At 39.4% G+C, this 57671-nt stretch carries 55 protein-coding genes and 1 pseudogene (1 of these 56 running past the window's edge); 13 read left to right on the forward strand and 43 right to left on the reverse strand.

Going from position 1 to position 57671, the window contains the following annotated elements:
* Positions 1 to 151 precede the first annotated feature (151 nt).
* From M3226_RS24705 to M3226_RS24715, 3 genes are all read right to left on the reverse strand, one after another.
* A complete protein-coding gene (locus tag M3226_RS24705) occupies positions 152 to 712 on the reverse strand; it encodes a class I SAM-dependent methyltransferase (RefSeq protein ID WP_251571298.1) in 561 nt (186 codons plus the stop codon).
* Positions 713 to 735: 23 nt separating this feature from the next.
* Complete coding sequence (locus M3226_RS24710) at positions 736 to 1527, reverse strand: hypothetical protein (protein WP_251571299.1); 792 nt, start codon at positions 1525 to 1527, stop codon at positions 736 to 738.
* A gap of 597 nt (positions 1528 to 2124) precedes the next feature.
* Positions 2125 to 2580, reverse strand: a complete 456-nt coding sequence (locus M3226_RS24715) for an N-acetyltransferase (RefSeq protein ID WP_251571300.1) — start codon at positions 2578 to 2580, stop codon at positions 2125 to 2127.
* Positions 2581 to 2972: 392 nt separating this feature from the next.
* On the opposite strand from M3226_RS24715, the gene M3226_RS24720 reads away from it, so the two are divergent.
* Complete coding sequence (locus M3226_RS24720; RefSeq protein WP_251571301.1) at positions 2973 to 3152, forward strand: aspartyl-phosphate phosphatase Spo0E family protein; 180 nt, start codon at positions 2973 to 2975, stop codon at positions 3150 to 3152.
* Between the two features lie 102 nt (positions 3153 to 3254).
* On the opposite strand, the gene M3226_RS24725 is transcribed toward M3226_RS24720, so the two are convergent.
* The 3 genes from M3226_RS24725 to M3226_RS24735 all read right to left on the reverse strand — a co-directional run bounded on the left by M3226_RS24725 (position 3255) and on the right by M3226_RS24735 (position 5253).
* Complete coding sequence (locus tag M3226_RS24725) at positions 3255 to 3485, reverse strand: hypothetical protein (RefSeq protein WP_251571302.1); 231 nt, start codon at positions 3483 to 3485, stop codon at positions 3255 to 3257.
* Between the two features lie 576 nt (positions 3486 to 4061).
* A complete protein-coding gene (locus tag M3226_RS24730) occupies positions 4062 to 4898 on the reverse strand; it encodes a squalene/phytoene synthase family protein (RefSeq protein ID WP_251571303.1) in 837 nt (278 codons plus the stop codon).
* 115 nt (positions 4899 to 5013) lie between these two features.
* Positions 5014 to 5253: a hypothetical protein gene (locus tag M3226_RS24735; protein WP_251571304.1), complete on the reverse strand. Its 240-nt coding sequence runs from the start codon at positions 5251 to 5253 to the stop codon at positions 5014 to 5016.
* On the opposite strand from M3226_RS24735, the gene M3226_RS24740 reads away from it, so the two are divergent.
* Positions 5198 to 5350 (forward strand): hypothetical protein, encoded by a 153-nt coding sequence (locus M3226_RS24740; RefSeq protein WP_251571358.1) that lies wholly within the window; start codon positions 5198 to 5200, stop codon positions 5348 to 5350. The genes M3226_RS24735 and M3226_RS24740 overlap by 56 nt on opposite strands.
* Positions 5351 to 5885: 535 nt before the next feature.
* Here M3226_RS24740 and M3226_RS24745 read toward each other — a convergent pair.
* The 6 genes from M3226_RS24745 to M3226_RS24770 all read right to left on the reverse strand — a co-directional run bounded on the left by M3226_RS24745 (position 5886) and on the right by M3226_RS24770 (position 11564).
* A complete protein-coding gene (locus M3226_RS24745; protein WP_251571305.1) occupies positions 5886 to 6053 on the reverse strand; it encodes a Gfo/Idh/MocA family protein in 168 nt (55 codons plus the stop codon).
* A gap of 94 nt (positions 6054 to 6147) precedes the next feature.
* Positions 6148 to 7110: a sugar phosphate isomerase/epimerase family protein gene (locus M3226_RS24750; protein ID WP_251571306.1), complete on the reverse strand. Its 963-nt coding sequence runs from the start codon at positions 7108 to 7110 to the stop codon at positions 6148 to 6150.
* Positions 7107 to 8123: a Gfo/Idh/MocA family protein gene (locus M3226_RS24755; protein WP_251571307.1), complete on the reverse strand. Its 1017-nt coding sequence runs from the start codon at positions 8121 to 8123 to the stop codon at positions 7107 to 7109. Before M3226_RS24755 ends, M3226_RS24750 begins: the two co-directional genes overlap by 4 nt.
* 383 nt (positions 8124 to 8506) lie before the next feature.
* Entirely contained in the window at positions 8507 to 9601 is a 1095-nt protein-coding gene (locus tag M3226_RS24760; RefSeq protein ID WP_251571308.1) for a Gfo/Idh/MocA family protein, read from the reverse strand.
* Positions 9602 to 9638: 37 nt separating this feature from the next.
* Positions 9639 to 10376, reverse strand: coding sequence for a ThuA domain-containing protein (locus tag M3226_RS24765; protein ID WP_251571309.1), 738 nt, complete (start codon positions 10374 to 10376; stop codon positions 9639 to 9641).
* Between the two features lie 27 nt (positions 10377 to 10403).
* A complete protein-coding gene (locus tag M3226_RS24770) occupies positions 10404 to 11564 on the reverse strand; it encodes a Gfo/Idh/MocA family protein (RefSeq protein ID WP_251571310.1) in 1161 nt (386 codons plus the stop codon).
* Positions 11565 to 11785: 221 nt separating this feature from the next.
* On the opposite strand from M3226_RS24770, the gene M3226_RS24775 reads away from it, so the two are divergent.
* The gene (locus tag M3226_RS24775) at positions 11786 to 12568 is read left to right on the forward strand and encodes a helix-turn-helix domain-containing protein (RefSeq protein WP_251571311.1); all 783 of its coding nucleotides are present in this window, start codon (positions 11786 to 11788) and stop codon (positions 12566 to 12568) included.
* 136 nt (positions 12569 to 12704) lie between these two features.
* On the opposite strand, the gene M3226_RS24780 is transcribed toward M3226_RS24775, so the two are convergent.
* From M3226_RS24780 to purK, 8 genes are all read right to left on the reverse strand, one after another.
* Positions 12705 to 14648: a bifunctional 2',3'-cyclic-nucleotide 2'-phosphodiesterase/3'-nucleotidase gene (locus M3226_RS24780; RefSeq protein ID WP_374110686.1), complete on the reverse strand. Its 1944-nt coding sequence runs from the start codon at positions 14646 to 14648 to the stop codon at positions 12705 to 12707.
* A 170-nt stretch (positions 14649 to 14818) separates the two neighbouring features.
* Complete coding sequence (gene purN / locus M3226_RS24785) at positions 14819 to 15394, reverse strand: phosphoribosylglycinamide formyltransferase (RefSeq protein WP_251571312.1); 576 nt, start codon at positions 15392 to 15394, stop codon at positions 14819 to 14821.
* Between the two features lie 2 nt (positions 15395 to 15396).
* Positions 15397 to 16431: a phosphoribosylformylglycinamidine cyclo-ligase gene (gene purM / locus M3226_RS24790; RefSeq protein WP_251571313.1), complete on the reverse strand. Its 1035-nt coding sequence runs from the start codon at positions 16429 to 16431 to the stop codon at positions 15397 to 15399.
* 13 nt (positions 16432 to 16444) lie between these two features.
* Positions 16445 to 18733 carry a phosphoribosylformylglycinamidine synthase subunit PurL gene (gene purL, locus M3226_RS24795; protein ID WP_251571314.1) on the reverse strand — a complete coding sequence of 763 codons (2289 nt, stop codon included), beginning with the start codon at positions 18731 to 18733 and terminating at the stop codon, positions 16445 to 16447.
* Positions 18720 to 19403, reverse strand: coding sequence for a phosphoribosylformylglycinamidine synthase subunit PurQ (gene purQ / locus M3226_RS24800; RefSeq protein ID WP_251571315.1), 684 nt, complete (start codon positions 19401 to 19403; stop codon positions 18720 to 18722). The genes purL and purQ overlap by 14 nt, the downstream gene beginning before the upstream one ends.
* Before the next feature lie 11 nt (positions 19404 to 19414).
* Complete coding sequence (purS, locus tag M3226_RS24805; protein WP_251571316.1) at positions 19415 to 19669, reverse strand: phosphoribosylformylglycinamidine synthase subunit PurS; 255 nt, start codon at positions 19667 to 19669, stop codon at positions 19415 to 19417.
* A complete protein-coding gene (gene purC / locus M3226_RS24810; protein ID WP_251571317.1) occupies positions 19662 to 20381 on the reverse strand; it encodes a phosphoribosylaminoimidazolesuccinocarboxamide synthase in 720 nt (239 codons plus the stop codon). Before purC ends, purS begins: the two co-directional genes overlap by 8 nt.
* 72 nt (positions 20382 to 20453) lie before the next feature.
* On the reverse strand, positions 20454 to 21581 hold the full coding sequence (gene purK, locus M3226_RS24815) for a 5-(carboxyamino)imidazole ribonucleotide synthase (RefSeq protein WP_308211986.1): 1128 nt from the start codon (positions 21579 to 21581) through the stop codon (positions 20454 to 20456).
* Positions 21582 to 21790: 209 nt separating this feature from the next.
* On the opposite strand from purK, the gene purF reads away from it, so the two are divergent.
* On the forward strand, positions 21791 to 23170 hold the full coding sequence (gene purF, locus M3226_RS24820) for an amidophosphoribosyltransferase (protein ID WP_251571319.1): 1380 nt from the start codon (positions 21791 to 21793) through the stop codon (positions 23168 to 23170).
* A gap of 223 nt (positions 23171 to 23393) precedes the next feature.
* On the opposite strand, the gene M3226_RS24825 is transcribed toward purF, so the two are convergent.
* From M3226_RS24825 to M3226_RS24840, 4 genes are all read right to left on the reverse strand, one after another.
* Positions 23394 to 23918, reverse strand: a complete 525-nt coding sequence (locus M3226_RS24825; RefSeq protein ID WP_251571320.1) for a 3-phenylpropionate/cinnamic acid dioxygenase subunit beta — start codon at positions 23916 to 23918, stop codon at positions 23394 to 23396.
* On the reverse strand, positions 23919 to 25268 hold the full coding sequence (locus M3226_RS24830) for an aromatic ring-hydroxylating oxygenase subunit alpha (protein WP_374110687.1): 1350 nt from the start codon (positions 25266 to 25268) through the stop codon (positions 23919 to 23921).
* Positions 25269 to 25471: 203 nt separating this feature from the next.
* The gene (locus tag M3226_RS24835; RefSeq protein WP_251571322.1) at positions 25472 to 26932 is read right to left on the reverse strand and encodes an MFS transporter; all 1461 of its coding nucleotides are present in this window, start codon (positions 26930 to 26932) and stop codon (positions 25472 to 25474) included.
* A gap of 136 nt (positions 26933 to 27068) precedes the next feature.
* Positions 27069 to 28853 carry a thiamine pyrophosphate-requiring protein gene (locus M3226_RS24840; RefSeq protein ID WP_251571323.1) on the reverse strand — a complete coding sequence of 595 codons (1785 nt, stop codon included), beginning with the start codon at positions 28851 to 28853 and terminating at the stop codon, positions 27069 to 27071.
* A gap of 163 nt (positions 28854 to 29016) precedes the next feature.
* On the opposite strand from M3226_RS24840, the gene M3226_RS24845 reads away from it, so the two are divergent.
* Positions 29017 to 29895 (forward strand): LysR family transcriptional regulator, encoded by an 879-nt coding sequence (locus M3226_RS24845; RefSeq protein WP_251571324.1) that lies wholly within the window; start codon positions 29017 to 29019, stop codon positions 29893 to 29895.
* Positions 29896 to 30123: 228 nt separating this feature from the next.
* Positions 30124 to 31584 carry an aldehyde dehydrogenase family protein gene (locus M3226_RS24850; protein WP_251571325.1) on the forward strand — a complete coding sequence of 487 codons (1461 nt, stop codon included), beginning with the start codon at positions 30124 to 30126 and terminating at the stop codon, positions 31582 to 31584.
* 400 nt (positions 31585 to 31984) lie between these two features.
* Here the strand turns inward: M3226_RS24850 and M3226_RS24855 are convergent, their stop codons facing one another.
* A complete protein-coding gene (locus M3226_RS24855) occupies positions 31985 to 32269 on the reverse strand; it encodes a hypothetical protein (protein ID WP_251571326.1) in 285 nt (94 codons plus the stop codon).
* Positions 32270 to 32487: 218 nt separating this feature from the next.
* Between M3226_RS24855 and M3226_RS24860 the strand changes: the two genes are divergently transcribed.
* The 4 genes and pseudogenes from M3226_RS24860 to M3226_RS32555 form a co-directional block, all read left to right on the forward strand.
* On the forward strand, positions 32488 to 33408 hold the full coding sequence (locus M3226_RS24860; protein WP_251571327.1) for a hypothetical protein: 921 nt from the start codon (positions 32488 to 32490) through the stop codon (positions 33406 to 33408).
* A gap of 5 nt (positions 33409 to 33413) precedes the next feature.
* Positions 33414 to 34148: an SH3 domain-containing protein gene (locus tag M3226_RS32545; RefSeq protein ID WP_251571328.1), complete on the forward strand. Its 735-nt coding sequence runs from the start codon at positions 33414 to 33416 to the stop codon at positions 34146 to 34148.
* Positions 34149 to 34479: 331 nt separating this feature from the next.
* On the forward strand, positions 34480 to 34968 hold the full coding sequence (locus M3226_RS32845; RefSeq protein ID WP_251571329.1) for a helix-hairpin-helix domain-containing protein: 489 nt from the start codon (positions 34480 to 34482) through the stop codon (positions 34966 to 34968).
* Positions 34938 to 35198: pseudogene (locus M3226_RS32555) on the forward strand (aldehyde dehydrogenase family protein); the annotation flags it as partial. The gene M3226_RS32845 and the pseudogene M3226_RS32555, both read left to right, overlap by 31 nt.
* Positions 35199 to 35609: 411 nt before the next feature.
* On the opposite strand, the gene M3226_RS24880 reads toward M3226_RS32555, so the two are convergent.
* Positions 35610 to 37118, reverse strand: coding sequence for an aldehyde dehydrogenase family protein (locus M3226_RS24880; RefSeq protein ID WP_251571330.1), 1509 nt, complete (start codon positions 37116 to 37118; stop codon positions 35610 to 35612).
* Positions 37119 to 37372: 254 nt separating this feature from the next.
* Between M3226_RS24880 and M3226_RS24885 the strand changes: the two genes are divergently transcribed.
* Positions 37373 to 38302, forward strand: a complete 930-nt coding sequence (locus tag M3226_RS24885; RefSeq protein WP_251571361.1) for a LysR family transcriptional regulator — start codon at positions 37373 to 37375, stop codon at positions 38300 to 38302.
* A gap of 16 nt (positions 38303 to 38318) precedes the next feature.
* On the opposite strand, the gene M3226_RS24890 is transcribed toward M3226_RS24885, so the two are convergent.
* The 16 genes from M3226_RS24890 to M3226_RS24965 all read right to left on the reverse strand — a co-directional run bounded on the left by M3226_RS24890 (position 38319) and on the right by M3226_RS24965 (position 55673).
* Positions 38319 to 39263: a DMT family transporter gene (locus M3226_RS24890; protein WP_251571331.1), complete on the reverse strand. Its 945-nt coding sequence runs from the start codon at positions 39261 to 39263 to the stop codon at positions 38319 to 38321.
* A gap of 242 nt (positions 39264 to 39505) precedes the next feature.
* Positions 39506 to 41152 (reverse strand): thiamine pyrophosphate-binding protein, encoded by a 1647-nt coding sequence (locus M3226_RS24895; RefSeq protein WP_251571332.1) that lies wholly within the window; start codon positions 41150 to 41152, stop codon positions 39506 to 39508.
* Between the two features lie 72 nt (positions 41153 to 41224).
* Entirely contained in the window at positions 41225 to 42244 is a 1020-nt protein-coding gene (locus M3226_RS24900; protein WP_176541273.1) for a TAXI family TRAP transporter solute-binding subunit, read from the reverse strand.
* 45 nt (positions 42245 to 42289) lie between these two features.
* Positions 42290 to 44251 (reverse strand): TRAP transporter permease, encoded by a 1962-nt coding sequence (locus M3226_RS24905; protein WP_251571333.1) that lies wholly within the window; start codon positions 44249 to 44251, stop codon positions 42290 to 42292.
* A 60-nt stretch (positions 44252 to 44311) separates the two neighbouring features.
* Positions 44312 to 45523, reverse strand: a complete 1212-nt coding sequence (locus M3226_RS24910) for a Gfo/Idh/MocA family protein (RefSeq protein WP_251571334.1) — start codon at positions 45521 to 45523, stop codon at positions 44312 to 44314.
* Positions 45524 to 46267: a class II aldolase/adducin family protein gene (locus tag M3226_RS24915; protein ID WP_251571335.1), complete on the reverse strand. Its 744-nt coding sequence runs from the start codon at positions 46265 to 46267 to the stop codon at positions 45524 to 45526.
* A 14-nt stretch (positions 46268 to 46281) separates the two neighbouring features.
* Positions 46282 to 46419 (reverse strand): hypothetical protein, encoded by a 138-nt coding sequence (locus M3226_RS24920; RefSeq protein ID WP_251571336.1) that lies wholly within the window; start codon positions 46417 to 46419, stop codon positions 46282 to 46284.
* 129 nt (positions 46420 to 46548) lie between these two features.
* Positions 46549 to 47805 (reverse strand): aromatic ring-hydroxylating dioxygenase subunit alpha, encoded by a 1257-nt coding sequence (locus M3226_RS24925; protein ID WP_251571337.1) that lies wholly within the window; start codon positions 47803 to 47805, stop codon positions 46549 to 46551.
* A 499-nt stretch (positions 47806 to 48304) separates the two neighbouring features.
* A complete protein-coding gene (locus tag M3226_RS24930; RefSeq protein ID WP_251571338.1) occupies positions 48305 to 48514 on the reverse strand; it encodes a hypothetical protein in 210 nt (69 codons plus the stop codon).
* A gap of 315 nt (positions 48515 to 48829) precedes the next feature.
* Positions 48830 to 49462, reverse strand: a complete 633-nt coding sequence (locus tag M3226_RS24935) for a malonate decarboxylase holo-ACP synthase (protein WP_251571339.1) — start codon at positions 49460 to 49462, stop codon at positions 48830 to 48832.
* A complete protein-coding gene (locus M3226_RS24940) occupies positions 49453 to 51144 on the reverse strand; it encodes a biotin-independent malonate decarboxylase subunit beta (protein WP_251571340.1) in 1692 nt (563 codons plus the stop codon). Before M3226_RS24940 ends, M3226_RS24935 begins: the two co-directional genes overlap by 10 nt.
* Positions 51122 to 51433 carry a malonate decarboxylase subunit delta gene (locus M3226_RS24945; protein WP_251571341.1) on the reverse strand — a complete coding sequence of 104 codons (312 nt, stop codon included), beginning with the start codon at positions 51431 to 51433 and terminating at the stop codon, positions 51122 to 51124. Before M3226_RS24945 ends, M3226_RS24940 begins: the two co-directional genes overlap by 23 nt.
* Positions 51434 to 51446: 13 nt before the next feature.
* Positions 51447 to 52325 (reverse strand): triphosphoribosyl-dephospho-CoA synthase, encoded by an 879-nt coding sequence (locus M3226_RS24950; protein WP_251571342.1) that lies wholly within the window; start codon positions 52323 to 52325, stop codon positions 51447 to 51449.
* Positions 52326 to 52338: 13 nt separating this feature from the next.
* Positions 52339 to 53985, reverse strand: a complete 1647-nt coding sequence (gene mdcA, locus M3226_RS24955; protein ID WP_251571343.1) for a malonate decarboxylase subunit alpha — start codon at positions 53983 to 53985, stop codon at positions 52339 to 52341.
* A gap of 37 nt (positions 53986 to 54022) precedes the next feature.
* A complete protein-coding gene (gene mdcH / locus M3226_RS24960) occupies positions 54023 to 54958 on the reverse strand; it encodes a malonate decarboxylase subunit epsilon (RefSeq protein ID WP_251571344.1) in 936 nt (311 codons plus the stop codon).
* Positions 54959 to 55013: 55 nt separating this feature from the next.
* Complete coding sequence (locus M3226_RS24965; RefSeq protein ID WP_251571345.1) at positions 55014 to 55673, reverse strand: GntR family transcriptional regulator; 660 nt, start codon at positions 55671 to 55673, stop codon at positions 55014 to 55016.
* A 280-nt stretch (positions 55674 to 55953) separates the two neighbouring features.
* Here M3226_RS24965 and madL point away from each other — a divergent pair, with 280 nt between their 5' ends.
* The gene (gene madL / locus M3226_RS24970) at positions 55954 to 56364 is read left to right on the forward strand and encodes a malonate transporter subunit MadL (protein WP_251571346.1); all 411 of its coding nucleotides are present in this window, start codon (positions 55954 to 55956) and stop codon (positions 56362 to 56364) included.
* Complete coding sequence (gene madM / locus M3226_RS24975; RefSeq protein WP_251571347.1) at positions 56345 to 57109, forward strand: malonate transporter subunit MadM; 765 nt, start codon at positions 56345 to 56347, stop codon at positions 57107 to 57109. Before madL ends, madM begins: the two co-directional genes overlap by 20 nt.
* 244 nt (positions 57110 to 57353) lie before the next feature.
* Here madM and M3226_RS24980 read toward each other — a convergent pair whose 3' ends face one another.
* Positions 57354 to 57671: the final stretch of an AEC family transporter gene (locus M3226_RS24980; protein ID WP_251571348.1), read on the reverse strand. The gene runs 606 nt beyond the window's last position; 318 of the gene's 924 nt are visible here — the last part of the coding sequence; its start codon lies beyond the right edge, outside the window; it ends in the stop codon at positions 57354 to 57356.

Consider the following 57671-nt stretch of genomic DNA (forward strand, 5'->3'; position numbering starts at 1 on the left):
GGACTATAATAGATAGACTCAATTGGATTTAATCGGTTTTTAGTACGCATAAATAAACACCAACTTTAATGATTTATAAGTCTATTATAACTCATTATTACCGTTGGTGTTATTTATTCCGTGTAAGTTTTTTTTTGAACCGTTCCAATTGCTAACATTTCCTGCAAAAGATGGTTTGCCTTCTCTCGTGTTCGTTTTCTTCATAATAAAGAACTTGCCAATCTCCGAACTCATTTAACAACTCTTTAGGCTTCAGCTTGTACTGATCAGATACTCCCTGTTTCGCAGTGGTGGGTGCCTGATAATAGGTCTCCATAAAAAAGTAACCACCCGCTTTAAGGATCTTTTTTATCAATGGAAAAACCCTGCGATCAAGGTAATAGGTGACAACAATCATGTCAAAGGATTGGTTGTCCCAGCTGTGTTGGTCCAGTGAAGTAAGATCTGCCATCCTGGCATCGATAGAGAGATTATTTTTTAATGCCAGGTCCTTAATATAATCGATCGCTACATCTGAAATATCGATAGCTTGTACGTTATAGCCCTTTCGAGAAAGAAACAAACTGTTACCTCCTAGACCGCAGGCAAAATCAAGGGCATTGCCCCCATTTAGATAAGACGCAAGCCTCATTAATCTAGGATTCGACGCAGGTTCGGTGAGTTGTTTCATCCGTTCCCGATGTTTATTGTTCCATTTTGATTGAAAGTCCATATTTAACCTCATCTTATAGGCCATTATTCTTGCAAACTATTTTTAAATTGATCATAATCTGTTTTGACATAGTGAAAGACTACTGCGTTGCCGCCTTGATCTGGGTGAGTGATTTTTAAAAGTTTTTTATATCTTGTTAAAACTTCCTTTTCACTCGCCGTTTTTGATAGCCCTAATTTTTTGCGAAAATCAAGTCTTTGTGCTGGTGGTATGGTCTGGGCTCTTTCAGGAACTTTCATCCCTTGTTTAGAAAGTTTTTCTTTTAGGTATAACAATTCGCTATTCAGCTCAATATTCTCTTTTAGTATCTTTCTCATTTCCTTTTGTAATTCATTTTTTTCAAGCTCTAAGTTGAGGATTTCTTTTTGTAATTTGTTTCTTTGCTGTATAATCGTCTTGACTGACGATTTATGGAGCTCCTCTAACTCTTTTATATGATCATCCTGAACTTTTACTTTAGCTCTTAATTCCCGGATTAGTTTATCTTGCTCTGAAGGTGGCTTGATTAACTGCTTAGGATTTTTTACATTTGATATGTATTCGGTTAGTTGATTCCCGTTTCCCACTTTTTGAATCTTACCCTCATATAGCCAGCGTTGAACGACTTGTATACCCATCCTTGCAGCAACACCTGCATCATTTAATAGGTTTATCGCTTGGTCTGTATCTTTAAGTATATAGTCTGTTTGTTGAAATGTACCTTTAGCCTCGTATTTAATTTTACGCTCACGCAGCCATCGTCTTACCGTTTCAACACAAATATCTTCTGAAACTCCCGCGGCTTTTAAAAAATCAAAAGCTTGATCTGTGTTCACAAAGATCTCCTTTCCCTCACTGAGTTAAAGAATTTACTCAATCGTGCTTGAATTTTTTATAATATTTATCTTATCGGAGTTAATGGTTAAAGTGAATGGCTCAAAAAGACTATTAGTACATGCATTATCCGGTTTATATAAAACGTGTTTGAATCAACGAATCAATTTAAAGTTCCTCTTTACTTTATTGAGGATTTATTTATCTGTTTACATAATTATATTATCATTACAATATTCTTAATTTAGTTTAATAAACATACGAAAAGCACCCAAAAAGGATGCCTTATCAGCCATATGCTTTCAGTTTCGTATCTAATTCATCTTAACTTTTCTTCAACCTCATGGGGCTTGGCGCTGGACAATGCTCAAAGTCGAAGTTTTATGCTTTCTTATTTTGAACAAAATAGTTATCCCGACTTAAATCACCACCCAGTTGCGATTAATTACTTGGGTTTTTTCTCGCACGCTTGAAACATTAAATAACTGGAATTTATCATTTCCTAAAACAAAGAAGAAAATGGCATCACATAATGCGCCATTCCTCTTACTCTTGTAAACTTTAAAGTTAATATCATTTTATGCAACCTATCTGACTTCTTACCCAACATATTTAATCATTGCAATTTCATCACAGCAATTAAACTTAGGACAATTCATACAATCGACCCACACCTTTTCTGGCAAAGTCTCCTTTTCTACGATTTTAAAACCACATTTTTTGAAAAATTCTGTTTCGTATGTAAAGGACATTACTCGGCTAATTCCAAGTTTCGGTGCATCACTTATAATACGACTAACCAACCTGCGACCAATACCTTTTCCAGCATAATCGGGAGAAACAACCAAAGATCGTATCTCTGCCAGGTCCTGTCCCAAAACATGTAATCCGGCAACCCCTAGTATATTATTATCCTCTTTCATAATATACAAACATTGTAAATGTTGATAGAGTGATAAATACGTACGAGGCAATACGATTCCTTTTTCAGCATAATATTGGATTAAATGATAAATATCTTTAACATCACTTGTCACTGCATGATAAATATCCATTCTGTTTCTCCTTTAGCAATATTTATTTACAAATATACAACAATACGTATTTTTATTCAATAGTTCTCAAGGACAAAAAAATTTTTTATACCTTATGAAAATAGCTTGAATCAGCCATCCCAAGCTACATTACCATTAACAACTCCCTTTATTTATGTTCAATCGCTCCTTCTCCTCCGACTTCAACTTCAACTTCTGTTAACCCTTGTATTGCTTCTTCCCCTTTTGCTATTTTCTCTTTAGTCCTTAGTTCGTCTATTTATACAATTTTTTGTAATGTTTTAGGGGGTTTTGTCAGATGTATTCCAATTTTTTAGAATTTTTCGCATAATAATAATTGCGATGAAAACCAATTTATCGAATTCAACAGTTAAAGAGAATCAGGGGAATGTATGATGGTTACCGAGATTAAGGAACTAGAGGACCAGATTAATCAGATGAGAAAGATTTTGATCCTAATTGCAGAAAAAACTGGATTAAATAGCAATGACACCCTTTGTTGCAGTCAGAAATTAGACGAGCTCATCACAATGTATCAAAAAAGTAAAAATCAACAACATTCAGAAGTTTGATTAAAAGTCCTGTATTTTCACAAATGAATACGGGACTTTTTTTTAATTCTTTTTGATTGGTACACAGTAAAAGTTCACAAGATGGTTCCGAACCATCCCTTATTATGTTACATTGTGTGTAAATTGAATAAAATCATCCAGATCCTTCTGATCCATTATCTGTGCAAAATCGCATGGTTGTTCTAATGTAATCCCCCTATTACTTGCAACTGAAATCAGTAAACCTAATTCATAATACATATTTTTCGTTAATAATCCTTTTTCAATGTTTTTTATCATTTCATCATAAAAAGCAATTAAAAAATCAGTAGGTAACTTTTCATAAAAATCCATATTTATATCCCCCTAAAAAAATGTAGGAAAACCTTTTTGGATAAACAAGAATCACCTTCCCCCATTATAAATAAGTAATTGTAAAATGTTTGTCGATTTAACAGAATATTTACAATAATCTAATATTTTTTATCTTTTATTAGTGTTAAAAAATCACTTAACGCACATTTTGGGTTTTTTCTATTAAAACCTCATTAAAATTTTTGAATTGAGATTCTGGAACAGTACAGTTTAAGACAAGACTTTTTAATTGTCCTTATGCTTCATCCATGTGCAAAAAGGTTGAAGCCGTCTTGTTGGGGGCTCGCTGCCTCCACTCAAAATGCAATCACCCAAAATAATGTGTTAAAAGTACATAATAAAATCAATTTATTCACATTGATTTCTTGTATTCAAGGAGTCCAATATATCTACCTAAGTAGTTTAAAAATAAATCTGCATACACAAAAAAATACCGTTCATAAAATTTTGAACGGTGTAAAAATAGTTATTAGAGTATCACAATGATTCTCTTTCCTTCGATGGCAGCAAGGTCAAAATCTTACGGCACTCGTGAAGAGATGATAAAATTTATTACTAAATTGCGGAATCTTCTTTTCCATCTATTACTCGACTAACTATTTCAGTTACGGTAGCTCTACTCATTTTTTCCTTGCCTTCTGTCAAAGCATCAAGTGTACCATGAGCAAGAGCTACCGGAATTTTACAAAAATTAAGGATCGGACCGGGTTTAATATCCTCCATATAGGCGTCAGCCAATGCTAGGTTTTGTCGTGCGTACATAAACATATCTTCTTGCTCCCATCCCTCGGGAAAGAAATCCACACCTCGTTCTAAATCCTCAGCACGATTGCGAAGAAAATTGACGGACTGCAGGCCACGACCAAAGGCTATAGCTAGGTCCTTGTCTGTTTCAACATCATCGTACCACTTCCAAATATCTGAGAGCATTACTCCTACCAAACCTGCAACGTAGAATGTGTATTCATTCAAACCTTCTTCATCCTGAACCCGCCACTCTTTTAAAGCCCAATCCGCCATTCCCTTCGCCATAGTAGATGTGGCATTTGAAATGTTTTCTACAATTGCAGGTGGACAAAGCTTTATCCAATCGCCAAATCGTAAGGTAACTTCCGGCAAAAGGGAGTTGTATGGGTGAAATAAAGCCATCAACTCCTTATTATTGAAGGGTTTTTTCAAGAGGACGCTGATTGAATGTAATAGATTATGTTTGGATTCCAATCGGAGTTGGGGATGATCTTCAATCTCGTCAATAGCTCTCATGCATAAGTAGGCGGATGTAACAGCTTCTTGTAATCCCGATGGCAGGTGACTAATAGGAATAAAGAAGGTCCGGCTTGTCGCCATCAACATGTCCATCGCATTTCTATGTAAATGGATTGCTTCACTCATCTTGTATTGTCCCCTTTTTTGTTAATAATCTAAATTGTATTATCCCCACTATAACAAATATCTAATAATAGTTCTAATATAAAATATAAACCCAAGTTACTCATAAACGTGCCTTTTAACTGATTTTAGTCAAGAAAAAAATGGACTGCTGAAACAGTCCATCGTTGTTCAAACAAAACAAAGCGCCCTTTAATGGAAGATTGTTCAACATATTCCTTGTTATATAGCCACTCTGGATTGACAGAAAATCTTCATTTAACGGCACTCCGAGATCAGGAAAATCCAGCATTGCCACTGAAATACAGAATACGTTTGAAGAAGGTGTATGGATGAATTTAGGGGTCGATCGTTTCATGCAGATGACTCCCCAACTCTATCAGCCAGGGATTCGAGAATCACGATTTGTCCGGGCTTATTTATATGAAACATACAGTACTCTCCTACAAATGTAGTTTTCACATTATTGACCTTCCTGTTCAAAATTTAATCATTTTTAATACATAATCAAAAAAAGACAACTATTTATTAGCAGAATCGCCCAATTCATAAATAAGAGCGCAATATTCTTATAAATTGAAAGAGGCTGCATGCTAGAGATTTAAAATAACTCCAACATCCAGCCTCTTTGCGAAATTGCAACTAGAAACTAAGTTAGTGTTTTCACCGTTGCTTCAACACTTCTTGGTCAATAAATTGATCAATTCTTTCCCACCTCTTGTAATCTGAAGACTTCTCAACATCTTCCATAATGGCTTGAGCAATCTATCCATTAACAAAATTTGGAGAAGATATACCCCTATTTCCATTCCATTCATCAATATAACATTAAATTGATAAAGATATGATCGTATCCAATAATATGAACTGCAGGCCAATAGGCCCCCGCAAAAGGATGTGGTTCCTCTGTACTAATTGATTTTCCGAAAACCTTGTAATCCATCTTCATCAGAGGCAAGATAAATCTCTAATTCGTTTAAGTTCTCGCATTCAATTTAATGGAGCTCTTCTGCCACTAATTTCAAATTTATTTACATTTTTATTTCCACCTGCAAAGCGAGTGGCTTTTAATGTTCCCAGAGCCCTATTTTTAAATCGCGTCATAAAAATACTAGCATCATCCACATCTACTTTTTTGAACTCAGTAGTGGAAGCCACACCACTTCAACCTGAACTGTCCGCTACCGCTGGGCTTTCCTTAATAAAGGAGTCCCACGAGCTTATAACCAACCATCCCAATTCGAACTTCTTTTTAGGCCCACCATAATTCCTTCGCCTGCTCTAGAATTACCATACCTTTTAAGAACGACACCGCCTTACTAAATCCTTCTTCAACGCTCATGAGGCCATCCTCATGTTCAATGCTAATGGTACCTTGATACCCAATCACTTGGAGAGCACTTATAATATCTCTCCACACATCTTCTCCGTGACCATATCCGACGGTTCTAAATACCCAAGACCGATTCGCAATATCTCGGTATGATTTAGTATCAAGGACCCCATTCAGTAAACAATTCTGATGATCAATCTTCGTATCTTTCGCATGGAAATGGACAATAGCATCTCCTAATGCCTTAATACTAGCGACTGGATCCATACCTTGCCAGAAATAGTGACTTGGATCAAAGTTAATGCCAATTCGATCACCGCACTCATTTCGCAGGCGTAATGCCGTTTCTGTATTATAAACTACAAATCCTGGGTGTGGTTCAATGGCCACGCGAACATTACACTCTTCTAATAGTTCAGCCTGTTTCTTCCAGTAAGGAATGACTTTATTTTCCCATTGCCACTGAACCACCTTTGAAAAGTCATCCGGCCAAGGGTTCGTGATCCAGACAGGATATTGTGAATACTCGGATTCTCCCGGACAACCCGCGAAGGTAACCACATTTTCTACACCCAAAATAGAAGCGAGCTTCACTGTATCGACAAAAGCATCATGGTGTTCATAGCCAATTTCCGTATTTGGATGGAGCGGATTTCCATGGCAGCTTAAGGCACTAATCTTGATCCCTCTTGATTCAAATGCTTGTTTAAATTGTTCCAATTTAGATTGATCTACTAATAATTCACTAGGATTACAATGGGCATTACCCACATATCCTCCTGTACCAATTTCAACGGTGTCCAAGCCGCTTTCTTTAATGTAATCTAACATTTCTGCTAAAGACATTTTTGAAAATAATACTGCAAATACACCTAGTTTCATAGTTTCACACTCCTCATTTCAATAATATCTTGAACATCAATTTCCTTGTTTTGTTTAATCGATAGTAAAGCTGCTCCCACAACGGCGAAACTTTGGATGTTATCAGAAAGATCCGTTATCGGGTTTCTTCCTTGTTTAATGGCTGATACCATTTCGTAGATGGAGTACTCCCGATCCTCATATTGCATTGGTTCTATTTCTAATTTTTTAGTTTGGCCATTTTCACACGTAATGGTCGGACAATTATCAATTAGTTCAATGATACCTTTTTCCCCCACTAGCTTAAAATCACCATTCCATGGTGTTTCTTTCCCTCTTGTTACCCAACTACCAAAATAGTTTATTAGAATCCCTTCAAAATCCATTACCAGACTAGCCGCACTATTGCCGTTAAACCAACTCCAGGAGGGCTTGATACTTTTGGCAAAAACTGCTGAAGAATTGACATCTAGCAGGTATCTCATTAAATCAAAGTGATGAATGCTCATATCCTCGATAAGAATCTCGGAATATTGATCCCTCCATCCTCCGAATTTGGTAGCTCGGCGGAAGTTCCATTCCACGTATTCTACTTTGCCAATGACCTCTTCTTCTAGTGCCTTTTTAACCGCTTGTATCTCCGGTCTCCAGCGATAATTTTGACTGATCATAATAAATTTCTCGTAGATTTTGGATTTTTCCAGCAGCTCTTTCGCATCTTCAAAGGTTTGCGCGATTGGTTTCTCCATGAAAACATGTAAGTCATTGGCTAATGCATCAAGCGCAAGCTTTTTATGTGTTTGTGGTGGTGTGATAATCACCGCAATATCCGCCTTACTTTTTGCAAAGGCCTCTAAATGGTCAGTGTAGTATTCAACTAAAGGATTCTTAACAAACTTTTTCGCATTTTCAAGATTTTCTTGATTGACATCGACTACCGCTACTAACTCTAGTTCTTGAAAATTATCCAATATTTCAAGCCAAGAGGTTCCGAATCCCCCTGTTCCAACTTGTATCGCCTTTAATTTACTCATTCTAAGCCTCCTATTTTGATTTATCTAAAATATGAGAACAGCAATGGGGTTTAAAAATTGGCTCTGTTAAATTTTCCGCTCCAGGCGCTCGCTTTCCGCGGGCGTGCCCGGGGAGCCTCCTCGGCGCTTTAGCGCCTGTGGGGTCTCCCCTGCCCCGTACTCCCGCAGGAGTCGAGCGCCTTCCGCTCCAATCAACAGAGTATAAAAACAACAATGTCGTTTAACAGAGCCTAAAAATTAATAAAAACCTACTCATTTCAAAATGAAACGAGTAGATTTTTTCAAGTTAGTCCCACCATCATCTATACTAAAGACGGATTTGATAGATTTATTTAAAAAATATTTTCAGAGAAGCTTCTGAAGTTTACCAAAAAATTCCAGACCTACTTTGCCTGTAATTCAAAAGGAACTGATTCAGGGCGGCTACATGTACTTTCCATTAGATAGTGTTTACCATTATCCGAGGAATCATGGAAGCCATGCATCGCTTCTAAAACATGATACGCTAAATCGCCATTAGCCCGATAATTTCGGCCTTCGAGAATCGCTTTGGCCATATCAGCGACACCAAGTCCTCTACTGTTTTGGGCGTTCCCGTAAGCAAGAGGAACCTCTTTAAATTCATTTTCATCACGTTTTCTTATTTTGACAGGACCACCGAACGTATTTGGATCAGGAACAAGTAAAGTCCCTTCACTTCCATAAATTTCAATCGGAGGCAAGGATGTACCACCAAAGGCATCAAAGCTTGTTGTAATGCTTCCAATTACCCCCGATGCGAAATCAATTACACCTGAGATATGCGTTGGGGTTGATACTTCAATTTTAGTACCTGCTTTTGGCTGGCTAAGCACCGTTCTTTCAGGATAACTAATCCGAACGGATCCAGAAATTCGTTTAATCGGTCCTAAAAGAGCCACCAAAGCGGTTAAGTAATAGGGTCCCATATCAAACATCGGTCCGCCGCCAATATCATAATAGAAGGCAGGATCTGGATGCCAATGTTCGTGACCGCGGCAAATCATGAAGGCTGAAGCCCCAATCGGTTCACCGATTTCACCTTGCTCAATCAAATGGATGGCGGTTTGAATACCCGCACCTAAGAAGGTATCTGGTGCACTGCCAACAAGAAGTTTTTTCTTTTTAGCTGTTTCTAAAATTTGCCTTCCTTCCTCGCGTGTAACAGCAAGTGGTTTTTCCGTATAAACATGCTTGCCTGCTTCAAGGGCCTGGATACAGACAGCAGCATGTGCTTTTGGAATCGTTAAATTGATAACTAGTTCAATCGCTGAGTCAGAAAGCAATTCTTCCACGGTGCAAGCTTTAGGAACACCAAACTTTTCAGCTTGGGATTGTGCACGCTCTACATCTAAGTCCGCACAGGCAATCAGCTCAAGGTGAGGGAACTTCTGACAGTTTTCCATATAAATAGAACTAATATTTCCACAACCGATAATACCGATCTTTAGCTTTTTCATGATAGCTCCTCCTAGTTTAGTATTCTTAAACACTTTCTTATTGACTGTCTCCCATGCCAGTATAGGCCCGCACATTTCCATAAATTGAATCTACATCTAATTCTTCAGCCCGTTTCTTTCCTTCAGTAGCCCAAAGGAATCCGCGGCGCATAATCAGTGAAACCTCATGTCTGGCAACGATGTTTGCCTGATGGCCTAATGAATTATAAAATACATTTCCAAGGCCCCATCGTTTTGTCCATACTACTGGCATATCCACTGCTTTGTTGGCAGAATGCGGACCATGAAATACTGGAAAGCGAGTAGTAGCTAACACTTCCACGGCTGGGTCGTAATGAAGGTAATATTGCTCACTAGCGAGTTTAAAATCAGTGATTCCTTCTAAGAGCGGACTAGAGGAATGCTTGATGTTTACTGTGTATTCCACACCATCATTACCAGGATGAGCCACCCAATTTCCGCCCGTCATAAATTGCCAGTCTACATTGTTACGGAAAGAATCACACATTCCACCGTGGCAGCCAGCTAAACCAACACCTGCCGCAACTGCTTCAGAGATATTTAAGACATACTTTCTTTCAATTTGCCCCATCGTCCAGTGAGGAACAATTAGATCTAAGGATTTTAACTTTTCTTTGTCTGCATATGAGTCTAGTGAATTGGATACTTCCACTTGAAAATTCTCTTCCTCAAGAATTCCTTTAAAGATTTCAGCTACCTGCTCTGGCTGATGTCCATCCCATCCGCCCCAAACGATTAATGCCTTTTTTTGCATAGCTCATGCACTCCTTTGATAGTTATTTTAAACGTCAGAAATTCGGATCCATTGGCGTTTTTCAATTGATAAATCAACCGCTGCTAAAACTTCTTGACACTTTACGCCATCGTGGAAGTTAGGAACTGGCTGGCGATCTTCTCGGAAAGACTCCATTAGTTCAACGACTTCATGAATAAACGTATGTTCATAACCAATCGTATGTCCTGGCGGCCACCAAGCTTCGGCAAACGCATGCGTTGGGTCAGTGGCTAAGACACGGCGGAAACCTTGAACATCGTCTCTGTCATCCACGAAATAAACTTGCAGTTCATTCATCCGTTCAAAGTCAAAAACGACACTACCTTTACTGCCATTGATCTCAAATGAATTGGTACAGCGGTGTCCAGCAGCAAAACGAGTAGATTCAAAACTTCCTAGAGCTCCGTTCGCAAAACGAGCCAAGAAAAGGGTTGCATCATCAACCGTTACTTCCCCTTTTTCATCACTATCGCTGCCCTTGGCTGATAAGCCTGTCATTTGAGTTGGAATTGGTCTTTCTTTGATAAATGTTTCGCTCATTCCAATCACTTCTGTCATATCCCCAATGAGATAATGCGCCATATCGATCAGATGGGCACCAAGATCTCCGTGGGAACCTGAACCTGCAACATCCTTCTGTAGTCTCCAGGCTAATGGAAAGTTCGGATCGACCAGCCAATCCTGTAAAAAATGAGCGCGGAAATGATAGATTTCCCCTAGGTTCCCTTCGTCAATAAGCTTTTTAGCCAGCATGACTGCAGGGGCAAAGCGATAATTAAACCCAACCATGTGCTTAACCCCAGCCGCCTCAACCACTTGAAGCATTTCTCTCGAATCCTCCAATGTAAGCGCTAACGGTTTTTCGCAAAAAACATGTTTCCCTGCTTGTGCAGCGGCTATCGTTATTTCTTTATGTACATCACTTGGTGCATTTATATCGATTAAATCAATATCATCTCTGTCTAAGAGAGTTTTCCAGTCAGTGGTGTATTCCTCCCAGCTGAATTGCTTAGCTGCAGCCGCCACACCTTCAGGATCACGTCCACAAATCACCTTCATTTCAGGATGGACTGTGTTTGGGAAAAAGAGTGGAAGATCCCGGTATGCATGACTATGTGCTTTACCCATAAATTTATAGCCGACCATTCCAATTCTAATATTTTCCATACTTATCTCCTTTTTATATTTGATTGTGATAAGATTAAGCGAGTAATAGTCTCTTGTTCCATTTAACCTCCAAGGATTACAACTAAAAAACTTGCGATTAAACTCTATTTTTTATTTTTCTAACTATTTAAAAATTTATCATTATTCGGTTTGACACAACAAGAAAAAACTTATATAATCCTAGACAACATTTAACTTTTTTTAAAAGGAACAATAATAAAATGTTAATCTATGAAGCGCAACATTATGATTTAATGACAAACTATGAGACGACTGATTTAAACTTCCCAAGCCATCTCCACCGCTGTTTTGAATTAGTATTTGTTGTAGAAGGAGAAATGGAAGTCATAATTAGTCAAAGATGTTTTCATTTGAAGACTGGACAATTTTTACTAATATTACCGTATGAAATTCATTCATTTATTACGAATTCACAATCACGAGCTAAAATTTGTATCTTCTCTCCAGACTTTATACCGACTTTTCAAAGGATGATAGAAAAAAGCTCCCTAGAGAACCCAGTTTTCAACCTATCACTAGAGGCAAAAACACTTATTTCTAGGGTGCTTTTTTCGGTTAACTCAAATCTACTAGAACAAAAAGCAAGTCTTTATTTATTAGTATCAGAGTTAATGAGACAAACCACCCTTATTAAAGTACAAAAAGAACCAGAGCTGCTCCATTCCATTTTAACCTATATACAGGAACACTTTATGGAATCTATTTCTTTAAACAGTATGGCTGGGACATTTGGTTACAGTTATAATTATTTATCGAAATATTTTAATGCTCATGTTAAAACGTCTTTTGTCGTTTTTTTAAATGAAACCAGGATCAACTATGCTTGTTATTTGCTAAGTACTACGGAAAAAAATATTACTGAGATTGCATATCTTTGTGGATATGAAAACATCCGTTCCTTCAATCGCAATTTTGTTAAGATAAAATTATCTACACCAAAAGAATACAGAGAAAACCAAACCTCTCTGTATGTTGAATTGTGATTTGTATCTTGATACTATTTATAACATTTGTCATACTTCACCATAAAAAAAGCTGTCCCCCAAAATATTTTTGGGACAGCTTTTTTTGAACGTGGGCAACTCTCCTTGAGCAGCCGCATAATAAAAACTTCAATTGCTACTGGTTCAAGTTAATCGAATACTTTGCAAAACCTCCGGTAGAGGGACCCATATATTTTATGTTTGGATATTGTCCAAGATATTTTTGAGCATTTGGTGATGAATCAAATATAGGGATCGCCGTGCCTTTAAATTTTGCTAGTGACCAGTTTTGATCCGCAGTTGGATTAAGCGGTTTGTGTGCTTGTATATAGTTCGTGACAATTTGCCGATTTTCATCTGGTGCTTTTAACACAATCTCACCTTGACTAACCCCAGGGAAAGTGGAACTTGATGCACGATAATTATTCGTCGCTACAATAAACTTTTGATCATCTGCAATCGGCTTTCCTTGATAGGTCAGATTGATGATCCGACTAGAACCTGAGTTCACCACATTCCCGTTTCCATTATATTTAGCTGGCTTGGTCACATCAATATGATACTGTACTCCATCAATCACGTCAAAATTATAGGATGGAAAATTTAGGTTAATTAATGGCTGTTCCCCACTGCTGTCGGGATCAATTTGATTGAATTGCCCGGTACTCATTTCCAGCCATTCTTTAAGCTGTGCACCAGTGATTAATTTAGCCTGAAGTGTATTCGGGTACAAGTACAAGTCAGCCACATTTTTAATGGCCAATGCTCCCGCAGGAATGTCCGTATAATAACTTGGACCCCCTCGCCCTCCTGCCTTAAAAGGCGCTGCCGCTGAAAGAACCGGTATTCCTGCATACTTACTATAGGCAGGGTCTTTCAGTTTTTCTACCAAATAATCCGTTTGGGCATTATTAACAATCTGTACAGATGGGTCATCTTGAACGAGTGCAAAATAGCTAATTATTGGAGTGGTCGTTTCACCGACAGGTTGATTTACATATTTGATCGTGGCCTCATGCTCTGGCTTGATGGCAGCCATTAATTGCTCGTCCGTTTGTATAACGGAATTTCCGCTTGTATTCACAATCGGCCGCAATGAAGCCTTACTGTCGACTACCTTCCACTTGCCGCGGTGCTTTTGTAATTGAAGATCAATGACACCAAGATGGCTGCCGAAAGCCCCAGCCATTACAACCGGCTTCCCGTTCATGGTGCCTTTCTCCAGATTAGTATCTGGTAAATCCTTATAGAGAAGGCCCGGGAAGGTGTTATGCTGATGCCCAGTGAATACGGCATCAATGTCGTTTATTTGTGTGACATAATAACCTGCATTCTCCATGCCAGGATGATATGGTTCACCACTAATTCCGGTATGGGCAAGGGCCACAATCACATCCGCCCCCTCTTTCTTCATTATTGGGACATATTTCTTTGCCGACTCTACAATGGATTTGGTTTCTACTTTACCTTCTAGATTGCCCTTATCCCATTCCATAATCTGCGGCGGAACAAAGCCAATCACGCCTACCTTAAGTGTCTGCTTCTTCCCAGCATTATCGACCACCGTTTTCTTTAAAATAACATACGGTTTAAAATATGGCTGATTGGTTCCGGCTTTGAATACATTGGCGTTGACCACAGGCATTTTCGCGTCATTGAGTGTTTCTTTTAAAACATCTAAGCCGTAATTGAACTCATGATTTCCAAGCGTGGCGGCATCGTATCCCAACAAATTAAAGGACCTGTAAACAGGATGAACCTCACCAGGTTTTAACCCCTTCACTTTTGCCACATAATCTCCCAAAGGATTCCCTTGGATTTGATCTCCATTATCAAACAGCATTGAATTTTTCACTTCATCTCTTGCCTGTTTGATAAGAGTTGCAGTTTTCACCAAGCCAACCCTGTCATCCTGTTTTGTCTGATAATAATCATAGTTCGCCAAAAACATATGTACATCGGTCGTTTCAAGCAAGCGTAATTGAACCGTACTATCCAGCTTTTGAGCAATTGCTTGTAAAGGAAAAAACTGTCCTGCTATCACAAGTAAAAATACTGCAAAGAATACAAACAGTTTCACCAATTGGAAAATTCCTCCCTTTTATAAAAATCTTGCAAACGAAATTAGTATTCGTAACCATAAATGGAATATAAGTTCCATTGGAAAAATTACTGAATTTTTTTAATCCTGAAAGATTGAAAAAGGCACCACACTTTTATTGAGTATGATGCCTTACCTCCTAGTGATGTTTAAAATGTATGCCTGTAAGCCAGTCTTTGGATTACTTCTGGCAATAATCGGTGCTCCTGCTCCTGAATCTTTTTTGTTAATGTTTCTCTTGTTTCATCAGGATCGATTGTGACTGCTCGTTGGTCGATAATCGGTCCTGTATCCATTCCTTCGTCGACATAATGTACCGTGACACCTGTCACTTTTACTCCATAATCCAGCGCTTGACCAATGGCATCTTTTCCTGCGAAAGCTGGTAATAGAGAAGGATGGACATTAATAATTTTTCCATCATATGCCTGGAGTAAAACAGGACCCAACAGTCTCATATAGCCAGCCAATACGATAAAATCAACCTCCCTTTCTGTTAGCTCGTTAAGAATCTTTTCTTCATAGACTTGTTTGTTTGGAAAGTCGTTGGCCTTAAAAGTGAACACAGGGATCCGTTCATCCCTGGCTTTCTGTACTGCAAGGGCTTTTGGGCGATCACTGACTAGTAAAACCACTTCAACATTGATGATTTTATTCGATTGGATGGATTCTAGAATCGCAGAAAAATTAGAACCCGTACCAGAAGCAAAAACGGCGATCTTCATAACTACTCCTTTTTAATAACGACATCATTAGTACCACTTTGCACGGTACCAATTTCGTACGCCGTTTCACCTAACGTTTGTAAGTGCTCTATAATGGCCTTGGTGTCTTTAGAATCTACCACTAAAATCATGCCAATTCCCATATTAAAGGTTCGGAACATATCATAATCGGATATATTGCCGCTATCTTGGATAAAGGAGAAAATTTTTGGGACCTTCCATGACCCATGGTTAATTACAGCCTGCAAGCCTTCAGGAAGAATTCGTGGAATGTTATCATAAAAGCCTCCGCCAGTCACATGCACTAGACCAGAAACATGAAATTTCCTTACAGTTGAAAGGACCGATTTCACATAAATTTTGGTTGGCACAAGCAGCACTCTTCCTAATTCAGATTCTAATTCATCAACATAGTCACTTAATGAGAGTTTAGCATCCTCTAATAGAACTTTTCGGACAAGTGAAAAGCCGTTGCTATGTATACCACTAGAAGCTAAACCAATGAGAACCTGGCCATCTTTTACTTTGGTTCCATCAATAAGATGTTTTTGATCTACCATGCCTACTGTAAAGCCGGCGATGTCATATTCTCCGTCCTGGTACATACCTGGCATCTCAGCTGTCTCGCCGCCAATTAGTGCGCACCCAGCCTGCACACATCCATCTGCAATCCCTTTTACGATGGCCTCAATTTTCCCCGGTACAATCTGTCCGCAAGCAAGATAGTCTAGAAAAAAAAGAGGCTCCGCACCTTGGACGATTACATCATTCACACACATGGCAACGGCATCGATCCCAATGGTATCGTGTTTGTCCATGGCAAAGGCAATCTTCAATTTAGTCCCTACTCCATCGGTACCTGAAACAAAAACAGGTTCTTCTATCCCTGTTATATCGGGTTTAAATAAAGCCCCAAACCCTCCTAGTCCCGTTAATACCTCTTTACGGAAGGTTTTTTTTACATGTTTTTTCATTCTTTCAACCGCTTCATTTCCCGCATCAATATTGACTCCAGCCTGACGGTACGCGTCACTCATCTGTTTCACTCCTTTACGGCAAACTTGCAGAGATTTCCTGCATGTTTAACTTTTTTAGTAATCCGGAACGCATAATATCAGGAATAGTATTTCGCCAGGCTGCATCCAATGAAGCAAAAGGTTGTGTGATCACGTTATTACCATTATGAAAAATAGAAAGTTCGCTGCCCTTCACTTTCCCGATTTCTTTTATCGCTACCTCTTGCTGTTTGGCCATTTCCTTGATCTTCTCAGCGTGTTCCTCTGACACAGATACAATGATTCGAGATTGAGTTTCACTAAAGAGACTTAGGTCCGTACGCAATTCATCTGTTAAATGGATTTCTGCTCCCAACTTTCCGCCTATACAGCTTTCAGCTATTGCAACTGCTAAACCGCCCTCTGCCGTATCATGAGCTGATTTTATAATTCCGCCTTGAATGGTCTTAAGGGTAAAGGCTTGAATCTTCTTTTCCAAATCAAGGTTTATCTGCGGCGGACGGCCTTCGATCCTGCCTGTCATCATTTTTTGGTATTCCGATCCGCCTATTTCTGCTTTGGTTTCCCCAATTAAAAAGATTACATCGCCTTCATTTTTAAACTCCTGTGTTGTAATGTGGGCAATATCTTTCATTAACCCAACCATGCCTATCGTTGGGGTTGGAAAAATGGCTTCTCCTTTTGTCTCGTTATAGAGACTGACGTTTCCGCCAATAACCGGAGTATTAAGTTTTCGGCAAGCTTCACTAATGCCATCAGCAGCCTTTTCAAACTGCCAGAAGATTTCTGGTTTTTCTGGACTCCCAAAATTTAAGTTATCTGTAATCGCTAGAGGTTCCGCACCGGAACAAACCACATTACGGGCTGCTTCTGCTACCGCGATCGCTCCTCCAACAAACGGATCAAGGTACACATACCTGCCGTTGCAATCCGTCGTCATCGCTAATGCTTTCCTTGTTCCACGGATCGCAACAACAGCAGCATCCGATCCTGGTATGACGGCGGTATTTGTTCTCACCATATAATCGTACTGTTGATATACCCACTCTTTACTGGCAATCGTAGGCGAGGCAAGCAGCTGCTTTAAAACCGAATTATAATCGTTAGGCTCTTCAATGACTGCAGCTGCGTCTATCGATGAAAATGGTTCATAATAAGGAGCCTCCTTTGAGGGCTTACAATACACCGGTGCATCTTCTGCGAGTTTGTCTGCCGGGATTTCCGCAACGACCTCTCCTTTGTGAAGTAATCGAAGATGGTTATCATCTGTGACTCGGCCAATCACAGCAGAGTGAAGTCCCCATTTGTCAAAAATCTTTTTTACTTCCCCTTCTTTTCCACTTTTGGCGACAACCAGCATTCTTTCTTGGGATTCTGACAGCATCATTTCATAGGCACTCATTCCTTTTTCACGTTGTGGAACGAGGTCAAGGTTTAATTCAATTCCATTACCCGCTTTACTGGCCATTTCAGAACTGGAGCTGGTTAATCCTGCAGCCCCCATATCCTGTATTCCTACTACATGACCTGAGGAAATCAATTCAAGAGTCGCTTCCAGCAGTAATTTTTCCATAAATGGATCGCCTACTTGAACAGCTGGACGTTTTGCTTCTGAATTCTCACTCAACTCCTCGGATGCAAAGGTTGCTCCATGTATACCATCTCTTCCGGTTGCAGCTCCAACATAAATAACCGGGTTATTAATCCCTTTCGCGACACCTTTTTGAATTTCATCATGATTGATTAAACCCACACACATGGCATTGACTAGAGGATTACCTTCGTATGAAGGATCAAAATAAATCTCCCCGCCAACTGTAGGAATACCCATACAGTTACCGTATCCTGCAATACCAGCGACCACATTTTCAAAAATATATTTCGTTTTTGGGTTATCAAGTTCGCCAAAACGTAGTGAGTTTAATAAGGCAATCGGACGTGCACCCATGGAAAAAACATCACGAATGATCCCGCCAACCCCCGTCGCAGCACCTTGATACGGCTCAATGGCTGATGGATGATTATGGCTTTCAATTTTAAAAACGACCGCTTGGTTATCACCAATATCAACAATTCCAGCCCCTTCTCCAGGACCTTGCAAGACATGCGGACCTGTAGTGGGAAAACGCTTTAGGACTACCTTCGAATTTTTATAGCTGCAATGCTCGGACCACATGACACTAAATATTCCCGTTTCCGTATAATTAGGTTTTCGCCCGAGAATCTCGATCACTTTATCGAACTCTTCGTCCGTTAATCCCATTTCCCGATAGACCTTTTGCTCGGCGATTTGCTCGGGAGTTGGTTCTTTATGCTGTACCATGTTGTTGCCTCCAGTAACTTAAAATAGATGAAAACATCCGTTTTCCGTCATCTGTTCCGAGCCATTTGTGAACGGCACGTTCCGGATGGGGCATTAATCCTAAAACATTTCCTCTCTCGTTGATCACCCCTGCAATCTCAGAAATAGAACCATTTGGATTGGTCCCTTTATATCTGAAAACAATTTGATTGTTCTGCTCTAATTGTTCCAATGTCTCTTGGTCACAATAAAAATTACCATCGCCATGGGCAATGGGAATACGAATCGTTTCGCCTTCCTGATATTCTAATGTGAACGGAGTTTGGTTGTTTTCTACTTTTAAATCAATGGTGTCACAATGAAATTTCAAACGTTGATTTCTTCTTAAAGCGCCTGGCAATAACCCTGCTTCGGTTAGTATTTGAAATCCATTACAGACACCAAGGACCAATTTTCCCTCTTCCGCTGCTATTTTCACCTGCTCCATGACGGGAGACAGACTCGCAACAGCACCTGGCCGCAAATAATCCCCGTAAGAGAAGCCTCCTGGGACAAGAATTGCATCATATTTGGATAGGTCCGTTTCTAGATGCCATACATATTCGACCGATTGTTCAATCGTATCTAAAACCGCTTTATACATATCAATATCGCAATTTGAACCAGGAAAAACCAGTACAGCAAAATTCAACTTAATTCCCCCTATCCTTCAATGTTGTTGAGGTCAAACCTAAAGTCTTCAATCACGGTATTGGCTAATAGCTTTTCACATATATCCCTCACTCGTTCTTCTGCCGCTTTTTGATCATCACTATTTATTTCTAGCTCCATGTATTTCCCTATGCGTACATCTCCCACCTCTTCATATCCAAGTGAATGCAGTGACTCCTGAACGGCATTCCCTTGTGGATCTAAAACACTTTCTCTCAGCGTTACGTATACAGTTGCTTTAAACATTTACACTACCCCCGATTCTCCTTAATATTTCTTGATATGCTTCCTCGACGCTGCCTAAATCCCGTCTAAACCGATCTTTATCTAGCTTTTTCATTGTATCGGCATCCCAAAATCGGCACGTATCCGGGGAGATTTCATCCGCTAAAATGATGGTCCCTGCTGGGGTTTTGCCAAACTCTAATTTAAAATCCACCAAGATAATATTTTTGTTCTGTAGGAATTCTTTTAGGATTTCATTGATTTTTAGAGCTTGTTTTCGAATTTCAACTAATTCCTGTTCTGCAGCGAGACCAAGAATGTCAATATGATCATTGTTAATCATAGGGTCCCCTAACTCATCATTTTTGTAGTAAAATTCCACAATCGTCTTCGGGAGTTTCTTTCCTTCGTCCCATCCAAGCCTCTTTGCCAGTGATCCTGCCGCGATGTTTCGAACCACCACCTCAATGGGAATAATATCGACTTGTTGAACGATTTGTTCCGTTGCTGAAATTTTTTTAATAAAATGATTGTCTACCCCTTTTTCTTTCAGCAAACTAAGGAAAATAGAACTAATCTCGTTATTTAGCGTTCCCTTTCCTGCTATTTGTGCTTTTTTCTCCCCATTAAAGGCAGTCGCATCATCTTTATATTCAATCCAATACGTTTCTGGTTCAGATGTTTTGAATACTTTTTTCGCTTTTCCTTCATAAAGCTGCTCTAGTTTTTCCATTATGGGTTACTCCTTCATTCACCTGTCTAATAATTTTAAAAAGAAAATACTAATACGGCTTATGTGGATCCTTTAGGTCCAAATATTAAGATCCTTTATTTGCTGGTCCACTTGTTCGATTGATGAACCTAAAAAATTGATATGGCCCATTTTTCTATTTTCTACACTTTCCTTCTTACCGTATAAATGCAGCTTGGCTGTTGGAGGAAGCTGATTGATTTTAGTATGCACTTCCCTTAAATGTTGACCTAAGATATTCACCATAATAATCGGGCTTAAGAGGGTAGTATCTCCTAAAGGCAGTCCACATATGGCCCGTATATGCTGTTCAAATTGTGATGTTATACAAGCATCCATTGAATAATGTCCAGAATTATGTGGTCTGGGTGCTAACTCATTCACGATGATTTCTCCATCATTGGTAAGAAACATTTCTATGGCAATTAAACCGATTACTTGTAATGACTCAGCCACTTTTAATGAGATTTTTTTCGCTTTCTCTTGTTGCTCAACAGTGATTCTTGCAGGAACGATAGACTGATGCAGGATATTATTGACATGTATATTTTCAGCAACTGGAAAAGTCTTTGTCTGCCCTTGTAAATTTCGGGCAACAATGACCGATAATTCTTTCGAAAAGGGAATAAACTTTTCAATAATCATGTCTTTCCCCGCATTTTCCCAAGTCTCAATCGCATTTGGAATATCATCCCTGCTTTTTATTATCCATTGCCCTTTTCCATCGTACCCCCCGGTAGCTGTTTTCATAATGGAAGGAAAACCAAAACAATCAACGGCTTTATGTATATCATTTTCAGATTCTATGACCAAGAAAGGTGCGACAGGCACATTATAGAAATTCAACGTTGATTTTTCACGGATCCTGTTTTGTGTTATTTGTAATAGTTCGCTTCCTTGTGGGACAAAGGATGAATTTTCTAACAAGGAAGTCACATTTGAATCGACGTTTTCAAATTCGTACGTAATAACATCTGAGGAATCGGCTAATTCCTTTGCAGCCTTGAGATCTGAAAAGGAACTTATTATTTGTTGATCCGCTGCTTGCCCACATGGAGAGTCTGGCGTCGGATCCAGGGTAATAAAGCGATATCCCATGTTTCTCCCGGCAATTGAAATCATCCTTCCTAATTGCCCTCCGCCTAGGATGCCAATGGTTGAACCCGGTTTAATTACTTCCACAGTGTTTCCCCCTTTCAAACAACAAAAATTCTTGTGTATTTTAATCTTTTAATGATTTTAGATTATCCTGAATCACCCACCTTTAATTAATAACTCGAAAACTTTTAAGCTTTGAGCAGCCAAAACAGGCGAACTAGGAAATGAATAAAAAAGGATAGAAATTTCCTCTTTGCCAAAAATAAGGGAATGAAATTATGGGAGGAAGACAAATGGATACAGGAATGCAGGAGAAATGCGGAGTATTTGGAGTTTTTAATCATCCTAAAGCGTCCGATTTAACTTATTACGGACTTCATGCCCTTCAACACCGCGGTCAGGAGAGCGCAGGAATTGTGGTGAGTGACGGGAAGTCATTTAGGCATCACAGAGGAATGGGGTTAGTTACTCAAGTATTTTCACGCGAGATTCTTGATGGATTAAGCGGAAATATGGCCATTGGTCATGTACGATATTCCACTTCCGGTGCTAGTTTATTGCAAAATGCACAGCCCCTCGTCTTTAAATATAGTGAGGGTGATTTGGCCGTGGCCCATAACGGGAACCTGGTGAATGCTGCTATCGAACGGAAGGTTCTCCAGCAACAAGGTGCCATCTTTCAGACAACAACAGATACGGAAATTATCGCTCACCTTATTGCCCGTTCCAGTAAAAAATATTTTGAAAAAGCTGGACCTGAAGTGCTTAAGCGGATTGATGGTTCATTTGCATTGCTTATCATGACAGATAAACAAATGCTTGTTGCCTTGGATCGACATGGGTTACGACCTTTAAGCCTCGGAAAAATTGGTGAATCTATTATCGCCGCTTCCGAAACCTGTGCTTTAGAGGCGGTTGATGCCAAGTTTTGGAGGGATGTCGAGCCGGGAGAATGGATTCTTATTGATGAAAAAGGTATTCAAACAGGCAGATTTGCCGAAAAAGGCGATATTTCCCTTTGTTCCTTTGAATTTGTTTATTTTGCCCGTCCAGATAGTGTCATTCATGGTAGAAGTGTTTTATCCATCCGGAAAGAATTAGGCCAAATCCTTGCAAAAGAACATCCGACACAAGCAGATGTGGTTGTGGCCGTTCCGGAATCAAGCGTCCCTGCAGCCATGGGTTTTGCCCAACAATCGGGTATTCCCTATGAAATGGGTATCATTAAAAACCCTTACGCAGGCCGTTCTTTTATTGAACCGACCCAGGAACTGCGGGACCTGGCCGTTCGTCTAAAATTAAGTGCCGTCAGGGAAATTCTCAAGGATAAGCGAGTTGTGCTTGTAGATGATTCGATTGTTCGTGGAACAACCAGTAAGCGTATTGTTCAATTGATTCGTCAAGCAGGTGCCAAGGAGGTCCATGTACGAATAAGTTCCCCTATGGTCAAAAATCCTTGTTTTTATGGAGTGGATATGCCAACAAAAGAGGAACTTTTTGCTAATATGCATGAGCATGAACGTGCGATGGGAAAAGTGATTGGTGCAGATTCATTAGCCTTTTTAAGTACCGAAGGGTTATTGGAGGCTGTAGATGTAGATTTAGCAGACACAAGCAGCAGATGTATCGCCTGTTTTAGTGGGGCTTATCCAACTAAATTGTATTTGAAGTAATACACTAACGGACACTTTAATTTAATCAAGCTACTTTTGACAGGGAATCACACCCAGGGTGCATTCCCTTTATTATTCATATATGATAATTGACTTCCCGATTGTTTCGATAACAAAAAATCCGAAATCCTTGCAAAAAGCAAGACTTCGGATTTACTCTATTTATGAGACTTCTCAAAAACGATTAAGACAAAAATACAAAATAATAGTTTTCGGAATCTAACTATAAGAACATACTCATATTCATCGTCGTAATAACAGTCTGATCAGGAAAAATGGTCCGTGAAACAATTTTAAATTCATTATTAACCTTCCGAATAATATCATTTCTCTCACCAAACAGTTCTTCAATTACATGTGTAGACCCTCTGCTCCTTTTATATAAGAAATAACTAATGACCTTAAATTCATTGGGAGCCTCAGTCGGTTCAACGACAATGTTTGAGATAAAATGACGCTGCCGTGTTGCCGGATTTTCCACCCAAGCTGATTTTGTATACAATCGATTAACCCGTGTAGTAAGTGAAAGCTTCGTTTCTTCATAAAAGGACGAATCACTAGCAATATCATTAACTCCAACACCTTCTACCGTTTCTCTTAGTGGCATACGATATTCGATTTCATCAGCCAACAATTCGAGCCATTCTTTATATTTTCGGTGATCTAAAAGATAAGCCTCCTTATAAAGAAAACGAGTAATTTCTAATTCCACCTCAGGAGAGATTCTCATTTGCACGTTGGAATCCATTTAAACTTCCTCCTTCACAAAGAGATCTTTTGAAATCAATTCAAGCCATTCTTCATGCATTTTTCTAGAGATCGCATCAAGATAGCAGGTTGGATAAGCGGTTCCAGGACCTGGGAAATTTTCATCTGGTTCAATCCGGTTCATTCCCATTAAATAGTTGCTGACGTTGTTATAGCTTAATTCTTTATCACGCATCATCAATCCGCTGCTTACTTCGACAATTCGTGCCCATGTTTCCGTATCATCCTGCTCAAGTGTTCCGGTCGGACCAAATGATCCTAAATAACCTTTATAAGCTGCTTCCTTATATTCCTTCGGAGCCGCTTTATCAATAAAGAACCAGCACCATACCTCTACTTTATCAGGTCCCATCGGTCTCCATAGCCGGAAATTCAAATAATTATGCAAATGTCCTTCTGTCCCATGAATCGGACTGACAAAGGAAAGATTTGGATACACGCCGCCAACAAAAACCGTCACTCTTGAAAGAATGTCATATTGTTCCGGAGTTACGTTTTTCTTGAACATCGGCCACATCGATTCAGGAGTTCCCTGAAATGGCACTCTAGCTTGCCCTGTTTTAGATGTGATCACATTAATTCCATGTGCATGGTCCATGACTACCTGGTGTCCGTAACCCGCATAAAGTGGGTCTTCTGGACTTATTCCCATTTCAACGGTAGAACGATGAGTGGTTTGGACATGGTAGGGGTCAGCAGCAAAGTTTTCCGCCGTTGCCTTCCAATTCGCTTTTGCTACCCAGCGCTGTGGCAGCCCAATGACTTCCATTCCACCATCACTTCTGCCCATCATCATATCTAAATACCACTTCATATCACCTAAGAAATCTACAAGACCTTCAGCATTTGGATCAAGGTTTCCAAAAATCATCCCCTGGTAAATGCCAATCTGCGGGACTTTACGCAGTCCCCACTCGGATTTATCCATTTCTTCACCATACACTTTATTTCCAGCGACGATGCCGATTAAATCCCCATCAAGATTAAAGCTCCAGCCATGATATGGACAAGTGAAAGACTTTTTGTTTCCCCGGTCCGCCGTGCAAAGCTGCGTTCCACGATGTGTACAAGAGTTAAGATAAGCGTTAATTTCACCATTGCGATTTTTTACGAGAAGAATTGGATCATTTACCATCCACCTTGTCACATAGCTGCCAGGCTCTTTTAACTCCGATTCATGTCCAAGAAATTGCCATGTATGCCCATATATTTTTTCAATTTCCAGTTCATAAAGATCCGGATCTGTGACGACCCACTGTGGCAGCAGTCCTTGCTCCATTTTTTCTTTTAATAGCTGGAACGCTCTTTCATCCAATGTCTTTCTAAACAATTGCATTTTATTCATTCCTCCTTCACTTTAAAGTGAAAAAAATTTTATAGTAAGGTAATGAGCCTATGCTACTCATGAACTGATTATTTAAACTTTTCTGATTATGTAAAATCACACCTACTATCCTTTTTAAAAATGAACCAGCCCCCGTCTTTTATCCTTTGAAAAAGACGAGGCGGTTTTTATCCTGCTTAGTTTACCGTTTATTTCTCAACAGTTAAGCTCATTTGCGTGGAGACTCCTCTGTTGACGCATAACACAAGGATACAGCTGGCTGCAAGGAGAACACCATCCAACAACAGCGGCGCTCCCCAGCTGCCTGTACTATCACGGAGAACACCTGAAACAACAGGAGAGAGAACAGCACCGATCTCCGAGATAAAATTGAACATCCCGAAAGCAGCACCCCGATTATTTTCAGGGGCAATTTCAGCATTTAAAGCATGCGACACTGGCTGAAGGGCAAAGAAGAATAACCCAGATACAAAAAGGATGATCGACATGATGACAGGATTGTTATGACCCGTCATTACGTAGGCAGCAAATATAAAAATTGATACTGTTAGTAATGCAGTCATAACGGCTAATACATTACGCCTGCCATTTTCCGTTCCAGCTACCATATCTGAAATCTTTCCTCCAATGGGGAAGCCAACAATTCCAGCAATACCATTAAAGGAAGCAACCAACGCGGCAGCAACGAGCGCTCCGCCGCCAAAATCCTTCACAATCGATACCGACCAATAACCATACAGCCACAAGTGCCAAATAACCGGAATAAAGGAAACGTAAAGGAAAATTAAGTTTTTATTGGCTAAAACAGGACGAATTTCAGATTTCCGTGTCTTGTAAAGGAAAACAATAAAGAGCGGACAAAGACAGACTAAAATAAAAGCAATGGAAATATCGGATAACCCCATTTTTAGTGCAGCAAAGTAAATGCCCATAATGATGACAACGAAAACAGCTGCATACTTCAACATTAAAAGAAATGCACTTCCATACACTTCTTTGACTGCCGGAGATTCTGGGTTCATTTTCTGAACAGATGCAGTTAAAGGTTTCATATATTTAAAAATTAGGAGTGAAGCGATTAAAGTTATTACACCGAGAATGATAAAAGGAGAACGCCATGCCTCTTTACCCATCACTGGTTCCATCGCGTTGAGAAGGAGCGGGACACCGAGAGTCGCAACAGTTAGTCCAACCGAAAGTCCGGTAATGACGACACCCATTCCAAGCCCGACTTTTTCCTTTGGTGAATGATAGACAATATAGGAACGGTCATTCGAATAAAAGACCCCTTCTCCCAATCCCAATAACACACGTAAAAGAACAAACAGGATTAAGCCCGTGATAAACCCTGTGAATAGGGTCGTAATCCCTGCCCATACAATACTTAAAACCACAACTGTCCGGTGCCCAAATTTATCACCAATGGAACCGCCAGGATATTGGTTCATCATAAAACCGGCGAAGAATAAACTGCCGATTAATCCCCCTAATCCATGTGGATTTGGTACGTTTGACAGGAAAGACACCTTATTGTCAATCATCCATGTAATGACAGGTCCGGTTGCTGTCCGGTCAATATAGGAAACAAACCAGCCTAAAAACAGCATTGCCCAAATAGTATGATAGCGCTGCCAGCCCTTTTTCTTCATGCGTTATCCTCCTTATTTTTGAATATAGATTTTTTTTGAATATCCCTTTATATTTGGAAATATAGCCTTAAACATAGGCATTTTTATTTGCATGTTGACCCCATTTAGAAAAGACTTGAACACAAAAGTTCAGATCTTATAGTTGCTGATGGGACACATTCTGCAGCCGTACATCTAATACAGCCGATCTCCCGCTTTTGACAATCTCGATTGCCTTGACTAGGCTTTCCATCAGTTCCTCTGGTTTTTCAATAATTTGAGCATAGGCTCCGCCGGCCGCTTCGGCTACCTTTGATAAATCCGCCACAGGGTCGAAATTCACCCAAAATTGATCGGTTTGACTGGCAATCCCATTTGGATGTACACCCAATGTTGACATCCTAGGCGCCCCCCAGCCATGATTGTTATAAATCACCGTTAAGAATGGAACGTTATATTTTCTTGAGATCCAGTGGACAGGTGTAGGATTACTGAAAATGTATGTCCCATCTCCTGTGAGATTGACAATCATTTTATCTGGAGCTGCCAGCTTAGCACCAATGGCGGCGCCACCGTGCCAACCCAGTGAGCTTGCCCCACTTCCAAATAGCGTTGCAGGCGTATTCCGTGGAAGGTGTTTGGAAACAACATCATAATTCGTAATAGACTCCGTCATCACAATCGTGTTTTCATCAATAGCCTCGCGAATACAGGCTGTTAAATACTGGGGTGTAATGATGTCTGGGTTCTGTAAATTCTCATTCTCTTTCCATTCCTTTCTTTGTTTCGAATGGATATTAGCTATTTTGAGATAGCGCTCAGAAATTTTCACTTGATTTATATCATTGACACTATCAATATAGGAATTCAACTGCTGAAGAGCCACAAATGAATCCGCTTTAAAGAAGCTCTCAGACGGAATGTACCAAAGTGGTGTTTTCTCTTTTAATGGATCTACGTCAATATATGAGATCGCGCATCCTTCAGCAGGCTTATTGACTAATGGAATCCAAGGAATATCGCTATCAATGACCAGAATAAAGTCAGCTTGACTTAATAATTCATTTTGAACAGGAGCATTCCATTGATACCCTACATGCATCGGATGGTCAGCGGGAAAATTCACATAGTTTGGTACGGACTCCAATACCGGAATCGCTAACTTCTCGCTAAGCTTGACCAACTCCGAAACCGCGTCCGTATTTCGGCCAAGGTAGGAAGTGACAATTAAAGGATGTTCGGCTTTGAATAGATTCTTGGCAAGTTTTACTACATCGTCTGGTGCAATTGCACACGAAGAAAGTGGTTTCCAGCCACGATAATCAACTACTGGAGGTTCCATTTCTGCTTCCAACACCTCACGGGGTGCCATTAAATAGACGGGTCCCTTTGGATCACTCTCTGCTATTTGCAGCGCCCGCTGAACCAGCTGCTTTACATTTTTCCCTGACCGGATTTCATTGTCATATTTAACATATTCCCGTACAATCCCTCGCTGGTCAAATACATCCTGGAGCCAGTGAATATGTTCATTCCGGCTTCCTAAAAGTTCCCCCTCCTGCGTAAATGGCGAAGCTCCTGCAAGAATAAATACTGGTACTCTTCCTCTGGCCGCATTATGTATGGCCCCGCCCATGTTTTGGGTTCCACATTCGACATGTACAAAAACAGCCTGGGGTTTTCCGCTAACCTGTGCAAATCCATGTGCAGCACTTAAGGCAACCATTTCATGCGGGCATATGATCACTTGCGGGAATTCTTTGTTTTCCAATTGAGCCTGTGCCCAGCTTTCGATAATGGCCGGATGGTCACTTCCTAAGTTTGCGAAAATATAAGAAACGCCAGATTCTTGAAGCGCCTCCATTAAAGCGGAGGATGTTGTGTACTTGAAATTTTGGGCCTCTACTTGAGCTAATGCCATAGAAGTTTTTTCACTAGACATAAACACATCTCCTGTCCTTAGATTAAAGTCCAAAATAACAATTGAGAATATTTAGACTTTTAAAACTTTAATGCCATTATATTTGTAAACCCTTTCATTGTTCAATATAATATTTTAAATGATTATCATAGATATAAACTATCAAAAAAGGAATGTGAAGCTAGTGGAATTTCGTCTATTAGAATATTTTGTAACCGTTTCTCAGGAATTACATTTTACGAAAGCCGCAGAAAAATTAAGAATCAGTCAGCCTACATTGAGTCAGCAAATCCGGTTGTTGGAAGCCCGGCTTGGTACGCCCCTGTTCAGCCGGGCCGGGAAAAAGGTACGTTTAACCTATGCCGGAAACATTCTATTGGAACATTGCGAACGGATCTTTTTTGAATTGGAACAGGCAAGTACGAAAATCAAGGACGTGAGAGGAATTTTACGGGGAAAATTGTCGATTGGATGTTCAGGAGGGCATTTACTCACATCTCCCGTCGTATCCTTTCATGAAAAATATCCTGGCATCGAGCTTTCTATCATTGATTTGAGAACGAAAGAAACCTTTCATAGGCTTTTGCAAAATGAATTAGACTTGGGAGTAACCTTTTTAATGGAGGAAGACAATCGGCTAGAAACGATTCCACTTTTTGAAGAGGAATTTTATTTAGTCATTTCCCATCTTCACGAACTTGCAGAGATCGATTCCATTCAGTTAAAAGATTTGCAAACCTATCCCTTAACCCTTCTGCCCCATCAATTTACCATGCGTCACTTTTTTGAGGAAGAGAGTCAAAAGGTGGGCTTCACCATCCAACCAAGAATTGAGTTCTCGACAGTAGAGGCATTGCTTCAACTCATAAAAAAGAATCATGACTTAGCCACCATTCTACCAAAGTCCTATCTTTCTACCATTCATGACGACAAGATTAGGCAGATACGGATCATGGATCGTGGCTTCCGAAAAATGATAGGGATCGTGTATAAAAAAGATTTATTCATAGACAACACGATGGATGCATTTATTAAGCAATTGATTAAAACATACAAAAAATAATCGAGGAACGGTCCATTGATTCCTATTTTGCTAGAATAAGAATTAATTTTTTCATCACTGTTGCATATATAGCAACAATTGAGTTTACTTTCCAAAATATCGTTGCTAGAATTCGCACTATTCAGTTGAATATTTTACTAGTTTAACTGTACATGCTACGTACAACTTTTTTGTAAGCGTTACAATATGTAGAGGAATTATTAGCTTATTGATGGGAGGAGTTTTTTCATGCAAGCAGTTGGGGTGTTAAATCAGAGTTTTATTAACGGAGAATGGACAGAAGGCCAAAGTGAAAGAACCTATGATATTTTGAACCCATATGATGATTCCGTCTTTACTTCCGTTCGCCTAGCATCAAAAGAACAGTTGGATGAAGCATTTCTAATTGCCCAAGAAGCTCAGAAGCAATGGGCAAAGTCAACCGTTGAAGAAAGAAGAGCAGTTCTCCATAAGGCATTAGATTATTTAAACAGGAACCGCAAGGAAATTGTCAGAACCATTGGACTTGAGACAGGTGGTACCGTGTTAAAATCAAATATCGAATTCCATCTGACCATCGAAATTTTAGAGGAGTCGATAAAATTTGCTGATGAAATCGGTAAAGTGCGAGAAGTTCCAGGTCCGGATAATGCCAAATTAAATCATATACACAGACTGCCATTAGGCGTGATTGCTTCCATTTCACCTTTTAATTTTCCGATGAATTTATCAATGAGGACAATAGCCCCGGCCATTGCACTTGGAAATAGTGTTGTCCACAAACCTGACATCCAAGTTGCCCTCTCCGGCGGTACGATTATTGCAAAAGCGTTTGAATACGCTGGTTTACCTAAAGGTGTTTTAAATATGATTTTAACGGATATTAACGAAATCGGTGATAACATGTTAACAAACCCGATTTCGAAACTCATCAGTTTTACTGGTTCTACTTCGGTTGGGCGCCATATTGGTGCCATTGCCGGACAAAATTTAAAGCGGGTTGCACTTGAACTTGGAGGAAACAGCCCATTTGTCGTTTTATCTGACGCAGAAATTGACCAAGCCGTCAAGGCCGCCATTTTTGGAAAATTTGTCCATCAGGGCCAAATTTGCATGATTATCAACCGGTTCATTGTTCACAAAAACAAATATGACGACTTTGTCGCTAAATTTGTAGAACGGGCCAAACAGCTTCCTTGTGGAGATCCAATTGATCCAAATACCGTCATCGGGCCATTGGTAAATAAGCAACAGTTAGAAAAAGCAATGCGGTATATTGAAGAAGCTAAAGAACAAGGTGTAACTGTCGCCTTGGAAGGCAAACGGATTGGCAACATTCTAACCCCGTATGTTTTTACAGATGTTCAAAATTCGAGCAAGTTGGCGCAAACCGAGCTTTTTGCTCCGATTGCTACCATTATAAAAGCGGAAACAGATGAAGAAGCCATTGCCTACGCCAACGATACAGAGTATGGCTTAAGTTCTGCCATTTTTACTAGCGATTTAAAAAATGGGGAAAATCTTGCATTACAAATTGATAGCGGCATGACCCATATCAACGACCAGACGGTGAATGACGCACCGAATATCCCATTTGGGGGAAATAAAGCGAGCGGATTAGGCCGGTTTGGCAATCCATGGGTGGTAGAAGAATTCACAACTACAAAATGGGTTTCCATTCAAACAAAAGATCGCCAATATCCATTTTGATCATTATATGATTTACTCTGATTATCAAACAAGGTTGGAGCACCTATGGAAATTATCCATATGATTAAGAATATATCCTATGGTATAGCAAAAGATAATTATGAGGGGCTACGTGGTATTTGAAAATATTTTTTATTTGTTATATAAAAAGAACACACAGTATTTTCCGCTTTTGAAATGCTGTGTGTTCTTTTTATTGTATATTAGTTTTTACCTTGTTGTTACAAAGCAGCTGTCATTTCAATTTTTTAAACTCTGCTTCGTCTTCGTAGTAAACAACCTGTTCTTTATCCAATGTTGGTCTTAGGTTGTAAAAGTCTAAGCTTATTTCTCCTCTTGCTATTTTCTCCTTAATACCCACTTCTTTTTGAACACGTTGTTTGGATGACTCTAGTGCGAACTAAAGGTCATCCTTTTTGACTACGACTACCCCATCATCATCAGCCATGATCAAGTCACCTGGATCTACAGTTACCCCTCTGCAAACGGTTGGCACATTGACCCAGCCGCCCTTCGACCTGGTGGTTCCTTGAGAGAAGACCTCCTTCGTCCAGATCCGGAAACATAAATCACGTATTTGAGCAACATCTCGTATACCGGAGTCAATAATAACACCCTGAACAACGCGTTTCATCAAGGCAGTAACGATTAATTCCCCAATCATGCCTGCCACTCCCTCGCCCACCAATTCCTCCTTGAAAAAACCTCCGGCTTCATTTGATCTTTCAGACTCTGAGCGTTTAAGATTAATTGAAAAATTGTGTGGTAGATTAACATTTTTCAACTCCCTCAATCCCCAATTTTGCAAAGATATGGGGGCTTATCTTCCGATTGTCTGCATAGAATGTAGACAAGGGTAAGTAATCTCTCAATGAAAATAGTAAACCTGGAGGGAATAACCTAATGCAATTTATTGAAGATGTTAAAGAAGTGAAATTTAGCTTTTTTGAAAAACCGCCGGCGTCGTCTATGACTTATGCCTTTGTCTATGTTAATAATCACAACGAATACTATGCAGTTAAAAATGGAGAGCGTTTGTCACTTAGTGAATTGCGGATTGGCAAGTATAAAAGGGTTTATACAGTCAATATGCAGCAGCAAACCATCAGCTACAAAGAGGAAGTCCCTTCGGCAACAAGAGGAAGAAGGTTTTCTGTCAATTTGTTTATCGATATTGCCGTTGAACACCCCGAACGGTTAGTTCAACAAAATGCAGGAGAAATTGGCCACATTATTAACAATAATCTGCCCTTCTGGGTGGAGTCGGAAGCAAGATTTTATCCTATTGAAGAAGATCTGAGCTTTGCCCGGCATATTGAAGAATTTTTTCAAACCTCGCCATTAGTCAAGGTGTTAAGGGAGGCTGGAATTGTTGTTCGAAATATTCGTGTTTTGATCCGGCAAGGTATTCGGGACCAGCGCCATGATGAGGCGATCGCCGATTTAGATCGGACCGCTGAACTATCTGCCTATCAAGAGGCTCTGGACTTGGAGGAAGCGCGCCGCATTTCGGCCTCGATTAAAGAAGCCCTTCAAGCAGGTGATTTTATCACTGCTGGGAAGCTTGGAGAAAAGAATGAAATGGCAAAGCGGCTAGTGGAATCGGAGTTTAGCCAAAATCAAACTTTCAAATATGAGGTAAACAAACAACTTTTAAACTTGATCAACGATCACTCTATTAACCAGTTTGATGCAGAACAAAGATTGGCCAAGCTAAAAAAACTCTTCCCCTATCTCCCCGTCAATCTGGAAAACATCAATAGAAAAAAACAGATTGCTGGTCCAAGGAGAGAACTTCCATCCTATTTAAATAAAGGAGATTAGCGATTGTGGAATCCATTTTAAATCAGCTGTTTTGGATCTGGTCACTTATTTCTGTCCTGCCGGAATGGTTGCGCCTAGTTTTGGCTTTCTTTGTGCTCCTGCAGCTTGCAAGGCTGATTTTGTTGTACATTGTTCCACCCTTCTTAAACTTATTGTGCCGTTTGTTGAAAAAAATGCTTTATCTCATTTCTTATCCAATCATGGCACTTCTTTGCAAGATGCAAAGAAGCCGGAGAGAAGCAGGAAAGGCTGGCATAGCTGTTTGGATTAATTTCATTGAAGGACTGTTTGCCTTGTTCGAAAGTTTTTTCAACAAAATGATTCAGCTCTTCATGAAACGGAAAAGGTATAAGAACAGGATTAAAAGATGGACCTTCTATTCTGCCACCTCTTTAGTGATTTTGCTTACTGCAGCAATCATGAACAATCCAAATGAGTGGTATACACAAAAATGGAAGAAAGCTGAGGTATGGTTAAACCAAGAACATGTGCATATACAAGCATCCGGGGCTTCCCCTGACCAGAAAGTATTAATTTTAAATAAGAAATATGAAGATGGCGGAAATATTCGTGAAGCTCCCACACTAACAGCGCCCCGGTTATACACTATTACAAATGAAGAAATAATGCACTTTTTGAATGAAGAACAAGTAGATTCCCAAGGAATTAAGTGGCTAAAAGTTCAAACCACAAACGGGATCGAAGGCTGGATTTCAGCCTTGATTGTCAGGGAAAAATAATAAATTTTGGCAGGACTGTGTGGGAATCGAACCCACCAGACCTTGCACACAAGTCTCAAGCAGTTTTGAAGTTAGAAGAACAGTATTATTTCAAATTATCTTCAATTATCATAAGTTATTGAGGACCCTTGCTATTAAAGGGTTTTGGGGGGATTTATGATTTTCCACTCTCAACGCACTTAACAGGGAATAATGGACAACTTTTTTCAGGAACACTTATAACCCATGACACCATTTTTTACCGTCAGGACTTAGGGGAAGAAAACGTGGGGTTTAACGACTATAATGGCTGGACTGTAATCCTGTCAATCTGCAAAGTAGGTGAAATTATATGAAAATTTCTTCTCCCAAACTTCCATTAACACAAAAAGAAAAAGTACAATTAAAAACGTGTAAAATAAAATTAAAAGAGATACCCGGTATGGACATTTCACATTTATCCAAGTGTTTACAAACTTCTTTTGAACGAACTAAATACCTCCGTGGTCTTGCTCAATTCCAATTGATACCCTCTATCGGTCCCAAAGTCGCTCAACGAGTAATTGATCTAGGTTATTATTCTCTTGAAGAGATTAAAAATGTGGATGGTGCTGATTTAATTAATCGTTTGGAAGCACTTTATGGATATTGGGAAGAACCTTGTGTGGAAGATTCTTTAAGATGTATTGTACATTATGCCAAACACCCTGGTAGCGAAAAAAATTGGTTTGATTTTACTGAAGAGCGTAAAAGATATCGTCAAGAATACGGATATCCAGTTGAAAGACCTCAGTTAGCTTGGCATGAAGTGAAAAAACCAACGATACAGAGTATGGCTTAAGTTCTGCAATTTTTACTAGAGATTTAAAAAATGGGGAAAATCTTGCATTACAAATTGATAGCGGCATGACCCATATCAACGACCAGACGGTGAATGACGCACCAAATATTCCATTCGGGGGGAATAAAGCGAGCGGATTAGGCCGATTTGGCAACCCATGGGTGGTAGAAGAATTCACAGTTACAAAATGGGTTTCCATCCAAACAAAATATCGCCAATATCCATTTTGATCATTATAGTTAAATAAGATTACTGGTATGAAAGACTGCTTCACCGGTTCCGCTTACGAACTGGCAATCTTATTATTCATGGCAATAGCAGACCGCTTATATTATCTTGGCTCTAAGGGACTTATGCGGGGAATGCTTACCAAAGATCAATAGTGGAGCTCTCATGGTATACGAGTCATCAAGGTTAATTTCAATTTTCAAAAGGTCAATCAGCAAATTACTGGATTGGCCTTTTGATTTATGAATTAAGTAGATCACTTAACCACCATTATATGTTATTAATTTATCAGATATGGTTCCTTTAGCTTTATAATCGGATTGTTATACCTCCGTTTATATTAAAAGTTAGCCCTTTAATGAAGTTCGCATCATCTGAACAAAGGAATACCACTCCACTTAAATCCGAAGACTTTATTCCATCATTATGTTTACTGTTTTCACTTGTGTATAACTCAGGATCTCGTCTAAACCTTCTTCAGAACCGATCCCACTATCCTTAAATCCTTGATATGGGACCCCAAGAAAATGCCTTGAACTTCCATTAACCCAAATAAATCCTGCTTCAATTCGATCAATAGTCTCAAAAGCGGTAGGTAAATGGTTTGTCCAGATGGACGCAGTTAATCCGTAAGGAAGAGCATTCACTTGTCGAATCACATCCTCTTTTTCATTCCAACATATTAAGGATAAAACAGGACCAAAAATCTCCTCTTTAAAAATTTTCATATCCTCAGTAACATTTGTAAAAACAGTTGGTTCTACAAAATGACCTTTCTGAAAAACTGACCCCTTAGGTTTTTCTCCCCCTACCACAAGCGTTGCACCTTGTTCTAACCCTGATTTAATATATCCCATTACTCTGTCAAATTGTGGCTGTGAGACAAGGCATCCCATTTCAGTTTCCGGATCGATGGGCAATCCTAACTTGATTTGCCCCACTCTTTTAATTAATCTCTCAATGAATTCATCATAAATGTCTTCATGTAAAAATAATCTTGATGTTGAACCACATGACTGGCCTTGACACCACATAAAGTTCATTCCCCCAACCGCACCTTCTACCGCTTTTTCTATATCAGCATCAGGATAAACAATCATGGCATTTTTTCCGCCCAATTCCAAAGACACATGTTTAATCGCAACATCAGCAGATGACTTTAAAATCGCTTTCCCCGTCCCTACACTTCCAATTAGTGCTATACGCTTAACAGCAGGGTGACAAACAAGTGCATTACCAGTAATTGGACCATCCCCGGTTAAGATATTAACCACTCCTGGTGGAAGGATAGACTGACAAATCTCTGCAAAAAGAAGGGATGAGAGTGGAGATTGATCAGGAGCTTTTAATACAACCGTGTTTCCTGCAATTAAAGGAGCAACAATTTTTTCTGCTGTAAACATAATCGGGTGATTGAAGGGGATAATTTTTCCAATGACCCCATATGGTTCTCGACGAGTAAGATGCCAGTTTATTCCAGAAGATGGGATGGTCTCACCTTTTAATTCAGTAACCATACCAATGACATACTCCATCATATCTACTGCACTAAATACATCTGAAAGCATTGCGGTAACTGGGTTTCCTCCATTAACTGCATCAAGAACAGCATATTGTTGAGCCCTTTTCTTAAATTCTTTAACCAATGTTTTTAACATCTTCGCCCGATCAAGTGGAGGTGTTTTCCGCCAAAATTCAAAAGCTTTTTTAGCGGAATCGACCGCTGCATGAACATCTACGCTTTGAGCAAATGGGACAGAACCAAGGAGTTCCCCTGTTGAAGGACTATAAGTTTCATATGTTTCACCGCCTTGTGCACCTACTAATTGACCTCCTATTAGCATCCGATACTCCCTTTGTAAAAGCTTGTTTTTAAGATCTTCCCATTCTGCTTTATCTATCGTTTCTCCTAATGTACTCATATTTTCCTCCTACTAGATTGCTGTGTTTTAACTGTTTTAAAAAGCAGCAATTATTTACTTTTAAGTGTGAAAAAAAGCTAATTTATATTTCAAATATTAAAAATATTTGAAATATAAATGGTACTCTACTTTAATTTCAGATATAATACAAATATCAATTTATTGTTAAACATATTTATATTTATTTATAACCTACAAGATCTTACTCTAAGTCTAATAGAAAATAAATATTGGGAGATGAAGCTATATTGGACATGCCTTTAAATCTGCATCAATTACAATTGTTTTGTTGTGTAGTTGAACATCGCAGTTATTCTCAAGCGGCCAGAAGTCTACATATGACACAACCAGCTTTAAGTCTACAAATAAAATCCCTGGAAGAAAGATTGGGTGCTAAGTTATTTGTTAGAAAAGGAAACAATATTGAGCTAACTAGTGTTGGTATACATGTGGCGCAGTATGCGTCAAATTTACTTAGCCTTGACAAAAGATTACGTTCATCCGTTAAAGAACTAGTGTCCGGAGAAACTGGAGAAATTGCCATTGGCAGTAATCGCCCCTTTGGACGTTATATACTACCTAAATTCATCCTAAAATTTATACAGCAATACCCTTCTGTTGAATTATCTACTACCTATGATAATACAGAAAAAATTTCTCGTTATGTGTTGGACGAGAAAGTAAATGTTGGTTTTGGCGTTTGGTCAAAGGATCAAACCATTCCATCTGACTTTAAAAAATACCTAATTCGGAAGGATTACTGGACATTAGTTTGTGCTGGAGGATCCCAGTGGGCAACATGGCATGGAACAGTTCAGGATGTGTTACAAAAAGCCCCTCTGGTTGGTTCCTTGCCAAGGACCTCTCATGGAGAAATTATCAAAAACGAACTTCGCAAGCTTGGATTGGATACAAATGAATATAAATTCAATATGCGCCTTGATGATATCGAATCAATCAAAATGGCCGTTATCTCCCAATTAGGTATTGCCTTCCTGCCGCGAATAACGATTGATAGGGAATTATCAAACGGAGAATTAGTACCAGTCCCATTAATTCAGGAATACCTTCCAGCTCTAGATTATTATTTAATAATAAAAGAAGGAGCTTATATTTCCCCTACAATGGAGAATTTTATAAATTATATTTTAGAAGAAACAAAAGAGATAAATCACCAACTTTAAACCTATAAAAAATGATTTAAACCAAAATGATGAAACATATACCTGTAAGTACTAAAATAGTCCCAAGCAGCGTCCGGTAGGTAATACCTTCTTGATTTTTGAAGAGAAAAAAACTAATTGGTGTCACAATAACTGGTGTAGACATGGTAATAAGATTTGCAATTGATATAGGAATATATCGCATGGACGCAATCACGGAGATTTGTGCAGAAATTGTTATTATACCGCTAGCGACATACAATAATACGCCCCTTGGGTCAGACTTTTTAATCTGGCCCAAAAAAGAATGGGCACTTTTATTGGTCATCGAAAACAGTATCAGCCCTAACACTGCCCCAAAGATACTTCCTAGAATTGGTTCATTCCAGTTTTTAATGGCTGCACCTCTAAGAACGTTTCCAATCGCATAAGAAAGTGAACTCAGAAAAGCAAGTAATATTCCTGATTTTATTAGCCCAATAATGGAAGATTGCCTTGACGGTTGCATCATTAAATTTTCTTTACTTGCTGCAATCTCTCTTTTTGCTGAATTTTTCGCAACATATGAAACTAAGAACAAACCACATAATATAACACCAACTGAAAGCAAATCCACCCAACTTAGTTTCTCGCCCATGAATAGCCATGCAATAATTGTTGTAAACATAGGATTACTTACTTGAAATGTACTTGCACGCGAGGGACCTAACCTATCAATCGTTTCAAAGAAAAACCAACGCCCCATATAGGTACTGAAAAACCCCGCAGTTAAAAACAATAAAAATCCCTTAGTATGCCAATCAAACTGGCCTTCCTTAAAAAAAAGCAATTGGATTAAAAATAAACCTGCAGCAAAAAGAACATTTACCCATACAGAAATAAGAAATCCAATATTAATATCTAGTCGAGCAATTGCTAACTTCGTCAAAATAATGTTAGAAGAAAATAAAACTAAAGCAAGTAACGCCAACGTTTCTCCCATTCAAATTTACCTCATCTCTATTTATTCTTAATCTTGAATACTCTTTCCATAATTGCAATTCCCCCCTTACGCTAGGAATATTTCCTATTTCAAGAAATCGACGTTTAACTCTCTGTATATAGTTAAACGTCGAGTCTACTAAAGTTATTTCTTAATTCATTTTTGATAGAAACATACAAAACAATTTTCTCAGTGTTTGTTAGTTTAATTATTGTTTCATTACCTTTATCCTGATATCCAAACTACCTAGCAGTGGCCGGTATCGCATCTGGAGGCAGCCCTTCCCACTGATCCTGAATGATATCAATGATTGCAGGTTTTCCTGAAGCGATTGCTCGATTTATTGCTCCATCTAATTGTTCGGCAGATTCTACCCGCTCGCCGTAAGCACCTAGTAAACGTGCAAATTCAGCAAAGTCAATATTATTGTAATGAATCCCTATATGTCGTCCATCATGAGCTGTTTTTTGCCTATCCCGTGTATTACCATAACAGAAATTATTTAAGACAATATTGACAACTGGAATATTCTCTCGGACTGCGGTCTCTAAATCTTGAGCCACCATCCAAAATGCTCCATCTCCTGTGACGCTTAAAACGATCCTTTCAGGATTAGCAAGCTTAATCCCCATGGATGCAGGAAATCCCCACCCCATGGATCCACCTGCGGCTGCATAAAAGTTTCCTGGTTTAAATTTTCCATATCGAGTAAGCCATGGTCCGAAGGTAGCTGCATCTTCCACTATTATGACATCTTTTTCGTTCATTAAACGGTTTATAGATTCGAGAACAGAAATGGAAGAAACAGGACAATCGGTAACCAACTCTGGTAACTTCGTCTCTTCTAGATATTTAGGTAAATACTTATTGAAGTTTGCCCGGTCAACTAAATTTTCTGTATAGCTAGCCAACTGGTCAATGATTACTTTCATGGTCTCCTTTGCATCCCCCAATAAACTTACCTCAGGGATGTAGATCTTCCCTATTTCATTTTCATCAATATCAATATGAATCAATTTTGTTTTATTTGATATTGATGTCCATCTATTTGTTGAAAACTCCGAAAAATGCATGCCTACAGCGAAAATAACATCAGCCTCTTTTATTAGTTCCCAACTGGAAGGGGCACATCCAGGTCCCACATTTCCAAAATAAAGGGAATGATTATTCGGAAATACATTCGGTTTTCTCCAAGTGGTTATTACAGGGATGGCAAGCTGCTCTGCCAACTGAATCAACTCATTTGTCCCATTTGAAATCGCTACCCCACCTCCTGCAATGATCACAGGATCCTTGGCGTCTTTAAGTATTTCAACCGCTCGTTTGATACCGTTTACATCAATAACACGATGATTTAATCGATGAACAGGCCTGAACGAGAATTCTTTTATTTCACTAATTTGAACATCAAGCGGAATTGAAATAGCTACAGGCCTTGGTCTGCCTGAAAGTGCTGTTTTTATCCCTCTTTGAAGTAATTCCGGAATTCTGGGCGTTTGGTGGATTTCAATTGACCATTTTGTGATAGGTTCAAAAAATTTAACAAGATCCATTTCTTCAAAGGCATCTCGATAGTAAATTTCATCCGAAACTTGCCCTATTATTGCTAAGATAGGAACTGACTCTGCGTATGCATTATGAATGCCGATGGTTAGGTTTGCTGCACCGGGGCCTCTTGAAGCCATACAGACACCAATTGTTCCTGTTGATCTTGCAAATCCATCCGCCATGAACGCAGCTATTTGTTCATGACGGACTGATATATAGCGGATCTCATCATTATCATATAAAGCATCAATTAAATGCATGATTGTCGTGCCTGGTAAACCAAAAGCATATTTTATTCCTTCACGTTGCAGTGTTTCAATGACTGCCTGAGCACCATTCATATTTTTACTCCCTCAGTGTTATCTCTATTGTTCGACAGATCAGACTTTTTTTTTATTTTTTCCAAGCAATGCTTACTTTTTCAATATTCCTGCTTCCTTGTAGAACTTTTCTGCACCTGGATGCATCGGAGCTCCCTGTACATCTGCAATTGTGTCTTTCGTTACCGCTTCAAAAGACTTGTGCACCGTGTAAAGGTAATCAAGATGTTCATATATTGCCTTAGTTACTTTATACACTACATCATCTGGTACATCTGCACTGGTAACCAAAATCGTGTCAACTGCTGCTGTAGGTATATCCTTTTTTACAAATGGATATGTACCAGCCTTTATGGTATATGGTTTGGCGGCAAGTTCTTTTTCCATTGCTTTAATTGCTTTATCAGATAGAGGTAATATTTTCATTGGCTTACTTGTATTCAATTCAATTAAGTTACCTGCAGGTGTTGGAAGTGGTGATAATGATCCATCCATCTTGTTATCTTTAATCTGATCATTGGCTTTTGAAACGGCTAAATACTGAATCTTTCCCCCGTTCTTTTCAATTTGTTCATAGCTGCTTCCATAGCTTTTAAAAACAACGCGGTTGGATATTTCCATTGGGGAATTTTTTGTATTTACAGCCGCTACCAATGGCATCTTTTCTTTTACAATTTGTTCGATTGATGATATTCCTGAATCTTCACTAACTGCGAAATGGTATGGCATGGAATGTAGATAGGCAACTGTTCGCACTTTATCCATTTTAGATGTGTAAGGCTTCTCCCCTTTATATGCCCATTTTGCTGCCGATGCACTGACAATTCCAAATTCTGCTTGACCTGTCATAACTGTCATGATATTCGCACCATCCTGACCAGGTTGATACGTAAAGGTTGAATTAGGATAAGAACGTTTAATTGATTCGCCTAATCCCTCACCAATTGTGCTCCATAGGCCACCAGCCGATCCACCAGCGATGGTTACCTTAATATCTCCTTTACTACTAGTCTTTGCTTTTGAAGAGACTTCCTTTGTTGGCTTTCCTCCACATCCTGCTAAAACTAGTATTAAAACTAGTAGAATGCTGACAAATTGATAGAATTTTTTCATTCTTTTCATTTCCCCTTTGTTTGTTATGTTTAAACTTTTCCTAATTTAACTTTCGATCTTTGAATTTAACATTTTAATCTCTTTTACTTGGAATCTATCAGTACCTTTGAAATCTTTAACTACATCAGGTATGTTTGGAACTAAAGTAAATACAATACCTATTAAACCAATAATACTAGTTATAATACTTGGGTAAATAAGAAGGATACTGCTGATTACAACAATCCACTGTTTCCATCTTTCTAGAGTCTTGCCAAACCAACCTTCCAATCCAGCGGCTAGGGATATCACACCTAATATGGCTGTTATAACTGAAATGCTAATTTTTATTGGTGAACCAATTAGCAACAGTGACGGATCGTAAACAAACATAAATGGGATAATAAAAGCAACTAGCCCTAAACGACAAGCCAAGAAACCTATCTTCATTGGATTTGCCCCTGCGATGGCTGCTGCTGCATAAGCAGCAACTGCAACTGGTGGAGTAATCGCTGATAAGCAAGCATAATATAGAATAAACAAATGAGCTTGTAGCATATCGATTCCGACTTCAATCATAATCGGGGCTGCTAAAACGGCTGTAAGAACATAAGCAGCAGGGGTAGGCATCCCCATACCAAAAATTACACACACCATCATCGTTACCACCATGGTCATTAATAAACTGCCTCCAGATGCTGCATGGATAAGACCAGAAAATTTACCTCCTAAGCCTGTCACTTGAATAACCCCTGCAACCACCCCTGCTGCTGCACAGACAGCAACTAATGGTGAAATACGAGTAGTGGTTTCTATCAAGGTATTAAATAGTTTACTAGGAGTAAGACGAGTTTCCTTTTTTAAGTAACTTACAAGGATTGTTGCTACGGATGCAGAAATTGCCCCTAATACAGGAGTGAAACCTTGTTCAAGAAATATAACGAGAACAAGAATAGGAATGACAAATTGTCCCATCGATTTCATTACAGCTTTTACAGTCGGTATGTGTTCATCCTCATATCCAGCCATTTTCAATTTTTTAGCCTGGAAATGGACCTGACAGAAAATGGCCAAATAATATAACAATCCAGGAACAAGGGCCGCTATTGCAATCGCTGAGTATGAAATACCTGTCATTTCAGCCATTAAAAATGCTGCTGATCCCATAACAGGAGGAAGAATGCTACCACCAGTCGCGGCGGTTGCTTCGATTGCCCCCGCATATGTTGGTGAGTATCCCACCCTTTTCATGGAGGGGATAGTGAAAGAGCCAGTGGTAGCAACATCTGCTGTTGGACTACCTGAAATTGACCCATACAGACCACTTGAAATGACTGCTACCTTTGCTGGACCACCTGCTACTCGTCCAGTTAATGCTTTTGACAGAGCGTAAAAGAAGTTTCCACCACCGGAAGCATTAAATAGATTACCGAAAAGGACAAAAAAGAATACAAAAGTTGCTGCCACACTGGCTATGGATCCAAAAACTCCATTAACCGTATAAACCATTTGGTCTACAAATTCCATGAGGGTAAACTGTTTATGTCCAAAAGGACCAGAAATAAGATGCCCAAAGAATGCATACAGCACTAAAGCGCTTACAATCACAAGCAAACCAAAACCTAATGTTCTCCTTGTCACTTCAAACACGATTAGAAGCATAACAACCCCTACGACCATTTCCATCAAAGTTAATGGATCTGCCATAGGCCAACGGGTAAGAAAGCGCTCTGAGTAAACAGTCATAAAAATCCCGATTCCTATTAGTGTAAAAGAAATTAGAAGATCTATAAATGGTACTTTATTTCCTTTTTTAATACTATTGAAAGAAAATACAAGGAATGTAATAGCCAGCATAAAAGTGATAAAAATAGAATTATGAAGAAATGGGTCGATTGAAGAAAATAAAACAACATAAAATTGAAAGATGGAAATTCCACATATTAAAAGTAATAAAAACTTTTTTATCCAGCCTTCTGGTTCTCTTATCGTACCAGTACTTAACATTTTCCCTAATGGAAATTTCACATAATCCCTCTTTTCCATTTATAGATTTTGATTTTATACCATTCAAAAATTAATGCTTTATCAAACGGTATGTTTTATTTCCCCAATTACTGGAACTTGATAGTCCAGGGTAAGTTCTTTCCTCTCTTTTGATGATTGAATCGCTTTTATGCAAATTTCTAAATTAGCCTTAGCCCAATATCCATCATGTAATGGTGATTCATTCTCTACTATAGATCGATACAGTTCATCAATTACATTAAATCGACCCGTTTGTTCTTTGGAAATAGGGAGAATAGATCTTTCTTCTTCTCCATATACAATAAGACCATCTGGATGTTGACGGATGTCCCCTTTTTCGCAACTAACAACGGTCAATCCAAAGAATGGGTGATTTTTTTCGGTATTTTCATAGTTTTTCGCCAGAGTACCCCCAAACCCTGCAGCTACTTTTAAAGCAACTTCTTCAGATTGGGAACTTGTTTCTTTTATGGTTCGGCGAGATTGTGCATAAATATCCGCCTTTTTTAAAGGCCCACCTTCACCAATGTCAAATGTCAATTCAGTTGTATGAAAATGATCATATCCATTGTAAATAGCAGTTGCAGCGGTACCATCCTCAAACTCCAAAAAGACTGTATGATTGCCTTCGGTTGGACGAGTTAAATCCCATACACCGGTAACTGCACGGATACTCCTTACCTGCCCTCCACCTAACAAGCGAATGATGTCAAATTGGTGTGCTCCTTGCCTGAAGGTGACTCCACCGCCTAATTCCGTTTTTAATTCCTCTGGTGTTCTTGGACGGTATAACCAATCATTAAAGTACCAATTATGGATCATTAAAACTCTTCCCATTTTACCACTATCGATAATTTCCTTCATTTTTTGAATGGGAGGTTCAAAACTGTGGGAATGTCCAACAATTAACTTAACCCCATTTTCTTCAGCTGCTTGGATCATTTCATCCGCTTCTTCTAAAGTGGTTGCGAGCGGTTTTTCTACAATTATATGTTTTTTTGCTGCAGCCGCAATCCTAACATGTTCTTTATGAAATTCAGTTGGGGTAGCAATGTATACCGCATCAACATTAGGGCTCTTACATAAATCATCTATAGAAGAATAGGTTTTGACATCGTAATCTTGAGCAAATTTCTTCAATCTTTCTTCGTTTCTAGTTGAAGCGGCTGTCAATCTTACCTTTGGATGCTTTAATATATCAGGAATCATCGACGCCCCTGCAATTCCCAATCCTACAATTCCTATATTGATAATTCCATCTTGTAAAGGCATTTAATATCTCCTCTCTGCTTCTTGTAGTTTTTTAACATAATACCGCCAAACCCATTTAGCATTAAATTTTATTCCTAAATCAGGAAGTTCTGCAATATCCTCTTCTGATATCCCTGATGCTTCCTGTCCAGTTTTTGCTACTTCTAACGTTATTTTTGCTAATGTGTTGAAGTTCAAAGCATTGATCGTTGCCTCTTCGATGGTTGCACCAGTTACTGTAATCCCATGGCCTTTCATTAAACAAATATTCCTATTCCCCATTTGTTCTATCATGGGAGCAGCCAATTCAGGTCTTGTAACAAGGTAGGATCGAGGAAAAATAGGTATTCCTTCTAAAGCCATTCGCATTGCTGGTATATTAAAAGCACCAAATATAGGACGCAGTGGTAAATTAGAAATACTACATATTAAAGCTGCGGGTGGATGGGCATGTATCACACAACCAACATCTGGCCGAGATTTCATGATTTCACCATGTATGGCTAGTTCTTTAGGGATTTGATAACTTCCATGTAAATCCTCACTGTTCCCATCAAAGTCCACTCTTCTAATTGCATCTATGTTCGTGTACCTTAACCCATTTTCTTCTTCTCCACGACATCGAATTAACATTTCATTAGTATTAGTATTTGGAATCCGAACACTAACATGTCCTAGAGTTTCATCCACTAACCCTTCCATGGCTAATATTCTACAAGAGATTGCAACCTTTTCTCTTAATTTATTTATTGAATCGCTCACCATTTTACCCACTTTCCTTAGTTATTAGCTAACTCCGGTGCAATCACTCGTTTCATTTCCACTATTTCACCTCTCCATGAACATTTGCTGCACCAGCAAAAGTAGGCAATATCATCGGATACCCAATATTCGTTTAATAGACTTCTAGAATCCAAAAGTGATTCTCCACAATTTGGACAGTATTTTAGACTTATTTTATATTTTTTAATGTTGTTCAAACCATTCCTCTCCTTTCAAATTAGAGAAGAAGTTCCTTCTAATAGCCCAAGGAACTTCTTGGGCTATTAGAGACCTGAAAAAACCTTTCCACCTTTACATATCTCGATAATTTCATCAAGGTTAGGTGCATATCTGGTATTCCAGTCTTTAGCCACTCCTGATAATAAACCACCCTCACTAAATTTGTTTTCTTCTTGAGGCAGTTCAATATTGTCATTTATTTTAGTATCTCGAATGACACATTTAGGATCTTCGCCATTTTCCATTCTTTTTAGTTCTCTTTGCAACATTTGACGATACATGATGATTCCTTTATCAGAAGTTCCCAAACGTTCAGTAGTTCTATCTGCAACAGGACCCTGCGTAATCCATGCCAACATGTCTTGCCCATCAATATAATCATTTATAAATTTGCCATCTTCATCATATATTGGACATTCATATGAAGAAATTTGATAATTTTCCGGTACCTTAACCCCTTCTTTAGGAACAAAACATGTGTACCAAAAATGTAGGGTATTTTCGTCATCAATTGGAACACGAATTTGAAAGGAATGCGCCCCACTGTCTCCTACACGAAGCATCGTTGGAAAAACAATTGGGTGACCGATAGCCCAATCCTCATTTTCTTCTGTTTGTCCTTCGAGGACTCGTCTTTTAATAATTCCCCACTCAAATTCATCAAACCCAATTTTGAGATGGTGTTTTGTGATTTTCCAATCACTCTGTGGTCTTCCTTGTTGTTCAAATACATGTTGGAAATAATGACCATGTAACCATTCCAAATGTGTAGGATCCAACGAATTTTCCATTATTTGCATCCAATTGCATGGTATTTTAGCGAAGCCAACTGTACGAATGACATTATCTCGAACAAATAAATCCCATTTAGGTAATTCAGGTGCAGGTGTAGGGCCCATATATGCAAATACTAGTCCACCTAATTCCTCTACTATGTATCCAGATATTTTAATCCTGTTTTTAAACGTACTAGATTCTGGTTCATTCGGTTGTTCTACACATTGTCCAGTCCTATCATAAGACCACCCATGATATTGACAACGAATCCCACATTCAGTTGGAATACCATATTCAAGTGATACTCCCCTGTGTGCACACTTGTCAGCTACGAGCCCCAATTTATTGGATTTATCACGGTATAACACAAGATCTTCTCCTAGGATCTTTACTTTCTTGGTAGTCCCAATTTTTTCAATTTCGCTACTTACAGCGATTGGATGCCAATACCTTCTTAGTAACTGCCCCATTGGTTTATCAGGTCCCACTTGAGTTAAAACTTCGTTTTGTTCTTGGCTCAACATAATTTAACCCCCTTAAATTAATTATTAAATATTATTACAAGATAAAAAACACTAAGTATTCTGCATTTTTTAATATAATTTCTTCCAATAGTCTAAAAAGAAAATAATAGGCTCCAATAACCACTTCCTTCCAAATAAACTTTAATATAGATAATATTCTGTCTTTTTTTAATTTTGTGATTATTTGGTTATTTACATTATATCCAACGTGTTTATATAAGTCTAATTAGTAAATTTAAGTATAGATATAAACAAAAGTATATAACCTATTGGAGATATTTAGAAAGTAACTGACTGAAAAAAGACAAAAAGCGTAAAAAACTATCTTAATTTGTTTCATTAGATGTGAATTGTATAGTGGGGTGTCAATGGACAATGAGGGGAAAAATGTTTCATTGAATTACCAATAAATTTTGTAAAACAAATATTCTAAGAATACCTTAATGGCAACCGTTTAGGGGCGTATTGTACTAATTTATATGAAGAAGGAGTTCATTCTTCAATTGAGTCTTAAATTGGTTTGCTGGACAAGCTTAGTCCCTTCACCATAAATAATCAGTTCAGGTTCATAATCGAGTTCATTCGCTTCCAATAACTTAATGGAAGTATGAAAGAAAGATAGATTTTCAACAATGAGTACGCGTTGAATATCTGTTAGTTCTTTCCCTTGTTTCATCCAAAATACAAAAGGCTCCCCGTAGTTCACCATTTTAAGGCGCTCTAAGCGTCGTATGGATTTGACTTCTACTAACCAATTTCGACATCCTTATATTATAAACTAGTGGAGTAATAGCAGGTAAATGAAATTTTAATTAGATTAATGTAATCAAAAAAAAGAACTATCAATAAGATAGTCAAAGTTAGTAGCAAATAATGATATGGGGGAAAGTAGCTAATTAATACATACCCGCATTTTAACAAAAAAACGATCATTACTTTCTCAAAGTTAAGTGGTTCAAAAACTGTTCAAACCGTTGATAACTCTGATTTCATTTGCGAGGGAAATTTACAGGAATACTGACCATTATTTTAATAAGGAAAAAGCATTAGATACGTCCCATGGATTGCTGGTCAACTTTGGACCAAACATCGTTTTTAATAACACTTGCCCGGAACCTCTTGCATACTCCATTAATGAAAAGGCACCGGCAGGGGTTTCTACTTGAACATCTACTCTTACCGGGCATTTTTTTAATTCTTCCACAATCTCCCTTGCTTTATATACCTCCAAAGGTTCTGGTGAACGAACGATCAGGTCCAGGTCACTTTTTGATGTCACTGTTTCCACACCACTGGCAAGCTCGAAACCGACACTTCCTCCAGGCCCCCATGAAATTCTGTGAGTATTGAATATGTCTTTTGCTAACTCCATTGCTCCGAAAACAGGTGATTGTTTATCTTTCCAGTGATCTCTTCCGGCAAGGTTTTCAGGCTTTATTTGTTCAATAATACAATTTTCCGGTAAAAATGCCCCAAATCTCTCGTTTCTTTTCTTGCCCCTAACACCAATAGCTGCCTGCCCTTTTGGCGCATACACCCTCCGGACCACAACAAATGGGGCTGTCTCCAAAGAATGTACGACCCATTTAGGGATTAAAGAGTGACTGATGATATCCCTAGGATTAACTTTTAGTAAATCATGTGGTTCTAGTGCCATTGTTCTGCAAGCTTCTTCCGTACAAGTATCGAAGCTGCCCGCCCACCTTCTCGTGCAAAAGAAGTGTTGAGTCTGCTGCTAAGATCGCTTGGACTGTTTTTTGTGTCTTCAATGGCTTCAACTAATTTACTAAATACTGCTGCACGGTCGGAAATCCCTGGGGAATCTGCATTTATACCACTCATGAGGGCAAATAGTGCCCCTAGTTTTTCAAAAGAACGAATATCATAGGCCATGGCAGGAACTTTCTTTGTCGCTTCTTCCAATTCTTCAATCGTACGCTGTGTAATTCTAGCTGCTGATTTTTTGGACATGACATGAACATTTACACCCTCATCCTCTAAAGCTATCAGACGGCTGGCTTGCATTCCGTGGGAAAGAAATGCACCCGAAATAGCCTTTCCAGGTATAAAGGCAATGACTGGATGTCCTGCTAATCTAGCAGAAGCGTAAGCATCAACTGCCGCAGCACATGCCTGATGAATCCCCAGAAGTTCCTCACGATAGCCGTAAGCCTGGCTTGGTACATCAACAATTGCGACAATTGCCCGCTTCTCCTGATTCTGGTCCTCCTCGATCACATCCCGTACATGCTTCGCGATCATCCATCCTTCTTCAAGGCCGAATTCACCGGATCGTGCTCTTGGGAAGCGGCTAAATTTATCCGGTACCACTGCAAGGAAACGCGCAGGAACATTTCCAATAAAGGAATCTGCACAAAGAACAGAAGGGGTTTTACTGATAGTTGGGGACCCCTTTGTTAAGAGAGTAAACCATTTATTCCCTCTGCTTACTATCCCATTCTCCTGAATAGGCCTCCTAAAGCTAAATTCATCTAGTGTATTTTGCTCGGACTGTTTCCATAACTGACGTGCTTTTTCCGCGTTAATGAGTTCTGAAGGATCGACCGTTTGTAAAAACATAAGATACCTTTCAACCTGGGTACTTCTTGCGGGTTTTCCAGCCGCTTTTTTGATTGCAGAAAGAATGGCTTGTTGAAAAGCTTCAATATCATCATCCACAATTAGATCGGCGAATCCCGTTGCATTTCTTTGATTCCCGCCAATTGTATTCCAGATCAACTGACGATCCATGGAATCGAATTCCTCCATTCCGGCTTCTTGCTCGATAACCTCAGGTCCATTTAATCCAAGCCGTCCTTCACGGGTCATGATTAAGATGCTGCATAAACCAGCCGTAATGGACATCCCGCCAAATGCTCCTATTTTCCCTGGAATAATACCGATAACCGGTACATATTCCCTAAGCGCGACGATGGCAGCTCCAATTTCTGCAATTGACAATAGTCCATAGTTTGCCTCCTGCAGCCTTACTCCCCCTGTATCAAACACAATGACTGGGTACACTGATCCGCCTGCTTTATTTTCCTCCAAAGCAAGTTCCAGTGCACCGGCAATTTTTGCACCTGAAACCTCACCAATGCCTCCTCCCTGGAAATTCCCTTCAATAGAAATCACCAATAATGAAAGACCATGCAGTTCTCCCCTTGCAATCACCACACCATCATCACTTTGCGGGACAATGCCCTGAGGTTCTAAATGTGGTGATTCAATACCTGTGAATGGGTCCAGTAATTCCCTGTAACTGGATCTATCCAACAATGCACGTGCCCTATCACGTCCGCCGCATTCAACATAGCTATTTTTTAACGTATCGAGCATCGTTAGCCACCTCCAATGCTTGTGATAATCGTAATGTTACAACTCCTGGAGTTGCACCGAAATCATTAATCTTAATCATTGCTGAAACATCATGCTGTGAAAAAAATCTCTCTAAAACGGAGCTCCATGTTTCTTTAAACCCCGTTGTACCAGTACGTACAAGTACTTCTGTATATGTCCCTTCTAAAGGTTCCATCAAAATTTCCAAATCTCCAGATCCAACCACACCCACATGTGAAATTGAATTCAATTTTTTTGTTGCAGGAAAACGAAACATTAATTTTTCCAAATTGGCGCCCTCCTTATTTTCTAATGAGCGAGTACTTTTTGAACCCCCATAAATGGCTTGTGTTATTTTTATAGAGATAATCAAGGAATAATGTAGCCGCAAGCAAATCGGCACTCCCACCTGGGGAAGCATTGCACTTAATTAAGAATTGACTAAGTTCCTCTAAAACCTTCCGGCCGGTCTGTGTCCAAACTCCACCTAATAGTAGGATTTCTGAAGCAAGTTCCTTGGTAGCGGTCAAGCTTCGAGCCCCTCCCCGATGTAAAATACATGTGTCATCAAGACTTGCCATAAGTGCAATTAAGGTATTCAGCCTGCATAGGTCCTCTTTGATGCCCCTTCTCCTCGAATCATAAAGAACAGGTAAAGATATGTTTCTTAAATGTGGGAACCCCTGCTGAGCTTCCCCAAGTGCTCCATTCACTCCATATTTTTCTTTTACTCTTTTACCATTCGTTATTTGTTGTGGCAAGTTCCGATCCGTGAAGAGGGCAAGGTTTCCTGCGGTTTTAGCAATATGGTCCAAAGATGTCTCTCCTGGGTTCATGGCAGCGCTTGAAATAAGCAGGCCCAACGCCCAGATAGCACCTTTGTGTGTATTCACACCCCCAGTAGCTTGGAACATATCGATTTCCCCTTGGCGCCCGATAGCAGCAATCTCTTCCCTTAATTCCTGGGAAGGGACCCTTCCATAGCTTACCTTCGCAATTTCTCTGAACGCCGGTTCTAAAGATTCTGCTGATTTAATCATTAATTCAATCGACATATCGTGATGAGAACCTGTGCTTTCTTTGTCAACAAGACCTGGCTTCGGCGTCAGTTCTGCCTCCTCAATCAGCGCTTCCACTGCTAAAAACGCAAGATTCTCTGTGTAGGTTTGTAATTTTTCCATTTGACTGCTCCTGTTACCAGCTTCGGAATTTAGCAGGTGGTTCATATAAACCATCTGACCATTCCACCAGCTCTTCTACATTTTTAGCAGCAAGCAAGGAACGCTTTGCATCGGTTCTTCTAATCCCAAGATCCTCAGGGAGGGCAATTAGTCCTTCCCTTCTCAACTTATCCGTTTTTCTAACGTCATGTTCAAGCCCAATCGGAGTAACGCCTGCGATTGCTGCAATTGCCTGCCTGCGTTCTTCCATGCTGTTCGCCTTATATAAATAGGCAATCCCATCTTCTGTCACAATATGTGTGACGTCTTCACCATAAATCATGACAGGTGCAGTTGCGAGATTTGCATCATTTTTTACAACCAATGCATCTAAAGATTCAACAAACACCGGTTTATTTCCGTTTTGGAAGGTTTCTACTACCTGGACTACCAGCTTTTTCCCGCGTGCAAGCGGATGATTATTTGTCTTCATGTCCAGCCACGCCTCGGAAGAATGTCTCCTTCCACCTGGGTCATGTCCCATATTTGGTGCCCCTCCGAACCCTGCAAGCCTCCCGCGGGTAACAGTTGAAGAATTTCCGTAAGCGTCGATTTGCAGACTTGATCCTACGAACAGATCGACAGCATATTGCCCTGCCAGCTGGCATAATGTCCGGTTTGAGCGTAAACTTCCATCACGGCCTGTAAAAAATACATCCCTTCTTGAGGCCACATATTTTTCCATTCCAACTTCTCCACCAAAACAATGGACACTCTCTACCCAGCCGCTTTCGATTGCGGGAATCAAAGTGGGATGCGGATTTAACGCCCAGTGTTTGCAGATCTTGCCTTTAAGCCCAAGCTTTTCTCCATATGTAGGAAGTAACAACTCCACAGCAGCGGTATTATAGCCAATTCCATGATTCAACGACTTCACCTGATGCTTTTCATATATACCACGGATAATCATCATCGCTTGAAGCACCTGGATATCTGTAATATGGCGCGGATCACGGGTAAACAGAGGCTCAAGTTGATACGGCTTGTCAGCAACTACAACGTAATCAATCCATGAACCAGGTATGTCAACACGCGGAAGTTCATCCACTAGTTCATTCACCTGCGCAATGACAATCCCATCACGAAAAGCTGCTGCTTCAACCAATGTTGGAGTTTCTTCTGTATTCGGTCCTGTGTATAAATTACCGACAGCATCGGCTTTGTCAGCAGCCACCAGCGCAACTGATGGGATCAAGTCGATAAACAACCTTCCATACAACTCTATATAAGTATGGATCTCACCCATTGTAAGTTTCCCATCCTCAACCATTTGTGCAATCCGAAGACTTTGCGGGCCGGCGTAAGAAAAATCTACTTTTTTAGCAATTCCATATTCAAATAAATCCAAATGCTCAGGCCGGGATATACTCGACATAATCATATGCAAATCATATAATTTTCCCGGGTCTGCTTTGGCAAGGGCTGATGACAGGAAGGATGCCTGCTTCTGATTGTTTCCTTCTAGAGCAACGCGGTCACCAGGTCGGATTAAGGTTTCAAGCGCCTGAACAATTTTGTTTGTAGGAATAATTCGGCTGCTCGTTATGTCTTTCATTTTCTCCATTCTTTTTTCTTTTGCCTCTAATCGTTTTTTCCAAGAGTGTTTTTTTATTGCCTGCATTTCCTGCTATCCCCTTTCTCCTATCAATCTTTTATACTTAAGAATGTTCAGAACAGAAACGCCTGGCCAAAACCAAACAATTTCCAAACCCGTTTTCATCCACAGAAAGAGAACGGGCACCAGGTAGAGCTTTTTTGGATAAACTGGTAAGAACATTTCCAGGAGGCATCTCAATAAAAAGCCTTGTTCCGTGCTCACAAAGGATGGAAGAAATATTATGCCACATAACTGGATGGGAAACGTTAAAGGCAAGATCCTCCCTTACCTGTTCCGGCGATCTTAAAAGCCTTGCTGTCCGGTTACAAGCATATGGAATGACTGGCTGTCTAAATTTAATTTTTGACAATTCCTCATGTAAAGAACTAGAAACTGAGTTTAGTAATGAGCAATGGGATGGTATATTCACATTTAGAAATTCCGCTGTTCTTGCCCCACTAGTAGAGGCACGGTCAATGACTTTGTGTAGTGCAGTAATAGAACCTGCAAGCGTGATTTGATCCGGAGCATTGACATTTGCCGCGTATACAGGTTCTGCCACTGTAAAACAAGAATTTGCTAGTTCTTTTACTGTCTTTTCATCCATTCCTGTAATGACACCCATTCCGTAGCCGCTAGGAAAGGCCTGTTCCATTAGCTGCCCTCTTAGCTTTATCATTTTTAAAGCATCAGCAAACCCAATGGCCCTACATGCAACGGCTGCACTATAAGCACCTGCGGAATGACCTGCCACAATATGGGGATAGATCCCTTCGGCTTCAAATACTTTTAAGATAGCAACAGAGGAAACAAGCAGGCTGATTTGAACAGATACGGTCGATGTCAAAGCTTCATTGGAATTAAAATTGTAAACGCTTTCTCTAAGTGCCTCCGTAGCTTCTTGCAGAACAGCCTCAACTGCAGGATGTTCAGGTAGTTTTTGAAGCATATTCGGCTTTTGAGTACCTTGGCCAGGAAATAAGAATGCGAGTTTCACCAACTTTCACCACCTTGTTTGAAAACTCAACTAGTCTGATAATCTTGAAAAAAACTTATTTATTTTGTGAAGCTAGCTTTTTCTTCATACTTGAAATGACATCCTCGTTATGACGTTTTAAAAGATTCGTTGCTTCCTCGATGTTTTCTTCTCTCAAAAATTTGATTAACATTTGATGTTCTCTAACAGACTTTTCAATATTTCCATCGTTCGCAAATGATAGGCTTTGGATTCTTAGCAGCGGCCATCCAAGCCTTGAATACATCGTTTTAATGGTCTCACTTTTACTCATTTCCACAAGTGTCATATGGAAAGAGTGATTTAGTTGAGTATATTGATGAACTTCCGTCTTATCCTTCATTTCTTCTAAAATATCAGCCATTTTTTGCAGATCCGCTTGGTCTATTTCGTTTCGACCAATACGTTCAATGGCCATCATTTCAAGCATGTTACGTATTTCGAGAAGATCATATATCTCATTCTCCGTATATTCTTTGACCACGGCCCCTTTTCTTGGAATTCTTTCCACAAGGCCTTCTATGGAAAGTAGATAAATAGCTTCCCTAACAGGAGCGCGGCTAGTACCGTACTCTTCTGCATAAATATGTTCGATTAGTTTATCCCCAGGGATTAGTTCCCCCTTAATAATTTGATCTGTAATATGTTCAGCAATATGATTTGATAATGCATTTTGAGTAAATTTATTCGTTTTCATGACGAAGTCTCCTCCAATCATTTTTTAAATAGTCGACTGTCGATTTTTATTATAGCCCCAGCGCACGTAGATTTCAATATATTTAGAAAATTAAAAAAAGATTGACATTTTATTTTCTCACGATTTATTATGAGTTTTAGGAATACAGTCGACTGTTGATTCTCTGTTTTGCAAACGCTTTCCTTTGTTTCAATTTTCTTCTCAGTACAGACATACGTAAAATTGTTCTGTTCGCTTTTCGTTTTATGCCTTAAAGAAAAAATTGAAAAGGAGAAATTGCATGATTATTTTTGGGGTCGCAATATTATCTATTTGCTTTTTATCCGGGGTGTTTTTTGGAGATCTCTTAGGACACATACTTGGAATTGACGCAAATGTTGGCGGTGTGGGTTTTGCTATGCTTATGCTGATACTACTTGTGGAGTACTTTAAAAAGAAAGATAAGCTTAACAAACAGACACAAGAAGGACTAGCTTTTTGGAGTGGAATGTATATTCCGATTGTTATTGCCATGTCAGCACAGCAAAATGTGGTTGCGGCCCTAGATGGAGGGTTTTTGGCTATTGTTGCTGGAGTAGCTGTAGTGGTGATTAGCTGGGCCGTTGTTCCTCTTTTAAGCAAGGGTGGCCAGGCAGAGATTCTTGAAATCGATGTGAATGGAGGCGAGCAGGGTGTTAGAAATATTAGGTAATATTCTGGAAAATAATGGGTTAATTGTTGCTTTTGCCATTGTTGGCTTAACTATGTATCTCTCTTATTTTATCTCTAACAAATTAACCAGAGGTCGCATCCATGGGTCTGCTATTGCCATTACCCTTGGTCTTGTCCTCGCTTACATCGGCGGAGTGGTTACCGGAGGAGAAAAAGGGTTATCGGACATTACCCTTTTTTCTGGAATTGGGCTAATGGGCGGCGGTATGCTTAGGGACTTTGCTATTGTTGCTACCGCCTTTGGGGCCAATTTTAGTGAAATTAAGAAGGCTGGTGTAAACGGGGTCTTATCCTTATTTGTAGGCGTGGTTCTCTCTTTTGTCGTCGGTGTCATTATTGCACTTGCTTTTGGATACAGAGATGCGATTAGCTTAACGACCATTGGTGCCGGCACGGCTACATACATCGTAGGACCAGTAACAGGATCTGCCATTGGTGCAAGTTCCGAAGTTATCACTCTTAGCATCGCAGCAGGACTGGTAAAGTCGATCTTGACCATGATAGGCACACCATTTATTGCAAAATATATTGGATTAAATAACCCGCGTACTGCCATGGTATATGGCGGAATCATGGGAACAACGAGTGGAGTAGCAGGGGGATTGGCCGCAACAGATCCAAAACTTGTTCCTTATGGAGCGGTTACGGCTACTTTTTATACTGGCCTAGGCTGCTTACTTGCCCCATCTGTTCTATTTTTACTGACAAAGGCCATTTTTGCATAAAATTAGAACATGTATCCTTCATAAAACTATGTACTTCTAGAGCATTTTTTCTCCCTTATGAATTATTTCATACTTTTAATAAAACCATGATCGACGAACATATGACTTCAAGCAAACATTATGGTTCCTAAGCAATCTTGGTATTTCTGTACTTAACAGGGCTAAGATTGCTTATTTTTTTAAAATCCTTATTCAAGGAAAATATCTACCTTTAAAATCAATAGAAAAAACAATTTTTCCGTTATCACTTTATAACTACAATTAAAAACGGCAAAATTATAAAAGAGACAAGTGTGGTCCAGAGTATACACCTAGATACAATATTTGGTGATGCATTAAATTTTTCCGCGAGAATGCCGGCATTAACGGCTACAGGCATACACGCTAAAACAAACAGAACCGATTGCAGTATGCCTTTTATTTGCAAGATTGATATACAAATAAAAGCAACGGCCGGAGAAATCAACAAACGAACGGTCATCCCTGTCCAAAAGGCGGGTTGAGATTTCCATTCGTACCTTGCGATTTTTACACTGGCAATTTGCGCTCCTAATATAGCCAT

The sequence above is a fragment of the Neobacillus cucumis genome (assembly GCF_023715505.1).

Excerpts from the sequence above, each read along its gene's own strand:
- M3226_RS24705 (WP_251571298.1), bottom strand. The coding sequence starts at position 712 with ATGGACTTTCAATCAAAATGGAACAATAAACATCGGGAACGGATGAAA.
- M3226_RS24715 (WP_251571300.1), bottom strand. The coding sequence starts at position 2,580 with ATGGATATTTATCATGCAGTGACAAGTGATGTTAAAGATATTTATCAT.
- M3226_RS24720 (WP_251571301.1), top strand. The coding sequence starts at position 2,973 with ATGATGGTTACCGAGATTAAGGAACTAGAGGACCAGATTAATCAGATG.
- M3226_RS24725 (WP_251571302.1), bottom strand. The coding sequence starts at position 3,485 with ATGGATTTTTATGAAAAGTTACCTACTGATTTTTTAATTGCTTTTTAT.
- M3226_RS24730 (WP_251571303.1), bottom strand. The coding sequence starts at position 4,898 with ATGAGTGAAGCAATCCATTTACATAGAAATGCGATGGACATGTTGATG.
- M3226_RS24735 (WP_251571304.1), bottom strand. The coding sequence starts at position 5,253 with ATGAAACGATCGACCCCTAAATTCATCCATACACCTTCTTCAAACGTA.
- M3226_RS24750 (WP_251571306.1), bottom strand. The coding sequence starts at position 7,110 with ATGAAACTAGGTGTATTTGCAGTATTATTTTCAAAAATGTCTTTAGCA.
- M3226_RS24755 (WP_251571307.1), bottom strand. The coding sequence starts at position 8,123 with ATGAGTAAATTAAAGGCGATACAAGTTGGAACAGGGGGATTCGGAACC.
- M3226_RS24760 (WP_251571308.1), bottom strand. The coding sequence starts at position 9,601 with ATGAAAAAGCTAAAGATCGGTATTATCGGTTGTGGAAATATTAGTTCT.
- M3226_RS24765 (WP_251571309.1), bottom strand. The coding sequence starts at position 10,376 with ATGCAAAAAAAGGCATTAATCGTTTGGGGCGGATGGGATGGACATCAG.
- M3226_RS24770 (WP_251571310.1), bottom strand. The coding sequence starts at position 11,564 with ATGGAAAATATTAGAATTGGAATGGTCGGCTATAAATTTATGGGTAAA.
- M3226_RS24775 (WP_251571311.1), top strand. The coding sequence starts at position 11,786 with ATGTTAATCTATGAAGCGCAACATTATGATTTAATGACAAACTATGAG.
- purN (WP_251571312.1), bottom strand. The coding sequence starts at position 15,394 with ATGAAGATCGCCGTTTTTGCTTCTGGTACGGGTTCTAATTTTTCTGCG.
- purM (WP_251571313.1), bottom strand. The coding sequence starts at position 16,431 with ATGAGTGACGCGTACCGTCAGGCTGGAGTCAATATTGATGCGGGAAAT.
- purL (WP_251571314.1), bottom strand. The coding sequence starts at position 18,733 with ATGGTACAGCATAAAGAACCAACTCCCGAGCAAATCGCCGAGCAAAAG.
- purS (WP_251571316.1), bottom strand. The coding sequence starts at position 19,669 with ATGTTTAAAGCAACTGTATACGTAACGCTGAGAGAAAGTGTTTTAGAT.
- purC (WP_251571317.1), bottom strand. The coding sequence starts at position 20,381 with ATGGAAAAACTAGAGCAGCTTTATGAAGGAAAAGCGAAAAAAGTATTC.
- purF (WP_251571319.1), top strand. The coding sequence starts at position 21,791 with ATGGATACAGGAATGCAGGAGAAATGCGGAGTATTTGGAGTTTTTAAT.
- M3226_RS24825 (WP_251571320.1), bottom strand. The coding sequence starts at position 23,918 with ATGGATTCCAACGTGCAAATGAGAATCTCTCCTGAGGTGGAATTAGAA.
- M3226_RS24835 (WP_251571322.1), bottom strand. The coding sequence starts at position 26,932 with ATGAAGAAAAAGGGCTGGCAGCGCTATCATACTATTTGGGCAATGCTG.
- M3226_RS24840 (WP_251571323.1), bottom strand. The coding sequence starts at position 28,853 with ATGTCTAGTGAAAAAACTTCTATGGCATTAGCTCAAGTAGAGGCCCAA.
- M3226_RS24850 (WP_251571325.1), top strand. The coding sequence starts at position 30,124 with ATGCAAGCAGTTGGGGTGTTAAATCAGAGTTTTATTAACGGAGAATGG.
- M3226_RS24860 (WP_251571327.1), top strand. The coding sequence starts at position 32,488 with ATGCAATTTATTGAAGATGTTAAAGAAGTGAAATTTAGCTTTTTTGAA.
- M3226_RS32845 (WP_251571329.1), top strand. The coding sequence starts at position 34,480 with ATGAAAATTTCTTCTCCCAAACTTCCATTAACACAAAAAGAAAAAGTA.
- M3226_RS24880 (WP_251571330.1), bottom strand. The coding sequence starts at position 37,118 with ATGAGTACATTAGGAGAAACGATAGATAAAGCAGAATGGGAAGATCTT.
- M3226_RS24885 (WP_251571361.1), top strand. The coding sequence starts at position 37,373 with ATGCCTTTAAATCTGCATCAATTACAATTGTTTTGTTGTGTAGTTGAA.
- M3226_RS24890 (WP_251571331.1), bottom strand. The coding sequence starts at position 39,263 with ATGGGAGAAACGTTGGCGTTACTTGCTTTAGTTTTATTTTCTTCTAAC.
- M3226_RS24895 (WP_251571332.1), bottom strand. The coding sequence starts at position 41,152 with ATGAATGGTGCTCAGGCAGTCATTGAAACACTGCAACGTGAAGGAATA.
- M3226_RS24900 (WP_176541273.1), bottom strand. The coding sequence starts at position 42,244 with ATGAAAAAATTCTATCAATTTGTCAGCATTCTACTAGTTTTAATACTA.
- M3226_RS24910 (WP_251571334.1), bottom strand. The coding sequence starts at position 45,523 with ATGCCTTTACAAGATGGAATTATCAATATAGGAATTGTAGGATTGGGA.
- M3226_RS24915 (WP_251571335.1), bottom strand. The coding sequence starts at position 46,267 with ATGGTGAGCGATTCAATAAATAAATTAAGAGAAAAGGTTGCAATCTCT.
- M3226_RS24925 (WP_251571337.1), bottom strand. The coding sequence starts at position 47,805 with ATGTTGAGCCAAGAACAAAACGAAGTTTTAACTCAAGTGGGACCTGAT.
- M3226_RS24930 (WP_251571338.1), bottom strand. The coding sequence starts at position 48,514 with ATGGTGAACTACGGGGAGCCTTTTGTATTTTGGATGAAACAAGGGAAA.
- M3226_RS24935 (WP_251571339.1), bottom strand. The coding sequence starts at position 49,462 with ATGGCACTAGAACCACATGATTTACTAAAAGTTAATCCTAGGGATATC.
- M3226_RS24940 (WP_251571340.1), bottom strand. The coding sequence starts at position 51,144 with ATGCTCGATACGTTAAAAAATAGCTATGTTGAATGCGGCGGACGTGAT.
- M3226_RS24950 (WP_251571342.1), bottom strand. The coding sequence starts at position 52,325 with ATGGAAAAATTACAAACCTACACAGAGAATCTTGCGTTTTTAGCAGTG.
- mdcA (WP_251571343.1), bottom strand. The coding sequence starts at position 53,985 with ATGCAGGCAATAAAAAAACACTCTTGGAAAAAACGATTAGAGGCAAAA.
- M3226_RS24965 (WP_251571345.1), bottom strand. The coding sequence starts at position 55,673 with ATGAAAACGAATAAATTTACTCAAAATGCATTATCAAATCATATTGCT.
- madL (WP_251571346.1), top strand. The coding sequence starts at position 55,954 with ATGATTATTTTTGGGGTCGCAATATTATCTATTTGCTTTTTATCCGGG.